The 57,671-nt window shown below is 45.2% G+C and carries 56 protein-coding genes (2 of these 56 cut by a window edge); 27 read left to right on the top strand and 29 right to left on the bottom strand.

The window, feature by feature from the left end:
- Positions 1-105, top strand: partial view of a DMT family transporter gene (locus tag VNE01S_RS04150; protein ID WP_053396107.1) — the end only. It extends 795 nt beyond the left edge of the window; only the last 105 of its 900 coding nucleotides appear in the window; its start codon lies beyond the left edge, outside the window; its stop codon occupies positions 103-105.
- A gap of 6 nt (positions 106-111) precedes the next feature.
- Here VNE01S_RS04150 and VNE01S_RS04145 read toward each other — a convergent pair whose 3' ends face one another.
- On the bottom strand, positions 112-1,029 hold the full coding sequence (locus tag VNE01S_RS04145) for a DMT family transporter (protein ID WP_053396106.1): 918 nt from the start codon (positions 1,027-1,029) through the stop codon (positions 112-114).
- A gap of 90 nt (positions 1,030-1,119) precedes the next feature.
- Between VNE01S_RS04145 and VNE01S_RS04140 the strand changes: the two genes are divergently transcribed.
- Positions 1,120-2,010: a LysR substrate-binding domain-containing protein gene (locus VNE01S_RS04140; protein ID WP_053396105.1), complete on the top strand. Its 891-nt coding sequence runs from the start codon at positions 1,120-1,122 to the stop codon at positions 2,008-2,010.
- 83 nt (positions 2,011-2,093) lie between these two features.
- Positions 2,094-2,573: an aminoacyl-tRNA deacylase gene (locus tag VNE01S_RS04135; protein WP_053396104.1), complete on the top strand. Its 480-nt coding sequence runs from the start codon at positions 2,094-2,096 to the stop codon at positions 2,571-2,573.
- Positions 2,574-2,610: 37 nt separating this feature from the next.
- Here the strand turns inward: VNE01S_RS04135 and VNE01S_RS04130 are convergent, their stop codons facing one another.
- Positions 2,611-3,570 (bottom strand): ribonuclease Z, encoded by a 960-nt coding sequence (locus VNE01S_RS04130; protein WP_053396103.1) that lies wholly within the window; start codon positions 3,568-3,570, stop codon positions 2,611-2,613.
- 103 nt (positions 3,571-3,673) lie between these two features.
- Complete coding sequence (locus tag VNE01S_RS04125; protein WP_053396102.1) at positions 3,674-4,885, bottom strand: MFS transporter; 1,212 nt, start codon at positions 4,883-4,885, stop codon at positions 3,674-3,676.
- A 90-nt stretch (positions 4,886-4,975) separates the two neighbouring features.
- Here VNE01S_RS04125 and VNE01S_RS04120 point away from each other — a divergent pair, with 90 nt between their 5' ends.
- Positions 4,976-6,673 carry an ABC transporter substrate-binding protein gene (locus tag VNE01S_RS04120; protein WP_053396101.1) on the top strand — a complete coding sequence of 566 codons (1,698 nt, stop codon included), beginning with the start codon at positions 4,976-4,978 and terminating at the stop codon, positions 6,671-6,673.
- A 5-nt stretch (positions 6,674-6,678) separates the two neighbouring features.
- Here the strand turns inward: VNE01S_RS04120 and VNE01S_RS04115 are convergent, their stop codons facing one another.
- From VNE01S_RS04115 to VNE01S_RS04105, 3 genes are all read right to left on the bottom strand, one after another.
- On the bottom strand, positions 6,679-7,452 hold the full coding sequence (locus VNE01S_RS04115) for a substrate-binding periplasmic protein (RefSeq protein WP_245649868.1): 774 nt from the start codon (positions 7,450-7,452) through the stop codon (positions 6,679-6,681).
- A gap of 210 nt (positions 7,453-7,662) precedes the next feature.
- Positions 7,663-8,148 (bottom strand): hypothetical protein, encoded by a 486-nt coding sequence (locus VNE01S_RS04110; RefSeq protein ID WP_053396099.1) that lies wholly within the window; start codon positions 8,146-8,148, stop codon positions 7,663-7,665.
- A 21-nt stretch (positions 8,149-8,169) separates the two neighbouring features.
- Positions 8,170-8,682 carry a nicotinate-nicotinamide nucleotide adenylyltransferase gene (locus VNE01S_RS04105; RefSeq protein ID WP_053396098.1) on the bottom strand — a complete coding sequence of 171 codons (513 nt, stop codon included), beginning with the start codon at positions 8,680-8,682 and terminating at the stop codon, positions 8,170-8,172.
- 167 nt (positions 8,683-8,849) lie between these two features.
- Between VNE01S_RS04105 and nadE the strand changes: the two genes are divergently transcribed.
- Positions 8,850-9,677 carry an NAD(+) synthase gene (nadE, locus tag VNE01S_RS04100; protein WP_053396097.1) on the top strand — a complete coding sequence of 276 codons (828 nt, stop codon included), beginning with the start codon at positions 8,850-8,852 and terminating at the stop codon, positions 9,675-9,677.
- A 286-nt stretch (positions 9,678-9,963) separates the two neighbouring features.
- Positions 9,964-10,512: an MSHA operon transcriptional regulator gene (locus VNE01S_RS04095; RefSeq protein ID WP_053396096.1), complete on the top strand. Its 549-nt coding sequence runs from the start codon at positions 9,964-9,966 to the stop codon at positions 10,510-10,512.
- Here VNE01S_RS04095 and VNE01S_RS04090 read toward each other — a convergent pair.
- A complete protein-coding gene (locus VNE01S_RS04090; RefSeq protein WP_053396095.1) occupies positions 10,509-10,790 on the bottom strand; it encodes a hypothetical protein in 282 nt (93 codons plus the stop codon). The two genes, VNE01S_RS04095 and VNE01S_RS04090, sit on opposite strands and share 4 nt — an antisense overlap.
- 116 nt (positions 10,791-10,906) lie before the next feature.
- Positions 10,907-11,836 carry a carbamate kinase gene (locus VNE01S_RS04085; RefSeq protein ID WP_053396094.1) on the bottom strand — a complete coding sequence of 310 codons (930 nt, stop codon included), beginning with the start codon at positions 11,834-11,836 and terminating at the stop codon, positions 10,907-10,909.
- A 355-nt stretch (positions 11,837-12,191) separates the two neighbouring features.
- On the opposite strand from VNE01S_RS04085, the gene VNE01S_RS04080 reads away from it, so the two are divergent.
- The 5 genes from VNE01S_RS04080 (at position 12,192) to VNE01S_RS04060 (ending at position 15,904) form a co-directional block, all read left to right on the top strand.
- Positions 12,192-12,743 carry a DUF924 family protein gene (locus tag VNE01S_RS04080; RefSeq protein ID WP_053396150.1) on the top strand — a complete coding sequence of 184 codons (552 nt, stop codon included), beginning with the start codon at positions 12,192-12,194 and terminating at the stop codon, positions 12,741-12,743.
- 25 nt (positions 12,744-12,768) lie between these two features.
- The gene (locus VNE01S_RS04075; RefSeq protein ID WP_053396093.1) at positions 12,769-13,764 is read left to right on the top strand and encodes a D-2-hydroxyacid dehydrogenase family protein; all 996 of its coding nucleotides are present in this window, start codon (positions 12,769-12,771) and stop codon (positions 13,762-13,764) included.
- 291 nt (positions 13,765-14,055) lie between these two features.
- Complete coding sequence (locus tag VNE01S_RS04070; protein WP_053396092.1) at positions 14,056-14,805, top strand: energy transducer TonB; 750 nt, start codon at positions 14,056-14,058, stop codon at positions 14,803-14,805.
- Positions 14,805-15,491: a MotA/TolQ/ExbB proton channel family protein gene (locus VNE01S_RS04065; RefSeq protein WP_053396091.1), complete on the top strand. Its 687-nt coding sequence runs from the start codon at positions 14,805-14,807 to the stop codon at positions 15,489-15,491. The genes VNE01S_RS04070 and VNE01S_RS04065 overlap by 1 nt, the downstream gene beginning before the upstream one ends.
- Positions 15,488-15,904 (top strand): ExbD/TolR family protein, encoded by a 417-nt coding sequence (locus tag VNE01S_RS04060; protein WP_053396090.1) that lies wholly within the window; start codon positions 15,488-15,490, stop codon positions 15,902-15,904. Before VNE01S_RS04065 ends, VNE01S_RS04060 begins: the two co-directional genes overlap by 4 nt.
- A gap of 71 nt (positions 15,905-15,975) precedes the next feature.
- Here VNE01S_RS04060 and ppsR read toward each other — a convergent pair whose 3' ends face one another.
- Positions 15,976-16,809 carry a posphoenolpyruvate synthetase regulatory kinase/phosphorylase PpsR gene (ppsR, locus tag VNE01S_RS04055; RefSeq protein WP_053396089.1) on the bottom strand — a complete coding sequence of 278 codons (834 nt, stop codon included), beginning with the start codon at positions 16,807-16,809 and terminating at the stop codon, positions 15,976-15,978.
- 178 nt (positions 16,810-16,987) lie between these two features.
- On the opposite strand from ppsR, the gene ppsA reads away from it, so the two are divergent.
- Complete coding sequence (ppsA, locus tag VNE01S_RS04050) at positions 16,988-19,357, top strand: phosphoenolpyruvate synthase (RefSeq protein ID WP_053396088.1); 2,370 nt, start codon at positions 16,988-16,990, stop codon at positions 19,355-19,357.
- A gap of 93 nt (positions 19,358-19,450) precedes the next feature.
- Here ppsA and ompW read toward each other — a convergent pair whose 3' ends face one another.
- The 4 genes from ompW to VNE01S_RS04030 all read right to left on the bottom strand — a co-directional run bounded on the left by ompW (position 19,451) and on the right by VNE01S_RS04030 (position 22,785).
- Positions 19,451-20,095: an outer membrane protein OmpW gene (gene ompW, locus VNE01S_RS04045; RefSeq protein ID WP_053396087.1), complete on the bottom strand. Its 645-nt coding sequence runs from the start codon at positions 20,093-20,095 to the stop codon at positions 19,451-19,453.
- A gap of 251 nt (positions 20,096-20,346) precedes the next feature.
- Entirely contained in the window at positions 20,347-21,636 is a 1,290-nt protein-coding gene (shyA, locus tag VNE01S_RS04040) for a peptidoglycan DD-endopeptidase ShyA (RefSeq protein ID WP_053396149.1), read from the bottom strand.
- A 153-nt stretch (positions 21,637-21,789) separates the two neighbouring features.
- Complete coding sequence (locus VNE01S_RS04035) at positions 21,790-22,089, bottom strand: isoamylase early set domain-containing protein (RefSeq protein WP_053396086.1); 300 nt, start codon at positions 22,087-22,089, stop codon at positions 21,790-21,792.
- A gap of 78 nt (positions 22,090-22,167) precedes the next feature.
- Positions 22,168-22,785 carry a hypothetical protein gene (locus tag VNE01S_RS04030; RefSeq protein WP_053396085.1) on the bottom strand — a complete coding sequence of 206 codons (618 nt, stop codon included), beginning with the start codon at positions 22,783-22,785 and terminating at the stop codon, positions 22,168-22,170.
- Between the two features lie 148 nt (positions 22,786-22,933).
- On the opposite strand from VNE01S_RS04030, the gene VNE01S_RS18830 reads away from it, so the two are divergent.
- The 5 genes from VNE01S_RS18830 (at position 22,934) to VNE01S_RS04010 (ending at position 27,445) form a co-directional block, all read left to right on the top strand.
- Positions 22,934-23,329, top strand: coding sequence for a GFA family protein (locus VNE01S_RS18830; protein WP_169773949.1), 396 nt, complete (start codon positions 22,934-22,936; stop codon positions 23,327-23,329).
- Between the two features lie 90 nt (positions 23,330-23,419).
- Positions 23,420-24,103 carry a YoaK family protein gene (locus tag VNE01S_RS04025; protein ID WP_053396084.1) on the top strand — a complete coding sequence of 228 codons (684 nt, stop codon included), beginning with the start codon at positions 23,420-23,422 and terminating at the stop codon, positions 24,101-24,103.
- Between the two features lie 221 nt (positions 24,104-24,324).
- A complete protein-coding gene (locus tag VNE01S_RS04020; RefSeq protein WP_053396083.1) occupies positions 24,325-25,695 on the top strand; it encodes a YjiH family protein in 1,371 nt (456 codons plus the stop codon).
- Between the two features lie 192 nt (positions 25,696-25,887).
- Positions 25,888-26,370: a putative pterin-binding protein gene (locus VNE01S_RS04015; protein ID WP_174522326.1), complete on the top strand. Its 483-nt coding sequence runs from the start codon at positions 25,888-25,890 to the stop codon at positions 26,368-26,370.
- A 52-nt stretch (positions 26,371-26,422) separates the two neighbouring features.
- Positions 26,423-27,445, top strand: coding sequence for a GGDEF domain-containing protein (locus VNE01S_RS04010; RefSeq protein WP_245649867.1), 1,023 nt, complete (start codon positions 26,423-26,425; stop codon positions 27,443-27,445).
- 123 nt (positions 27,446-27,568) lie between these two features.
- Here the strand turns inward: VNE01S_RS04010 and pstB are convergent, their stop codons facing one another.
- The 4 genes from pstB to VNE01S_RS03990 all read right to left on the bottom strand — a co-directional run bounded on the left by pstB (position 27,569) and on the right by VNE01S_RS03990 (position 31,116).
- The gene (pstB, locus tag VNE01S_RS04005) at positions 27,569-28,318 is read right to left on the bottom strand and encodes a phosphate ABC transporter ATP-binding protein PstB (RefSeq protein WP_053396081.1); all 750 of its coding nucleotides are present in this window, start codon (positions 28,316-28,318) and stop codon (positions 27,569-27,571) included.
- 56 nt (positions 28,319-28,374) lie between these two features.
- Entirely contained in the window at positions 28,375-29,238 is an 864-nt protein-coding gene (gene pstA, locus VNE01S_RS04000) for a phosphate ABC transporter permease PstA (protein WP_053396080.1), read from the bottom strand.
- A 20-nt stretch (positions 29,239-29,258) separates the two neighbouring features.
- Positions 29,259-30,197 carry a phosphate ABC transporter permease subunit PstC gene (pstC, locus tag VNE01S_RS03995; RefSeq protein ID WP_053396079.1) on the bottom strand — a complete coding sequence of 313 codons (939 nt, stop codon included), beginning with the start codon at positions 30,195-30,197 and terminating at the stop codon, positions 29,259-29,261.
- Positions 30,198-30,294: 97 nt separating this feature from the next.
- On the bottom strand, positions 30,295-31,116 hold the full coding sequence (locus VNE01S_RS03990) for a phosphate ABC transporter substrate-binding protein (RefSeq protein WP_053396078.1): 822 nt from the start codon (positions 31,114-31,116) through the stop codon (positions 30,295-30,297).
- Positions 31,117-31,492: 376 nt separating this feature from the next.
- On the opposite strand from VNE01S_RS03990, the gene VNE01S_RS03985 reads away from it, so the two are divergent.
- Positions 31,493-33,136 carry a methyl-accepting chemotaxis protein gene (locus VNE01S_RS03985; RefSeq protein ID WP_053396077.1) on the top strand — a complete coding sequence of 548 codons (1,644 nt, stop codon included), beginning with the start codon at positions 31,493-31,495 and terminating at the stop codon, positions 33,134-33,136.
- 38 nt (positions 33,137-33,174) lie between these two features.
- On the opposite strand, the gene VNE01S_RS03980 is transcribed toward VNE01S_RS03985, so the two are convergent.
- A complete protein-coding gene (locus tag VNE01S_RS03980; protein ID WP_053396076.1) occupies positions 33,175-34,518 on the bottom strand; it encodes a DEAD/DEAH box helicase in 1,344 nt (447 codons plus the stop codon).
- A gap of 350 nt (positions 34,519-34,868) precedes the next feature.
- Between VNE01S_RS03980 and VNE01S_RS03975 the strand changes: the two genes are divergently transcribed.
- Positions 34,869-35,117 carry an Lpp/OprI family alanine-zipper lipoprotein gene (locus VNE01S_RS03975; RefSeq protein ID WP_053396075.1) on the top strand — a complete coding sequence of 83 codons (249 nt, stop codon included), beginning with the start codon at positions 34,869-34,871 and terminating at the stop codon, positions 35,115-35,117.
- Between the two features lie 71 nt (positions 35,118-35,188).
- On the opposite strand, the gene VNE01S_RS03970 is transcribed toward VNE01S_RS03975, so the two are convergent.
- The 4 genes from VNE01S_RS03970 to VNE01S_RS03955 are packed head-to-tail and all read right to left on the bottom strand — an operon-like array spanning position 35,189 to position 39,245.
- On the bottom strand, positions 35,189-36,088 hold the full coding sequence (locus tag VNE01S_RS03970) for a L,D-transpeptidase family protein (RefSeq protein WP_053396074.1): 900 nt from the start codon (positions 36,086-36,088) through the stop codon (positions 35,189-35,191).
- Positions 36,078-37,505, bottom strand: coding sequence for a deoxyribodipyrimidine photo-lyase (gene phrB, locus VNE01S_RS03965; RefSeq protein WP_053396073.1), 1,428 nt, complete (start codon positions 37,503-37,505; stop codon positions 36,078-36,080). The genes VNE01S_RS03970 and phrB overlap by 11 nt, the downstream gene beginning before the upstream one ends.
- Positions 37,506-37,507: 2 nt before the next feature.
- On the bottom strand, positions 37,508-38,305 hold the full coding sequence (locus VNE01S_RS03960) for a MerR family transcriptional regulator (RefSeq protein ID WP_053396072.1): 798 nt from the start codon (positions 38,303-38,305) through the stop codon (positions 37,508-37,510).
- The gene (locus VNE01S_RS03955; protein WP_053396071.1) at positions 38,295-39,245 is read right to left on the bottom strand and encodes a YbgA family protein; all 951 of its coding nucleotides are present in this window, start codon (positions 39,243-39,245) and stop codon (positions 38,295-38,297) included. The genes VNE01S_RS03960 and VNE01S_RS03955 overlap by 11 nt, the downstream gene beginning before the upstream one ends.
- Before the next feature lie 342 nt (positions 39,246-39,587).
- Here VNE01S_RS03955 and deoD point away from each other — a divergent pair, with 342 nt between their 5' ends.
- The 7 genes from deoD to VNE01S_RS03920 all read left to right on the top strand — a co-directional run bounded on the left by deoD (position 39,588) and on the right by VNE01S_RS03920 (position 48,477).
- A complete protein-coding gene (gene deoD / locus VNE01S_RS03950) occupies positions 39,588-40,298 on the top strand; it encodes a purine-nucleoside phosphorylase (RefSeq protein ID WP_053396070.1) in 711 nt (236 codons plus the stop codon).
- A 60-nt stretch (positions 40,299-40,358) separates the two neighbouring features.
- Positions 40,359-41,828 (top strand): lactate dehydrogenase, encoded by a 1,470-nt coding sequence (locus VNE01S_RS03945; RefSeq protein ID WP_053396069.1) that lies wholly within the window; start codon positions 40,359-40,361, stop codon positions 41,826-41,828.
- A 122-nt stretch (positions 41,829-41,950) separates the two neighbouring features.
- Positions 41,951-43,435 carry an ATP-binding protein gene (locus tag VNE01S_RS03940; RefSeq protein ID WP_053396068.1) on the top strand — a complete coding sequence of 495 codons (1,485 nt, stop codon included), beginning with the start codon at positions 41,951-41,953 and terminating at the stop codon, positions 43,433-43,435.
- Positions 43,416-44,996 carry a GGDEF domain-containing protein gene (locus VNE01S_RS03935; RefSeq protein WP_053396067.1) on the top strand — a complete coding sequence of 527 codons (1,581 nt, stop codon included), beginning with the start codon at positions 43,416-43,418 and terminating at the stop codon, positions 44,994-44,996. The genes VNE01S_RS03940 and VNE01S_RS03935 overlap by 20 nt, the downstream gene beginning before the upstream one ends.
- 164 nt (positions 44,997-45,160) lie before the next feature.
- Positions 45,161-45,547 carry a DUF3302 domain-containing protein gene (locus VNE01S_RS03930; protein ID WP_053396066.1) on the top strand — a complete coding sequence of 129 codons (387 nt, stop codon included), beginning with the start codon at positions 45,161-45,163 and terminating at the stop codon, positions 45,545-45,547.
- Positions 45,547-46,677, top strand: a complete 1,131-nt coding sequence (locus VNE01S_RS03925; RefSeq protein ID WP_053396065.1) for an HlyD family secretion protein — start codon at positions 45,547-45,549, stop codon at positions 46,675-46,677. The genes VNE01S_RS03930 and VNE01S_RS03925 overlap by 1 nt, the downstream gene beginning before the upstream one ends.
- Before the next feature lie 366 nt (positions 46,678-47,043).
- Positions 47,044-48,477, top strand: a complete 1,434-nt coding sequence (locus VNE01S_RS03920) for a methyl-accepting chemotaxis protein (protein WP_053396064.1) — start codon at positions 47,044-47,046, stop codon at positions 48,475-48,477.
- 27 nt (positions 48,478-48,504) lie between these two features.
- On the opposite strand, the gene VNE01S_RS03915 is transcribed toward VNE01S_RS03920, so the two are convergent.
- Positions 48,505-49,269 (bottom strand): ferredoxin--NADP reductase, encoded by a 765-nt coding sequence (locus VNE01S_RS03915; RefSeq protein WP_053396063.1) that lies wholly within the window; start codon positions 49,267-49,269, stop codon positions 48,505-48,507.
- A 194-nt stretch (positions 49,270-49,463) separates the two neighbouring features.
- Between VNE01S_RS03915 and VNE01S_RS03910 the strand changes: the two genes are divergently transcribed.
- Positions 49,464-50,168: a DUF445 domain-containing protein gene (locus tag VNE01S_RS03910; protein ID WP_053396062.1), complete on the top strand. Its 705-nt coding sequence runs from the start codon at positions 49,464-49,466 to the stop codon at positions 50,166-50,168.
- Between the two features lie 143 nt (positions 50,169-50,311).
- Here the strand turns inward: VNE01S_RS03910 and VNE01S_RS03905 are convergent, their stop codons facing one another.
- The 6 genes from VNE01S_RS03905 to VNE01S_RS03880 all read right to left on the bottom strand — a co-directional run.
- On the bottom strand, positions 50,312-50,779 hold the full coding sequence (locus tag VNE01S_RS03905; protein WP_053396061.1) for an Lrp/AsnC family transcriptional regulator: 468 nt from the start codon (positions 50,777-50,779) through the stop codon (positions 50,312-50,314).
- Between the two features lie 107 nt (positions 50,780-50,886).
- On the bottom strand, positions 50,887-51,117 hold the full coding sequence (locus VNE01S_RS19560) for a hypothetical protein (RefSeq protein WP_053396060.1): 231 nt from the start codon (positions 51,115-51,117) through the stop codon (positions 50,887-50,889).
- A gap of 179 nt (positions 51,118-51,296) precedes the next feature.
- Positions 51,297-52,784, bottom strand: coding sequence for a sodium/proline symporter PutP (putP, locus tag VNE01S_RS03895; protein WP_053396059.1), 1,488 nt, complete (start codon positions 52,782-52,784; stop codon positions 51,297-51,299).
- A gap of 104 nt (positions 52,785-52,888) precedes the next feature.
- Positions 52,889-53,587: a 1-pyrroline-5-carboxylate dehydrogenase gene (locus VNE01S_RS03890; protein WP_053396058.1), complete on the bottom strand. Its 699-nt coding sequence runs from the start codon at positions 53,585-53,587 to the stop codon at positions 52,889-52,891.
- A 22-nt stretch (positions 53,588-53,609) separates the two neighbouring features.
- Positions 53,610-56,729 carry a bifunctional proline dehydrogenase/L-glutamate gamma-semialdehyde dehydrogenase PutA gene (gene putA, locus VNE01S_RS03885; protein WP_053396057.1) on the bottom strand — a complete coding sequence of 1,040 codons (3,120 nt, stop codon included), beginning with the start codon at positions 56,727-56,729 and terminating at the stop codon, positions 53,610-53,612.
- Between the two features lie 190 nt (positions 56,730-56,919).
- Positions 56,920-57,671, bottom strand: partial view of an AraC family transcriptional regulator gene (locus VNE01S_RS03880; protein WP_053396056.1) — the 3' portion only. 64 nt of this gene lie beyond the right edge of the window; only the last 752 of its 816 coding nucleotides appear in the window; its start codon lies off the right edge, out of view — the gene reads right to left on this strand; the stop codon is at positions 56,920-56,922.

Genomic DNA, 57,671 nt, shown 5'->3' with positions numbered 1-57,671 from the left:
GAAATCCCATCCATCTGGACTTACATCGGTGGTTCATTGATTGTTACTGGCGCATTAATTAACGTATTCGGTAGACAAGTTTTCCAACGTGCTAAAGCCCACTAATGTGGGCTATGACCTTAGCAACTGCATTCGGCGGCTTTTACGCCATTTGGGGATAATGACACAACACACATTAGCACCGATAATCAAGGCCAAGCCAAGTATTTGAAACGAGTTGTAGCTTTCGTCAAAGAACATCAGTTGCCATATCGCAGTAAAGATTAAGTTGGTGAAAATGAGCGGCGCAAGCTGAGAGCCAGACTCCGCCAACCTGTATGCTTTAGAGCGAAACACTTGAGTGTTGATGATCAACAACGCCAATACCCCCATCGTCATTGCAAGTACCAACATGCTACTTTCAGACGTATCGTACAAGGTGATATTTTGCGTTACATTCACGCCTACAAAAGGCAGTATCACAACAACCGCAAATAAGAATGTCCAAAGGTTGATTTCAAAGGCATTGAGTCGACTCTGACTGATGCGATACAAGCTCAGTTGAGAACCCGCATTAAATAGCCCAGCCGCTAACCCCACCAACAACTCAGCTCTTATCTCTATACCAGATACATCCCCAGCCAAAAGGGTGACCCCGATAAAAGTGACGACTAACCCCACTAAATTCATACGGCTTAAGTTGACCGAAAACATTAGCTTTTCTAACAATGGAATAAACAAAGGTCCCGTACTGAACAGTACCACGCTCTCGACAAGGCTTAAGTGCATCAGCGCGTATATAAAACACACCTGACAAACTGCTATACATACTGCTCTAACCCAAAGCGCTAACATCTCTTTACGACTTGGGAGTATGATCTTATGGCGAAACAGGAAAATAAAAATGAACATTGCTGGAACGGCAAATCTCAGCAAGCTCAGGAACGTTGCATCTAAGTGCTGACTAAGATACTTGGAAAACAGCCCAGTGAGTGACAAACTGAACGTTGAAGACAACATAAATAAAATTGGGTACAACTGGTTTGGCATAACTCCTCCCTTGATACCGCTAAGTTTAGGAGCGCCACACACCAAATAAAAACGATTAATATTTACACATTAAGTTAGAAAAACTTACAGATGAAAAAACTCGCGCCTCTAAAATCTATTTACTCGTTTGTCGCTGTGGCAGAAACAGGCAGCATGACAGATGCCGCCCACCAACTTAACGTTAGTCATTCTGCGGTAAGTCAGGCGGTGAAATCTCTTGAGCACCAATTGGGTCAGCCGCTATTTCAAAGAGTTGGCCGCAATGTGGTACTTAACGCGGCAGGCCGAAAATACTACAAGCAGGTCGCGCCTGCACTGGAACAAATTGTAGAGGCCACGCAGCAACTGATCAGCGATCAACAGAGCCATCGGCTGACGCTTAATATGGTCAACTCGCTGGCCATGCATTGGTGGATCCCACGTGTTCATCGCTTTAATCAGTTCGCGCCACAATTGGATATTCGAATCTCTACCCTGACCGGAAGCTTTGTGATGGAAAACGAAGGGGTGGATGTGGCAATTATTCATGGAAAACCTGACGAATGGCAAGACTACTATTGTGAGCGTCTGGCAGAGGATGAACTCGTTATGGTCGCAAGCCCCGAGTTAGTCAATGACACCACCACGCCTGAGCAGTTACTCGCTCAATTCCCGGCTATTTTTGCCGCCAATGACCGACGCAGATATGACTGGCAGGTTTGGTGCGAAAGCCACGCCCTTTCTGTGCCAGACAGTGCCAATAATTTAAGCTTCTCGGCCTCGATTCAAGCCGTTCAAGCGACCATACAACGGTTAGGAGTCTTTGTGACGCATCGGCAATTTGTCAAAGATGACGTCAATCATGGGCTCTTGGTCGAAGTAGGTGAGCCAATCCCCAACCCTTACCAAGACTTTTACTTTGCCTGTCAAAGAGACAAGTTAAAGAATGAACACGTGCTGACTCTGCGCAGCTGGCTACGAAGTGAGTTTACAAACGCGTAGCGCAGAATTTATCCATTTCAATTGGTGAGCAAGAATCCCATTACCTATACTCAGATGTGGACCTCATACAGAAGGAGACTTGTATGACTATCTCTCACCGACTCGATCACTATATGAACGAGCATAATATTCCGTTTCAAATAGTGCATCACAGCCATAGCAACAGTTCTTTGCAAAGTGGCGTGTCTGCTGGCGTTCCATTGCTGAATTTGGCAAAAGGTGTTGTGCTTGAGGATCACGAAGGGCGACATATTATGGCGGTTCTGCCTGCCAATAATAAGATCAGCTTATCGCGACTGGATGATGAATTTAGCGCTTCTTACCATTTGGTTAAAGAGCGCCACATCTACCAAATGTTCACCGACTGTGACCGCGGCGCCGTCCCACCTGTGGGTAGCCCTTACCATATGGCAACGGTATGTGATGAAATGCTCACCCACCTTGACCATGTTTACCTCGAAGCGGGAGACCATGAAACCTTGATTAAGTTGGATCAAGATGCCTTTTTAGCGCTGATCAATCCAATTAGAATTTTGCGTTTCAGCAGCCAGATCTTTCATTAACAATAAAAGGCTTTTATCCATATGGTGGTAAAAGCCTTCATTCCTCAACACGCTTGAGCACCCCACTTTTATCAAGCCGATACCGAGCAAAATCCTCAGCTAAGAAAAGAGCCCCACTGTACACGCTCTGTGCTTCTTGTCTGATCTGCTCAATGGAGTTAATGGCCTGAGGGTGGGTCTGATATCTGGAGCTGAAATGGGTCAGAACCAGATTCGGAATGCCAACACCACTCGCAAACCTCGCTACCAGCTCACCATAGCTATGGCCATATTCCTTAGCCTTCGATGCCAATTCTTTGCTATAGGTCGACTCGTGAACAAGCACATGGCAGTGTTTGCTCAGGCTTTTTAATTTATCGGGCTCACTGTTGTCACCGGCAATGATCACTTTTCTTGGCTCGTGAGCTCTGTAAGTGAAGACTTCACTTTTTAGCACGTTATCGCCAAATGGCACCTCATCTTCCTTCACTAGCCTGCCCCAAATCGGCCCTCTCGGTATATTGTGTTCAGCCAGTTTGTCAAAATCGAGATAACGCTGGATCTGTGATTCTGTAAAGCGGTAAGCAAAAGAAGGAACTCGGTGGGTCAACGCCGTCACATCGATAGTGAATTGCCCTAGCGTGACTTCCTGCATGGTTTCTGTCGCTATAAACTCGACGGGGTATGGCAAATACAACCCCGTGAGTCTTTGCGTGGCTTCAAGCCACTCTTTTACGCCCTGAGGAGCAATGATGGTTAACGGCTCAGTCCGGTGATTCATTGCTGCACTGGCAAGTAACCCAGGTAAGCCGTAACAATGATCGCCATGGAGGTGAGTAATCAAAATCGCGCGTAGATTGTTCACCGTCAGCGACGTATGGAGCAGTTGGTGCTGAGTGGCCTCGCCACAGTCAACCAAAAACCAGCCCTTACCCTGGCTCTCTTGTAGCGCGACGGCCGAAACATTGCGAGTTTTGGTCGGTACACCTAAAGATGTCCCCAAAAAATAAAGCTCCATATTCTCCCTTACATCACACATCAATGCGGAGCGACTCGCCCCGCCGTTGTTTAAGCTATTTAAAGTTAAGCACAGCTTTCATCTGCACAAACTCACGGTTTGATTACTTAATCTTACGTACATTCGTCGCCGCTAGCCATAAAGCCGCTGCCAGCTGGAACACAAAACACAGTACAAATAGAGGCTCAACACCAAAAGCAGAGGTGATGTATCCAGAACCCGCCAACCCAAAAGGCATAAGCAGCTTAAACAAAGAACCGGTTATACCTGCTACGCGGCCTAAGTGCGCTTCACTAAACGCCTCTTGCCTGTAACTCCAGATACAAATACTGCTGTACAACCCAACGGCCGAAATCCACAAGAATGAGAAGATTAGGCTCAATGTTCCAGGGATAAGGACGGGAACGATAAACCCTAGAGCTTCCAACGTAATTGCAACAATTAATAAGCGCCCTAGCCCCATTTTACTTCGCACTTTGTCCGCACTAAATGAGCCCAATAAGCCACCAATTCCTGAAGCCGCGATCAGGTAGCTGACCTCCACTGCACTGAAATTCAGTTCCGCTTTAGCAAAATAAATCGCCTGAATCCAAAACACCGCGCCCGTAGTATTGATCACCATGACGGCCAGCGTGATCGTCCACATGTTTGATTCATCTCGGAGAATATTCCAGCCTTCTTTTAAGGCACGAAACACACTCTGCGGCTTACCAACCTGTGCAGGTTCAAACTCCAACCTTTCTAACTGCCAATAAGCGAGAAGTAATAGCCCCATAACAGCTAAGAACACATTGTGGATAGCAGAGAGCAACATTAGCGCGCCAGATAACACAGGCCCCACCGTTTCCATAAAACTGCTCAGTGCACTCATTCTCGCGACCGCTGTATTTTGCACTTCGTGTGGTAACACACTCTTCATCATCGACATTCGAGCATTGTGATAGCCGTAGTTAAACATCATCATCAAAAACGCGGCCGGAAACAGTACCCACAGTGGTTCATTGATGGTCTCTACGGCCAGATAAGACGCGGTGACCATAGCGACTTGGCCAAGCAGCATCCACTGCGACCAACGTTTCTTATTGACTCTATCAACCCATACGCCAATAAACATCGCGAGCAAGAGGTTGGGCAGAAACTCAACCGCGCGCATCCAGCCCATCACCTCTGAAGACTGAGTCAGTTCATACACCAATAAAGGTAAAGCGAGGTTGTATATTTGCGCACTAAACGCAACAAAGAAGGCGCTGGAAAACAAAATAACAAACGGCTTATTTCGCCATATCGAAGTTTGTGGCTGACTTAACGTATCCATGTTCTTTTCCTTTTCTAATGAACGTTTTTATCTATTATCGAGAACAAAAGATGAAGAAAAATAGAAAACAAGAAACGAGATTTCACCTTTATGCGATATTGGAAAGCACTGGCCTTTTGCCAACATAAGCTTTGTCTTCACCAATGGAGAAATGTTTCTCTGGATGAGTTCAGTTCAGCACTCGAGTGCACTCGAAGAAATACTCAATTAGTCATCAAGCGACTGGTAAAAGAAGAGGTTCTAGATTGGCGTTCTGGCGTAGGCCGAGGCAATCTGCCCAGTGCAAGGCTGTTAAAAAATGTGGCAGAAAGAGTCGAGCGACAAGCGAATAGACTTATAGAAAACGGCCAAATAGAACACGCTTTATCGTTGATAGGTGATGACGAGAAAGACCGCTTTCTTAGTGACTACCTGTCACAGTACCAATCCACACCACAGACAAAAGACGTACTAAAAATCCCTTTTTACCGCGCAACTCATGACCTAGATCCTATCGGGATAAACCGTCGAACAGAGCACCATATTGCCAACTACCTTTATTCAACATTACTCAAAGCCGATGACAGCTCTGCGGGTTTTAGCGGCGATCTGGCTCACGCTTGGCGTTTAGAAGAACATGCACTCTCAATTACTCTTCGCAAAGGGCTAAAATTTCACGACGGCACGCCACTTTATGCTCAAGACGTTCATAATCACTTCCAGCGCTTAATGGCCTCCCCCTATATTTCCAAAGCACTGTATCAATTTATCGACGAGATCGAGGTTGATGGGCTTTATAAAATAAAATTTGTGAGTCATTCGATGCCCATGTTACTGCCAAAACTACTCGCTCACGGCGCGATGGGGATCACCAAACAAGTTGGCGATACGATTTTTGGCTGTGGCCCTTTTGTGCTCTCAGAACAAAATGAATGGCGCACGTTACTGACCGTAAATACCACCTACCACGGCCATCGTCCTTGGATAGACGGCATCGAAATTTGGAACATGGGTGATAAAGCAAAAGACTTCGAGTTAAACAGTCATGTGGTACACGGTAGCCATTTACGCCCTGCACAGAAAGCACAGTTCACATCATGCCAACAGTGGGAGCGAGGCTGTGTGCACGCCATGCTTAACCCGCTACGCCACCCATGGATGAAAGAATACACTCATAGGGCAGCACTCCAAGACTTGTTGCTGTCGATGGGAAAACCAACAGGTGACCAATGTGAAGAAGTGGCGCGCGCGACGGGAATGGTGTCTGAGCCAAACGCAATTCCCAAAGCGGACCTCTTTCATATTGCCAGCGCCTTAGAACGATTACCCAAGCCAACACCACGGTTAACCATCATGACTTATCAGTTGGGAACCCACATAGAAACCGCGAAGTTAGCAGTAACATCGCTCACCCAATTAGGCATTGACTGCATCCTAGAAGTGTTGGAATACCCGGAGTTTAACCACATCGATACCCTATCGCGGGCCGACATTATTATCACTGGTGAAGTCTTTTCTGAAGACACTGAAATGTCTTGGTTGGGTTGGCTTTTATGCACAAACTCTAACGAAGCGTGTTTAAGCCCAGAGAATAAAACTTGGCTGCTAACAGAAATTGTTAAGGTGATGCACAGAGCAGATAATAAACGGAGGCTAGATGAGTTTGATAAACTGGAAAAACAACTCATTGCGAAAGGCATTTATCAGCCGCTATTCCATGTAAAGCAAGATCTTAATATTTCTAACCATATTTCAGCCCCTGAATTGCTGGCGAATGGCTGGATAGACTTCAGTAATATCACGATGTAAATCGACTACACCATGTGCTTTCTATAAAGTCGCATCTCCTCGCTGCCGGGGTGATACTCTTCGATCAATTCTTCGAGAACGCCACGCGCTTTTAAACGCTGAAAACTTTCTTTGAGTGCTTTGATCACCTCGGGTGAGGTCTTTTTACCCGTTACAAGCCAGAGTTCTTTGGAAAGCTCCTCGACTTTCATGACTTCGACAAAATCACTCGGTGAAAAACCGTATTGTTCCAAACGATAGTGGTAACTAGCTTGGACAAGTGGCGCAAAATCGACGCGATTTGCATGCAGCAGTTTTATCGCCTGCCTCCCATAACTGACCGGAATAACATCAATTTTACCGTTGCGTTTCAGCAACCCATCAAAGGCACTCTCTGGCTGTGAAGCAACACAATACCCCTGTAAATCCGACAACCTGTTTAACGCGACATTAGGCCCCGATTTATGGCGATAAATGGCAATATCATAAGGAGAAACCTCACCTATCCAAGCATACTGGTTTTCACGCTGTTTGGTCCGCGAGACAGAAAAGAAAAGCACATTACTTTGACGCTGAGTGGTTCGAATGGCACGTTTCCAGGGCACGAAATGCACATCTTCTATTTCCATCGGAAGGGTTTTAGAAGCATCAGCAACAACGGCTTCAACAAATTTAACCACATAGCCTTCGGGCTTACCCTGAAGCTCGACTTGAAGAGGAGGGAAATCTTGGGTGTAAAGATCAAGTTTTATAGGAGCGGCAAAACACCCACTGATCGCGAATGTACCCCACAAACCCACTAGGATTCGTTTAAAACCACACTTAAAACTCTGCACATTAAAATTCTTAATAAAATAAGAGGATGATTAGAAATACTATTATCAGTAATTACAACTCGATACCAATGCTGCAAAAAATACGAATTTAAACTGGAACCCAGTTAAAATTTATCCGCCATTGTAATCAAGGAAAACTCAGTTGCATATTGCAATGATCACAATGTTAACAATTTATAATGGTAGCTCTATTAACATCATCCAGTCACCGTCAAAGGTTTCATGCCAACGATAGTCGAGCCTCATGCGAGGGTGCCCCGAATTTCGTTGACCGAACCCTAAGCTAAACTGCAAACCATGACTCAAGATCCAATCTTCTGTTTCCATGTAGTCCAATTGTTTCTCTAGCTCTTGTGGCACCCATATGCCGATACCAAGATAATTCGATGCTAAGGCTTGGGTGACGATTGGATTCGTTTCACTCTTGAGCACCCAGTCAGACCAGTAATCAGCATCATAATCTGACGTTTGAGGGGTAAAAGCGTATTCGGCATTGGATTTCTCAGCATCATATTCGATGCCGTCAACAAGAGAGAAGCAGACACTTTCAGGGGAATGAAACAAAATAGATTCGTTGGCTGAGTCTGGAGAATATAACTCACACGCGAATAAAAAAGTTGGAAACAGTGCCAGCAAGGGCGTCAATTTCTTACCAATCATTCCAACGAACCTCTATATCACCTAATAATATTCTTTGTCGGCTAAAAGTCGCCAAACTTTAGGTGTTGTTAAGTGGGAGACATCACATTTCGTCTGTAATGCATTCCTTACATCGGTACTGCGTACACAGACTTTTTCTGGGCATGCCATGACGGCCCAACGTTTGAGGATTTCCTCGGAACGATAAAACTTTGAAAAGTTGAGCAGGTTGTCTGGCCCCATAACAAACGTTAGCTCACTATTGATGAATTTTGCATCTAAAGCTTGTAAAACAGCAAAAGTTGTCACACTTTCTCCAGGGTTATACAGCTCTTCCTCGATGGTCGAACGCTCTACATTGCCTAAATCTAAATCTTCGATGAATGCATCCACCAGCTCACAACGTGTCTCGTAGTCGAGCATTTCCTTCCCCCACGCATGAGCAATGCTGGGCAGTAGCAGTACTTTATCGAAATGAGACAGTGAGTCGATCACGCTCTTATGGCCTAGTGTTGGCGGGTTAAACGCACTGCCAAAAACCGCAATTTTTTTCATTTTTTTCCTTATATTGGGTTGAAAACTGTGATCGCAGTTTTCTAATCGATTCATTTAGGTATCATGTGAAGCTGTCGCTTTACGATATTAGCCTTCACTTTATCAGAAAGGGAATATCTTAAGGCAACCTGAATTTTAAACTACATTGCTTGCAGGAAGGAAACATAATGGAACAGTTGATTCGCGACGAGATGCATGTTCTGCCATCTATTGACCCTCAATTTGAAATCACACGTCGTGTCGACTTCATCAAACGCAAACTTTTAGAGTCAGGCTGTAAAGCTCTGGTTCTAGGTATCAGTGGCGGTGTTGACTCAACCACGTGTGGTCGTCTTGCGCAGTTGGCTGTAGACCAACTTAATGAAGAGAACGATGGCGGGTACCAATTCATCGCTGTTCGCCTTCCTTACGGAGAGCAAAAAGATGAAGACGAAGCCCAGCTAGCGATTCGCTTTATCCAGCCAACGCACTCTGTTTCTGTAAACATCATGCAAGGTGTGGATGGTATTCACGCGGCAACCAATACTGCTTTAGAAGGCACAGGCCTGATCCCGCAAGATGCTGCAAAAGTGGATTTTGTAAAAGGGAACGTGAAAGCTCGTGCTCGTATGATGGCCCAATACGAAATCGCAGGCTACGTGGGTGGCTTAGTGATTGGTACCGACCACTCGGCAGAGAACATCACCGGCTTTTACACAAAATTTGGCGATGGAGCGTGTGACCTTGCACCTTTATTTGGTTTGAACAAACGTCAAGTTCGCCAGCTTGCCGAAACACTAGGCGCACCAGAACTACTGGTGAAGAAAGTTCCGACAGCCGATCTCGAAGAGTTGACGCCGCAAAAAGCCGATGAAGAAGCACTTAACCTGACTTATGACCAAATTGACGACTTCTTGGAAGGCAAACCTGTTGCACCAGAAGTCATCGAACGTTTGGTACGCATCTACACAATCACACAGCACAAACGTCAGCCAATCCCAACGATTTACGATTAATTTCTGAATCGTAAGGCTCGTGTGCTTTTCGCGCACGAGCCTTCAAATTAACACCGTCAAAAAAGCCCCAAAAAACCTTAGAAAGTAGCCAAACAAAACCTGTAACGTACTGCTAAGCTGCACAAAACTAACAATTTAGTTAGTAAATTCCCTAGCTAGTTCCACTGATTTTCACTAGAATACTCGATTAGGATCTAATTCCTCCTCCTATATTTTCGGTTCAGACCGCACTTATTGTGCCGTCCGAAGTTCTGGCGTTTTCGATAATTAATTAAGTGTTTTATATATGGATCAAGATAAGTTTACTAATATTTATCGTTTGCCGACGGCCATTCAAATTCGAATCGGCACATGGCAACAAACGTTTAATGGTACTTCTGATCTGGTGATGCATCAGGCAATAAATGTTCGCAACAAACAATATAAAAAACGAGATTATCTACCTACTGGCTGGTGTGTAAAACCATTCGATAAAGATGATGTGTCTATTACCCATCACGGTAAGTACATTCAAACGGCCATGCGCACGATGATAGACAGAAAAGTCTCATACAAGCGTATCTATTTGTCACGCCTGCCATTGGAACAAGCAGAGCCAGCTCTGATCGCCTTTAAAAAAGAGTGGATTTCAAAACATAACCACGTGGCACGCATCTACAACCAAATAAAGAAAAAGCAGTTTATGCGTTTAGCAATGGATGAATTAGATACGCTCTACCCCGCATTAGAAAAAGCCGAGTTTGACCGCACCTTATGGAATAAACTGGTGTATTCCGAATTGGGCAACCCAAAAAAATTCGACAACCCTTACTTTGTAAAAAAAGCCAAGGTTTAAAGGAGATTATTACGCTGTAATCCGCGCTTCACACTGGTACACATTTTACCAAAGCGTCTGATTTCATCGAATTGCGGCGTAATACCTCTGTCCATAGCGGATTCCCAATAACTCAGTTCATCGTCAACCATTTCGAGTAACTTCTTTGGGCATCCCGTACAATTGCCTTTAGTACCACAGATAAATGTTTCGGGTTCGTAGAGAGGGAGTGTGGACTTGACTTGTTCGATGATGGATCGCATTGCGGTTATACGATCAGGTTTAATTTGCGCGCTCATAAAACAACTTAATAGTAAGCAGCCAATAAAGAACGCCAAATTATAGGTATTGGCAGCTAAAAGCCAATACCTATATGGAGTAAAAAGTTGAGTTCAACGCTATGCGCTACAACCGATTAGTAGTACTCAATCCCTTCGCCTTGCTTAATCAATGTACCCGCTTCATTGCAGATCACTTTATCCAGCTCAAATAGGGAACCGATTGCAGCATCTCCTCGGCCTGACTCGACAAATTTGCACACTGCATCCACTTTTGGTCCCATAGAACCTGCAGGGAATGAGAACTCAGACAACCCTTTTGGTGTTGCGACTTTCATCTCTGCCTGATCCGCTTTTCCGTAGTTACGGTAAATTGAGCCATCCGTTAAAATCACAAATAAATCTGCATCAATCTTTTCTGCTAGCAATTCTGCCGTTAAGTCTTTATCGATCACACACTCAACGCCCACACTGCGCCCTTTTTCCATGCAAACTGGTACGCCACCACCACCGCACGCAATCACAACATTGCCCGCTTGAAGCAACGTTTCTACTTGAGGCACTTCGACGATGTCTTTAGGCATAGGTGAAGGAACAACACGGCGGTAGTATTCACCATCAGCTTTAAACACTTTGTCGCTGGCTGCCATTAACTCTTCCGCTTGTCCTTGCGTGTACACCGGGCCAACAAACTTAGTAGGATTAGCAAATGCTGGGTCCTCTTTGCTCACTTGAGTTTGGGTAACTAACGTCGCGATGTTTAAGCTTGATTCACAATTTTTCAGCTCTTGTTGCAACATGTAACCTACCATTCCACACGTTTCAGAGCCTAAGACATCCATAGGGTAAGGAGTCGTTTCCGGAGAATATTCCTGATAAGCCGCGTTTTGTTCCATTAGCAAGCCGACTTGAGGGCCGTTACCATGAACAATGACGACTTCATGATGCTTAGCAATAGCCGCAATACTTTCTGCTGCTTTTTGAATGTTATCTCTTTGATTTTCTGCAGTTAAAGCCTGGCCACGAGCCAAAAGTGCATTACCACCTAATGCTAATACGATACGCATAAAACTATCCTCCAAAATATGGGATAAAAAATTAATCAAGTTATGATCTAGTATTTGTTGGCCTCAAGATTAAAGAATTACGGATATTAAAATCGTGATTCAAATCTCTTTAAATCACCATGAATAAACGGGGATAAATTTTCGCAACTTTTCGATACTGAATATTATTCCAATAACTCGTGATGGATTTATTCATATCATTATTAAATAACCGACTTCGATGAATAGTTAGTTTGTCGTATTTCACATCCTCAAATGAAAATTTGTTTATCTTCTTAAACTCCATCACAAAATATTTTGTTTTTAAATAAAATCAGCAATAATTATCCAGAAAGTATTCTGCATGGATGGCATCATGAATAACAACATAACCCCACAAGACGTATTGTCCTTTTGGTTTGAAGAGTTGGCCCCAAAAGATTGGTTTGAAGCGAATGACGCCCTGGATAAAACGATAACCGAACGTTTTGGTGAGCTACTGAAAAGCGCTGAAAAATCAGAACTTTTTACATGGAGAGCCACACCTCACGGGAGGCTGGCAGAGATCATCATTCTCGATCAGTTTTCTAGAAACGTTTACCGCAATACAGCAAAAGCGTACTCACAAGATCCACTCGCGTTAGCGCTTGCTCAAGAAACGATTCTGCTTGAAATGGATGAGCAGTTGACCAATGCAGAAAAAGGCTTTCTTTATATGCCTTTTATGCACAGCGAGTCGAATATTATTCATGAAAGAGCGGTTGAGCTTTTTAGTACTCCTGGTTTAGAGAATAATTATGACTTTGAAATAAAGCATAAGATAATTATTGAGCGTTTCGGTCGTTATCCTCATAGGAATGAAATATTAGGCAGGGAAAGTACTCCGGAAGAAGTAGAATTTCTCAAACAACCCGGCTCTAGCTTTTAAGCCCAATAAAAATAAAGGAGATATTTTGAAAATAGCTATTTTGGATGATTATCAGGACCAAGTTCGTACACTTTCCTGTTTTTCAATGCTCAACGGCCATGACATAACCGTCTTCAACGACACACTCAGTGACTTAGACGCTCTGGCTGAACGCCTTAAGCCCTTCGATATTCTCGTCCTTATCCGAGAAAGAAGCACGATAACAGAGCGGTTGCTAGCCAGATTACCGAACCTGAAGCTGATTAGCCAAACAGGGAAAATCAGCAATCACATTAATTTAGATGATTGCACGACACATAATGTTGCCGTCGCAGAAGGCGTCGGTTCGCCAGTCGCGCCTTCGGAACTCGCTTGGGCGCTTATCATGGCGTCTATGAGGCATATTCCCGCTTATATCGAGCAGTTCAAGCAAGGTCACTGGCAGCAATCAGGCCAGCTAGGGCTTGGGTCGACACTGAGTGGCCGCACTTTCGGAATTTGGGGATATGGAAAGATAGGCCAACAGCTCGCGCGATACGCTCAAGCCTTCAATATGAAGGTGCTAGTATGGGGAAGTGAACAATCGCGTGACAAAGCCATTCGCCACGGTTATCAAGCAGCAGAAAACAAGTCCGACTTTTTCAGTCAGTGTGACATTATCTCGCTTAACTTACGTTTAAACAGCGCAACGCGACATATTGTTACGAAGCAAGATTTAGACTTAATGAAGCCTGATTCACTCCTGGTCAATATCAGCCGCGCTGAACTCGTTGAGCCTGGCGCTTTGTACCAAACGCTCGTTGAGTCTCCGTCAAAAAGAGCCGCAGTCGATGTCTATGAGGAAGAGCCCACCAATGTAGACAACCAACCGCTTTTGACATTGCCGAATGTGGTGGCGACTCCGCACCTTGGCTATGTGGAACGCAATAGTTATGAGCTTTATTTCCAGTGGGCGTTAGAGAATGTACTCCACTACCTCAATGCTCAACCACACAACATTGCTAACCCACAAGTGCTCGAACAATCCACATTAGTATCATAACGCGACAAACGCTTCTTATACTTATCTTTGGGTATAGGAAGCCCTCTCCTTATCGAGCCAAAATGAGCCTAGCGAAGCCTAATTTGCTAGGTCATCCATTGATTTTGTAAAATCATTTCACACCAAACCATCAGCTTAAGTTATTAATAAATAGCACTTTAAAGCTCAGTAGCAACAAATTATAAACACACCGTTAAAAACAAACGATAATGCAATTGAGAATTGATATTATTTGTATTTTAAGCAATAATCCTAATCCAATTTTTACTAAGACTGAGTTGTGAGGACAGAGTGAATCTGAAGCGATATTGCGTAGCAGGCGGCGTATCTTTAGCGGTACATGCCGCATTCCTGTTTGTCGCACATGAGCCAAAAGTGTTTGCTATGCCCACGGGGAATCAATCTACTTCTGTTTCAATTAATTTTACTGCGCAGCCAACGCCTAAAGCCGTGGAAACACCTCCGGTTGAACAGCCTGTCGAAAAGCCTGTTGAGCCGCCGCCGGTAAAAAAAGAAGTCATCAAACAGGAAAAACCAGCGAAGCCAAAGCCGGTTAAAAAGAAACCGAAACCCGTTAAAAAGAAAAAGCCGGTGAAGAAGAAGGAGCAACCTAAAGTTACTCCTAAGAAAGTCGTCGAAAAGCCGAAACCAAAACCCACTCCTCAAGAGAAGCCGGCAGAAAAGAAACAGACTGAGCCAGAAAAACAGACCAAAGATCCTAAACCCGCGGCGTCTAGCCAGGGAGCGACTGCGCAGCCTGTCCTGGTGCAAAAGCCGTCATTCTTGACCAAGCCAACACCACCGACTTATCCGCGCTTAGCGAGGAAGCGAGGGCTTGAAGGCGTAGCCGTTTACGAAGTGTGGCTTGATAAGAACGGCAAACAGGTAAAGCAAGTTCTTAAGACCTCTTCCGGAACGAGAATTCTGGATAAAGCGGCACTAGATGCTATTAAAAAGTGGAAGTTTTCTCCACACATCGTTGGTGGGAAACGTACGGCCCACCGAGTTCAAATTCCTATACGTTTTAAGTTGGATAGATAATGGAACAATTACAGAACATTCAAGATAACCTTGGCTTAATGGCTTGGCCGTTAATTATTTGCTCGGCTTTAACCGTGATGATTGTCGCAGAGAGACTGTTTCAAGTTGTCATCAGTTTAGGGGTTGGTAAACGGGCGATCCGTGCAGAGCTGGATAATATCTCTCCAACGGATACAGCTGAAATAGAACGTCTTGCGGATAAACTGTCGCCTCGCCGCCCTCTTTTATACAAAGGTGTGGCGATGTTGCTGGCTCATCACTCGTTTTCTAAAACGCTAAGAGAAGATGCCGCTGGTATGTGGTTGCAGGAAAAACGCCACCAGCTTAACTCGGGACTAAGACTGCTGACCCTGATTGGTGTATTAAGTCCTTTGATCGGACTTTTAGGTACCGTACTGGGTTTGATCGAGATGTTTAAAGGGGTAGCGGCTTCTACTGGTAACATCACACCTAACGATCTCGCAGATGGCCTTGGCCTAGCGATGCGCACTACCGCAGCTGGCCTACTGATCGCTCTACCCGCGATTGCTGGCGCACAACTGCTTGGCCTTTGGGCAGACAAGGTAATGGCTAAATTAGAACACACGCTTAACTACGTAAACCTGTGGTTAGAAGGCATTAGCGTTCAACACGTAGCCTTAAATGGTAAAAAGAAAGTAGAAACCCCAGTTGAGGCCGCAGCATGATCAGGGCAAAAGAGCCAGACAACCGCTTTGGGTTAACCCCCGATTTAACGCCATTGCTCGACATCATCTTCATCGTGATGGTGTTTCTCATGCTGACTGCGGCGGTTAAATTGGAGTCGTTAGAAGTTGACTTACCCACCACAGACTCTCAAGCCGTTTCGGACGTGGATACTAAGTCGATCACGGTCAACATTCTTGCTTCAGAGCCTCATTGGGCTATCGATAGCAAAGAATACATTGACTGGGAAAACTTCACACTTGCCTTACTTGAGCAGCACAAGTCGGATGCGAAACCAATTGTGATTGGGGCAGACAAAACCGCCGATGTGCAGCATCTGGTTAAGTTGCTCGCTTTTCTGCAAGAGAATGGCATTCAAGCGACTCAGCTACTCACGGAAGAGTCTTCCGAGTAACCAGTTAGGTAACATAGTAAATCACGTTAATAGGGGGCCGAATCAGCCCCCTATTTGTTTTTTGAAACGCATTACAGCAGACGACGTCTTAATCCTGCCTTTTCTAATATGCGTGCTGAGATTTCTTCAACAGAAAGGGAAGAGGTATTGATATACGGAATCGCCTCTCGTCTGAATAACGCTTCGACACTCGCCAGCTCCGTCAAGCACTGCTCTGTACTGGCATAATCGCTGCCAGCCAAACGGTTTTCTCGAATTTCGGTCAAACGCTCCGGATTAATCGTCAAACCGAACAGCTTGTGTCGATGTATTTCAAACTCAGGAAGTAAGCGTAAACGCTTAATGTCTTCTTCGATAAATGGATAGTTCACCACGCGCAGACCAAACTGCATCGCCATATAGAGACTGGTTGGGGTTTTACCGCTACGAGAGACGCCAAGTAGTATGATGTCGGCCTGCTCAAGCCCTTTCAGGGTGATGCCGTCGTCGTGCGCAAGGGTGTATTCAATCGCGGCAATACGGTCAAAATAGGTATCAGAGTCTTTGCCTACACTGCGCGAACGCTGCAATTTTGGAGTTGGGTCCATCTTAGTATCGTCTTGTACTTTCTGTACGATACTTTCCAGCACATCATAACAATGAGCTGGTGCATCAAGGAGCATATTCTTAAGTTCTGGAATAACTATAGAGAAAAAAACCAAAGGCTTGACACCGTTCACACGATTCGACGCTTCAATTTGTTTTAATAGCTCCTCAAGTTTGTCCTCGCTTTCCACAAAAGGGAAAGTCTTTTCATTAGCTTTGAACGAAAATTGACCTAGAACAACATGTCCTAAAGTCTCACATGTTATGGCCGTTCCGTCAGAAACATAGAATACATCACGACTTTGACTATCAATTTGCATATTTTATTTAAACTTTCAAATTCTTTTGAGTAGGATAAACACCATAATATCGATAACGAACATAGGCTGACAGTTACGTCCCCCACAGCTTTTAAAATTTTTAACAATTTTTTTGAGCTTTAGCGTAATCGTTTGCCTTTTAGAATCCCTACAAAGCTGCAATGTTTCGGAGATAGACATGCAAAACAATACCCTCTGGTTCAATGGCCTATCCATGGAAGATGTCGACAAAGTCGGCGGTAAAAACGCTTCACTTGGTGAAATGGTGTCTAACCTTTCAAACGCTGGTGTTTCAGTGCCAAATGGCTTTGCGACAACCTCTTATGCTTTTAATCAATTCTTGGATTACGAAGGCTTAGATGATCGCATTCACCAACTGCTTGATGAACTAGATGTTGAAGACGTAGATGCACTGCGTAAGACAGGTGCCACTATCCGTCAATGGGTTTTAGAAGCGCCTTTCCCTGCTGATCTAGAGCAAGACATCCGTAACAACTACCATGAGCTTATTGAAGGTAACACTGAGCTTTCTGTTGCGGTTCGTTCTTCTGCAACGGCTGAAGACTTGCCAGACGCATCATTTGCGGGCCAGCAAGAAACTTTCCTAAATGTGAAAGGTATCGACGCTGTTCTTGAAGCAACTAAGCATGTGTATGCTTCTCTGTTTAACGATCGCGCTATCTCTTACCGTGTGCACCAGGGTTTCGACCACCGAGGCATTTCTCTGTCTGCTGGTATTCAGCGCATGGTTCGCTCAGACAAAGCATCATCAGGTGTTATGTTCACTCTGGATACAGAGTCAGGCTTCGACCAAGTTGTGTTCATCACATCTGCTTGGGGTCTAGGTGAAATGGTTGTGCAAGGTGCAGTGAACCCAGACGAGTTCTACGTACACAAACCGCTACTTGAAGCAGGCCAAAACGCTATCGTTAAGAAAACGTTTGGTTCTAAGCTAACTAAGATGATCTACTCAACCAACCAAGAGATTGGTAAGCAAGTGGATATCGTTGATACTTCAGATGCAGAGCGCAACGAGTTCTCTCTAAATGATGAAGAGATCAAAGAGCTAGCAAAACAAGCGATGATCATCGAGAAGCACTACCAACGTCCAATGGATATTGAGTGGGCAAAAGACGGTATCGACGGCAAGCTGTACATCGTACAGGCTCGTCCTGAAACGGTTTGTTCTCAAAACGATCAAAACGTTATCGAACGCTACGAACTGAACAACAAAGCAGACGTTCTAGTTGAAGGCCGTGCTATCGGTCAGCGTATCGGCAGCGGTAAAGTACGCCTAGTGGATTCTCTGGACCAAATGTCTCTGGTTCAAGAGGGTGATGTACTGGTAACAGACATGACAGACCCAGATTGGGAACCTGTAATGAAGAAAGCATCCGCTATCGTTACTAACCGTGGTGGTCGTACTTGTCACGCAGCAATCATTGCTCGTGAACTTGGTATCCCAGCTATCGTTGGTTGTGGTAATGCAACAGCCAGCCTTACAGACGGTACTACGGTCACTGTCTCTTGTGCGGAAGGTGAAACAGGCTACGTTTACCAAGGTGAGTTAGATTTTGAAGTGAAGCGTTCATCGGTTGATGAATTGCCACTACTATCAACCAAAGTAATGATGAACGTGGGCAACCCAGACCGCGCGTTTGATTTCGCTCAGATTCCAAATGAAGGTGTTGGCCTTGCTCGACTAGAATTCATCATCAACAAGATGATTGGTATTCACCCGAAAGCACTGCTTAACTTTGATGCTCAAAGTGAAGAACTTAAAGCAGAAATCACGCAGCGTATCCGTGGTTACAAAGATCCAGTTGATTTCTACGTAAGCAAGCTGACTGAAGGTGTTGCAACTATCGCAGCAGCATTCTGGCCGAAACGCGTTATCGTTCGTTTGTCTGACTTCAAATCAAACGAATACAGCAACCTAGTGGGTGGCCAAGGCTATGAACCGCACGAAGAAAACCCAATGCTAGGTTTCCGTGGTGCTTCACGTTACATCTCTCCTGTGTTTGAAGACTGTTTTGAACTAGAGACTCGCGCAATCAAACGCGTACGTAACGAAATGGGTCTGAAGAACGTAGAAATCATGATCCCATTTGTTCGCACACCAAGCGAAGCAGCATCCGTTATTGATTTGCTTGCTAAGTTTGACCTGCGCCGTGGTGATGAAGGTCTGAAAGTCATCATGATGTGCGAACTGCCTTCAAACGCAGTACTGGCTGACGAGTTCTTGAAGTACTTCGACGGCTTCTCTATCGGCTCGAACGATATGACTCAGCTAACACTTGGTTTGGACCGTGATTCTGGTGACGTTGCTCACCTATTCGATGAGCGTAACCCAGCAGTGAAAGTGATGCTGAAAATGGCGATTGATGCCGCGACTAAAGCTGGCAAATACGTAGGTATTTGTGGCCAAGGCCCATCAGACCACGACGACTTAGCGGAATGGTTAATGGAGCAAGGTATTAGCTCTGTTTCTCTGAACCCAGATACAGTGATTGATACGTGGCTAAAACTTGGTCAAGTAGAGAAGTAATTACCAGTAAAAGTAATTAATTATTGTCTCGTCCTAAAATAATAAAGGCGGCTCAATGAGCCGCCTTTTTGTGTCCGTTGTATTATGCCAACGTTAGAACTTGTAACCGCCACCGATCATAAAGACCCAAGGGTCGATTTCGACGTCTGTTTTAACCTCAGTAACTCCGACTTTGTAGGTTGCTTCTGTATCGATATCGGCATACCAAACTGACGCATTCACAAACCAGTCATCATTGAGCATGTAGTCTACGCCCGCATTCGCTGCTAAACCCCAAGAATCATCGAGTTTCAGGTCACTCAGACCATTGGCTTTAGCATGACTGTTAAAGCCTTCATCAAAGAACATTGTGTAGTTGATACCCGCACCAACATATGGACGCAGCTTGCTTTCTGCCTGACCAAAGTAGTATTGAACCATAAAGGTTGGTGGTAGATGTTTGGTATCTGCGATATCACCCAGATTGCCAAGTTCAGTAGAAATATTATGCGAGAATGGTGTTGCTGCTAACACTTCAAAGCTGATGTTGTCAGTGAACATGTAACCCACTGTCAAACCTAGCTGAGTATCTGAATCCACTTCCAGCTCTTTGTCTGTACCTGGGATCTTATCGCTGCTGTCATTTGGCACTACAGACGCTAATCCTGCGCGTACAATAAAATCACCTTCTTTGTGAGCAAAGGCATTACCTGAAGCCAGAAGAGCTAGAACCGCAACACTGCATAATGTTTTTTTCATTGTAATTTCCTTACGTAGGGCTTTGTAATTAATGAACTATCAAGTCATTTTTATTTTGCGAGCAAGGTAGCACACAATAACCCCACACTTTTGATGGAAATCAATTTATGCAATTTAGTCATTATTCAATTACATTTACATCGACTTGATCACTATCTTGTGAAACTTTAATGACATTTATGTAATGCAACTTTTGCGTACATCACGTACAAAAAAAGCTCCCGCAGGAGCTTTAATATTCAAACTTAGTTTTAGCCAGCCGTTGTCTCGTTGCTTTGGCGTGCGAGCAAGGCTTCCTGTTGCTTAATCATTCGATCAAGCTCATCTCTACGCGCCTTAAATGCCGCCATTTGATCCTTAGGTACTGAGTTTGCCATCGGGATATTGGCTCGCATAGCATTCACTGGTCGGCCACGGTCGATGAGTTCGTAGTGAATATGAGGACCTGTCACTCGCCCTGTTGACCCTGACAGACCCACACGCTGACCACGTGACACTTTCTGACCTTTACGGACAAGAATCTTACTTAGGTGCAAATAACGCGTTTTATAGCGGTTACCGTGCTCAACAACCACATACTTACCCGCATAAGGGTGGTTACGAGTGAGTATCACGACACCATCACCAGTCGATACGATTGGCGTTCCGGTCGGCGTCGCCCAATCCGTTCCGTTATGAGGCGCAACACGGCCAGTCACTGGGTGTTTACGCGTCGGGTTAAAGTTGGAGCTCAAGCGATAATTACCCAAAATAGGTTTACGTTGGAACGCGCGTTCCAGGCTTTCGCCACTGTAATCGTAGTATTGACCGTCGGTATGAAGGTAGGCGGTTAACTCTCTGCCTCGGTTCACAATTCGAATCGCTTGCAGTTCTTCATTCCCGGTGAATACACCATTGACCGTCTGGCGTGATTGAACCACTTCAAATTTGTCACCCGCTCTTAAATCCCGAGAGAAATTAACTTTCTCTTTGAGCAGAGTAACTATCTGACTCACCTGCTTGGCCCCTAGCCCGAGTGAGTATGCAGACTGAGAGAAGCTGCCTTGAATCGAGCCAACTAAGGCGCGAGATCCCCACTCACCTGGAATTTTGATGTCTTCAAACGCGAAAGCACCATCGTCTAAACGGGTATACACCGCACTCTCAACCAAACTAAACACAAGCTCCATTTTTTGTAGCTTGCCTTGTTGCTCCGCTTTCCAAAAGCGTAACTTGTTTCCTGGCTTTAGTGTGTCTAACGCCAGGTAGTTGAGATCCGTTGCCATCACACTCATTAATTCGCTATAGCCAAATCCCAGCTGATCAAAGATAGAACTTAGATTATCTCCTGACTGAATGGTGTATTCGTAGTCAGGCACATCTACATGCGATAGTTCGGTTTGCATAATATCGGAGACAATCTCCGATTCAGGAATAGACAAGTCGATAGTACGAGTGAGAGGGCGGTTATTATTGACTGATGAAAGTGCCACTGCAGCCAATACAGGCAGGCTTATCAGCGACCACTTTTTGAAACTTGAAAGCTCATTTAGGCGACTCATTACTGTTGTTTTAGCGCGCACAGCTTTACCCTTTGTACTAAAAGAAAGCGCTAAGAGTACGAATTTCTGGAAGATTTGTCACCTTTCTAATGTAAAAGTTAGATCAACAAGAGGTGCGAATTCGCACCTCTTTTAGACAAAAAAATAACCGAATTATTGATAAGTGCTGACTAAGCCATTGTCTTCACCAAACACATTAGGCTTGAAGGTATCGGCTTGAGGATCGTTCACCCACTTTTTGTCATCAACCAAGTAACGGAACTCAAACTGGCCATCTTTTGGTAAGCGTGTTTTAAATCGGTAAGATTTTGTCCTGGCAACTTTCTTCATCTCTGTTGGCTGCCAATCTAGAAAGTCAGCAACAATAGCAACGGATTTCTCCGCTTCGGAAGCCGGTAGTTCAAACGTCACCTCCACTTCATCTTTTGTTTTAAAGTATCGTTTATTAATCATGGTCTCTTCCCTAAACAGCAATTAACTTTCGAACAGTTCAAACAATAAGCAAGGTTTGGTGCTTTTACAACCGTATTTTTATTCAATCAAACTCACAACTCCTGAGCTCGACAGCTTAAATTCTTGCGTCTTTCTCAAATTTGGCTCTTGGGCCATCGCTTGGTTATCGCCATGAACAAAAAAGTCGACATAAAGGTGCTCACCACTTTGCGAAAGTGACTCCAACTGAATACGATCACCAAGTAAATGGCTTTCTTTCCTCACCATACGTTTTAATCTTGTATCGTAATGAAAACGAGACAGGTAGTAGAACACGCCACTCCCTTGATTAGAGACACTCATGACCGACACATAATCCGTATCGCTAAGTGTCAGCATCCACTTGGTAAAGATGGTGATAGTGCCTCGCTCCACCCCATCATCGTATTTTCCTGTGACCTGTTCAGCTTGTTCATTGTACGTATCAATAAAACTGAAGGCATGGCTATCGGGCACTTCTATCGTCCAAGGGTTTGGCGTCGAGATAGAAAACACCGCTTTTAGGATCTCATCTTGTTTCTGCTGGGTGCTGGGAAATTTTGCTAATATTTCTTCATCACTCATACTAAAGCGATACAAACCGGCAGCAACGACGACAATAAGAAGCAAAATAGGGATGAGCAGTATCAAAGGTACTGGCAGTAAACGTTTTTTCATTTTATCTCTCAACAACGATATAAGTGAGTAATGTTACATTACTCATCACTAACATTTGACCAATTCAGCTCTGCTGTCCTAAAAATAGTGACATAGGCTCTATATCTTCTCTCTTCTTGTTCGATTAGGAGTTCAGGTGAAGTCAAAAATGAAAGTAAGAACAGCGGAATGTAGTTGTGGTCAAGTGAAGTTGATATGCCGTGGCGACCCTGAACGCACAGCGATATGCCATTGCTTTGAGTGCCAGAAACGAACTGGGAGTGTTTTTGGAGTGCAAGCAAGGTTCGATCAAAGCCAAATCTCCTATAGTGGTGATATGAATGAATATTCCCGTATTACGGAGTCAGGCAATGAGGTAACTTACTTTTTTTGTCCATGCTGCAGCACCACCATGTTAATGCGCCTTAGCGCACTGCCTAATACTCTTGTTGTTCCTGTGGGTGTGTTCAACCAACAAGACCTGCCAATACCTAGCTTCTCGGTATACGAAGAAAGGATGCACACTTGGGTGAAATTTGACTGCCAAGTGGAACGTAATCCTTAATTGCGTAAGATCAATTTGTTTCATAGATTTGACGTGTCTAGTTACAGGCTCTAGCGGTATAATCCCTCTCTTCATACTGAGGAGCTAATTTTGATTTCTAAATTACCAAAGTGGGTAGAGTACGGAGCTTTTCTACTCGCATTACTTGCCGGCGTCGTGAACGCCATTGGTTTACTTGGCTTCCAGCACCAAGCTGTCTCTCACGTATCCGGCACTTTCACCTTACTAGGAACACAAATAGAAGCATTGGACCAACAGGCCATTCACCTGTTTATGGTAGTTCTCAGCTTTATGCTGGGGGCCGTATTAAGTGGTACGTTTATAGAAGGCACGGCATTAAAACTCGGCAGACGCTACGGTGTTGCACTCTGCATGGAAAGCGGCCTGCTGTACATTGCTTATTTATTGCTTTTAGACGGTGAGCTGTCCGGTCAATACTTCGCTTCCGCCGCTTGCGGTTTGCAAAACGCAATGATCACCACCTTCAGCGGCGCAGTTGTCAGGACCACACACATGACGGGCATCATAACCGACTTTGGCATTATGATCGGCGCTCGACTACGCGGCAAAGATTTCGATTTCCGCAAAGCAAAGCTCTTTCTCTTTATCCTTTGTGGTTTTCTCTCTGGTGGGATCATTGGCGGTAAACTCTTTGCGCTGCATGGGCTGTCAGCTCTTTTAATGCCTATATTCTTCGCGTTAACGATGGCATTTTCATACTGGTTTTACTTATATGTGTCTAGTGACAGACGTATCAACCAAGATCACAAATAAAACAAAAAACCAAATTAATTAACAAAATTACTACAAACATCTAGTAGAATCTCTTTGTATCGAACTAATCGTTGAATATTTAGCGATGTTTAATGAATAGTATTGCAAAGGAATTCAAAAGGCATTACTCTCCATCTATATGACGAAATATGGATGTTTAGTGAATATATATGCCACCTTGGATCGGCATACTATTGACTAGTAGTAACATGAGAAATCTAATGTCAAATAATACGCAAACACTCACACAGCCAAAAGCTAAGGGCAACTTTTGGATGTTCTTAATCCCATCATTAGTGGGACTGTTCCTATTCATGGCTCCGATCAGCTACCAGGGTGATATCACGATTCCTGTTGCGGTCTTAGCTAAATCTGTTCAATCTACATTTGGCGATTACTTAGTCGGTGTAGTCTCTGCGATCATCGCGTTCATGGCAGCCGCTTCTGTGCTGTTCCGTTTTGCTAAACCTGCATTTATTGCTAACAACTCATTTTTAAATGGCTTATTCAGTCCATCCCCTATTTGGTTAGCCGTGCGAGTCATCGGCGGCATTGCCGTTGTTATGACCTACTTCCAGGTTGGTCCGCAGCAGGTATGGGAAGAGAACACGGGTGGCTTGGTGCTAGAAGGCTTACTGCCTACACTGTTTTCTGTTTTCATTTTTGCAGGTCTACTGCTTCCACTGCTAATGAACTTTGGCTTGCTTGAACTGGTTGGTACGCTACTGTGTAAAGTGATGCGCCCTGTGTTTAACTTGCCAGGACGTAGTGCGATTGACTGTATTGCTTCATGGCTAGGTGACGGCTCGGTAGGTATTCTTTTAACCAGCAAACAGTATGAAGAGAAGTTTTACACGCAACGTGAAGCGGCTGTAGTTGGTACAACATTCTCGGCTGTATCTATCACATTTAGTTTAGTGGTTATCGCTCAAGTCGAGCTAGAACACCTATTCCTTCCGTTCTACGGCGCGGTTTGTCTTGCGGGTATCGTGGCAGCAATCATTATTCCTCGCTTACCACCACTGAGCACAAAGAAAAATACATTTATTGATGGCACTAAACCAAGTGAAGACGCAGATGCGGTTCCTGAAGGTCACACAAGCCTGTCTTGGGGCATGGAGCTAGCACTTGAGAAAGCCAGCAAAGTGAAGTCTTTAAAAGATGTATTTAGCGAAGGTGTTCAAAACGCTATCGACATGGTGTTTGGTGTGCTACCAGTGGTAATGGGTTTAGGTACACTTGCTCTAATCGTGGCTGAGTACACGCCCGTATTTAGCATCTTAGGCCAACCATTTATCCCATTCCTAGAGCTACTACAAATTCCAGAAGCGGCAGCAGCATCAGAAACAATTGTGGTTGGCTTTGCGGATATGTTTATTCCAGCGATTCTGGCAGCGTCAATCGACAGTGAAATGACACGCTTTGTTATCGCTGCAATGTCTGTCACTCAGCTGATCTACATGTCAGAAGTTGGTGCTTTACTATTAGGTAGCCGCATTCCAGTCAACATTTTTGAATTGTTCGTGATTTTCATTCTAAGAACACTAATCACACTGCCAGTGATTGCAGGTGTTGCTCACCTAATCTTCTGATTGAGCACTTAAGTCCTTAATAAAGCCCCTTAATTGGGGCTTTATTTTTATCACAAGAACACCCCTTCCCCCAAAAGGTCAGGCCTTAGGCTGTATTCGGACCAGACAAAAAACATCTCACCACAAAAACATTGCGTGTATACTTATCAATATAATTATAAATAACTGCACAGCAATTCATCCGGAGGGACTATGGTGAAGCGACTTAGTGCACTTTTGCTAATGGTGAGCTTTCAAGCTGTTAGTTCTCAGCTCATTATTCGGATGGAAGATCAAAGCGCCGTAGTTCTGACTGATCACGAGATTAGCACTCAATTCGAATCAACCACATTTGAAACACAACTTCCTTGGTTTGAAAACAGAAAATCATTCACTGGTATAAAAGTGACTGACTTAGTTGAGTTTTACCAACTTACCGATGTGGGTTCAATTTCGTTTCTAGGCCTTAACGATTACATGTCGACATCTCAAATCAACGATATTAGACGCTATCAACCCATCATTGCTTACGAAATAGAACACGAAAAAATTAAAGTAAGAAATAAGGGGCCCTACTGGCTCATCTTTGATCTCGAAAAGTACCCAGAGATTGACGATATTTCTTTCCATTCACAAATGGTCTGGCAGATCAAAGAGATAACTTTCCATAAAGCCGATGATGCAACTCAGCCATAAACGCGCAAAACTATCGCCTATGCTATGCAGAGCAAAAGTTCTGCTCTTGGTGATGTCTGCGATTTTAATTTTCGCCAACCTATTTCTACTCTCGTCGACAAGAGATCTAACTCGTTCATATTCTGAGCAAAAAAGCCAAGGTACTTGGTTTCTTTTTCAACTCACGAAAGAGTTCTCAGAGCTCACGGCCATCTCACAATACTCGAGAGAAAACCCAGATTATACTGAGCAAGTCAAACTGAAATATGAGCTGACGTGGAGCCGATTTGATTTGCTGCTCAACAATCGAGAAGCGGATACCTTTGCCTCTTTACCCGGTACGCGACCTTTTTTTCAGTCCATGTTCAATGACTTTAAAATGGTCGAACCGCGCCTAGACCTTATCGACAACGAGTTCTACGCTAGAGAGGTATCCAATAAGCTGTCTAAAATCTATTGGTCGATGATTCAGTATGTGAACACTAACTTTAGAGTGAACAGTCCCTTGTTCCAAGAACAGCTAGATACGGCAAAACTGCTCAATAAGATACAATTTACCTTGCTTTTATTGCTCTGCTTTTGCGCGGGTCTGGCAGGATTTATTATTCATCAAGAAGCGAAATACCACCGCCAGCTTTCCTTAACCGACACTCTAACGAAAGTGAAAAGTCGACTGGCTATGTTTAATGAGCTAAACAAGCAGATCGAAGAACAGAACGAGTTCTACTTGTTCTTGCTGGACTTAAATGGCTTTAAACGGATTAATGATGAATATGGCCACCAAGCGGGCGACAAAGCACTGACGCAAGTCGCTACTCGTTTATCCAAGCTGGGAATGCCTTGCTATCGAATTGGCGGAGATGAGTTCGCACTCATGGCTCACAACCGCGATCTGGATGCGTCTTGGCAACAAATCGAAGCGTGTTTTAAGTCAGAGGTAAATGTTGGTCATCAAAAAACAGCAAAGCTCTCGACGAGTATCGGTGTAGCGCGTTTTCCCACCGATGCAGACCAACTGACACAGTTAATTTCTATCGCAGACGCAAATATGTATAAGATGAAATTTGCCAATCAGAACAAAAGTCTCGTCGTATAACGGCTCATGGCGTCCTGCAACCTCATCTGTCGCGAATAAAAAAAGCCCCTCATAGAGAGGGGCAAAAATACCATCGCTTATTGTTATAGTGATAATACCAGTAAAAATTGTTGTCGGTTTGGTTTAACCAAAGTCACCGTTAACATAACCTTTAGTACGGTCATCTTGTGGTGCGCTGAAAATCGCCTGAGTTTCATCGTGCTCAACCAGTTCACCCATCAAGAAAAACGCGGTGCGGTCAGAGATACGACGAGCCTGCTGCATAGAGTGCGTCACAATCACGATGGTGTAGTCTTTCTTCAACTCTTCCATCAACTCTTCGATTTTGTGCGTCGCAATTGGGTCTAGTGCTGAAGTCGGTTCATCCATCAGGATCACATCTGGCTCCATCGCAATCGTACGTGCGATACACAAACGTTGCTGTTGACCACCAGACAAACCAAACGCGTGTGACTTAAGGCGATCTTTTACTTCATCCCAAAGTGCCGCACCACGCAGTGAACGTTCAACCACTTCATCAATATGCTTTTTGTCTTTAATACCCTGAGCACGTAGGCCATATGCCACGTTTTCATAGATGCTCATTGGGAACGGGTTTGGCTTTTGGAATACCATACCTACTTTAATTCTTAGATCCGCCACATCGATGTTGCCGTAGATGTTTTCACCATCCATGTTCAATTGACCTGTGATCTTCACACCTTCGATAAGGTCATTCATGCGGTTCAGGCAACGAAGAAGGGTCGACTTACCACAACCTGACGGGCCAATCAGAGCAGTCACTTGGCGAGTTGGAATCGGCAAGTTAATTGATTTCAGTGCTTGGTTTTCACCGTAAAACAGATCTAGGTTTTCAATATCAAATTTGTTCATGTTCTTAATCTCTATAATCTTAAATTCAAGTAATTCTGTTTTAGCTATTAGTACGTCTAGTACGTCGCGGTATTAAAGCGGCTGGCAATCAGCTTGGTTACCATGTTGATCAGCAGTACAACGACGATCAGTACCGTTGCCGTACCGTAAGCCTGATTCCACTCTTCAACGGTGAATAGCTCGGTAGTTAGCTTGTACAAGTGAACCGTTAACGTACGACCAGAGTCCATTAAAGAGTCTGGAATACGCGCCACCATGCCTGCCGTCAGGAACACAGGAGCCGATTCACCAATCACACGACCAATACTAAGAATGACCGAAGTTAAGATACCTGGCATTGCACTTGGCAAGATTAAGCGCCAGATGGTATAGATTTTCGACGCGCCCAAACCGTAAGAACCTTCACGGTATGTTTGTGGCACCGCCATTAATGCTTCTTCTGTTGTACGGATGATAACAGGAAGAATCAGAATACTTAGAGTCAGTGCACCTGAAAGAATCGAGAAGCCCAATCCAAGTATTGCTACAAAGAAAGTCATACCGAATAGACCGAAGATGATCGACGGGATACCCGCCAAAGACTCAGTACAAAAACGAATAACTTTCACTAATCGGCTACCTACTTTCGCATATTCTGTCAGGTAGATAGCGGTCATAATGCCTAGTGGTGCCGCTACTGCAATAGAAGCAACCACCATATAAATAGTCGCGACAATCATTGGGAAGATACCGTGCTCTTCGCCTGTACGTGTGTAATTGTCGGTAATGAAGTTCCAATCAACGTGTTGCAAGCCGTTGGATAAGATGTACCAGATAATCCAGAACAAGAAGCCGACAGTTAAACCAGCGGCAGCCCAAATAAAGCCGTTTAGAATCTTATCTTTTAATTCACGAGATTGTTTTAGTTTTGCGCGATCCATATTCGTCACCTTTCCTTTACTTACTTCGCTTTTTCGCGATTAAGGTAAAGTAATGCCGCGTTCAGCATCATAATAAACACCAAGAGTACAACACCTGTTGCGTACAGCGCGTTTGCGTGTACACCACTCGCGTAGGACATCTCAATAGCGATGTTAGCCGTCAGCGTTCGTGCTGAGTCCAGAATACCTTGTGGCATTGCTGGTGCGTTACCCATCACCATGATGATCGCCATGGTTTCACCCAACGCTCGGCCAATACCTAAGATAACGCCCGTCATAATGCCTGAACGCGCCGCCGGTACGAGCAGCTTAAAGATGGTGTAGATTTTAGATGCACCTAGTGCCAAAGAACCTTCTTTGTAAGCACGAGGGACAGCACGGATAGAGGTCTCGGATACGGTAATTACCGTTGGTAGAATCATCACACCCAGAACAATAATCCCGGCCAAAATGGTGTTACCCGCAGGTACATCAAAAATGTTTTGGATGAGAGGAACGATGATAACAAGGCCAAAGAATCCGTACACCACCGATGGAATACCCGCCAGTAGTTCAACCGCTGGGCGAATCACATCCGCTACGCGTTTTGGGGCTATCTCAGCGATAAAAATCGCCGTCAGCACGCCCACAGGCACACCGACAATAACGGCACCAAATGTAGATACAATGGATGCAACTATCATGGTTGCGACACCATACAGTGCTGGTGGCAGCCAGTTTTGTCCTAAAACGATGCCGCTCACACCCACTTCTGCAAAAGCAGGGATAGATTCTCTGACAATGAAGTAAGCAATAATAGACAGAGAAACAATGCCGATTACTGCACTAGTAAGGAATAAGCCATGGAAGATGCGCTCTTTCCAATCCACTCGTTTTTTCGTACGCAAACGCGGCTTAGAAACTCGAGTTGCTTCAGCTTCACTATTCATAAGCTTTTCACTATTTGTTGCGATGGTCATAAGGCTCTTACCGATCTACCGAGTTCATCACTCGTTAGGAAGTTAAGAAAAGGCTCAGCCCAAAAGCAGGCTGAGCAAGTAAGGGATTTGAAATAAATTAGTTAACTGAGATGTAGCCTTTCTTATCAACGATAGCTTGCGCTTCGTCAGTTAGCATCCAGTCTAGGAATTTTTGAGTTTCAGCAGATGGTTGGCCTTTCTTGTAAAGTACTAGGAAAGGACGCGCTACTTTGTAAGAACCGTTTTTAACGTTGTCTACTTTTGCATCTACACCGTCAATCGCTAGCGCGTGAACTGTGTTATCAACCGTACCTAGTGAAATGTAGCCGATTGCGTATGGGTTTGAAGCCACCATCGTTTTCAGAGCGCCGTTACCGTTCGCAACTTGAGCACGTTGAGAGATAGCCGATACTTTCTTACCAGAGATTTTCATTTTTAGAGACATGATGTCTTCAAATGCGCCACGAGTACCAGAAGCGGTATCACGAGTAATCGCTACGATTGGCTTATCTGCACCACCAACGTCTTTCCAGTTTGTGATTTCGCCTTTGTAGATTGCAGACACTTGGTCAGCAGTCAGACCTTTTAGGTCGTTCTTAGGGTTAACAACAACAGCGATACCATCACGTGCTACTACTTCTTCGATAAGAGCTGGCTCTTTTTCAGACTCTTTTAGGTTACGAGAAGACATACCTAGATCTGCCGAACCGTTTTTAGCCGCTTTAACACCCGCTGAAGAACCTGGGCCTTGTACTTCGATAAATACGTCAGAATTCTTCTTCATGTATGTTTCAGAGAAAACTTCCATCAGTGGAGTTACGCTGCTAGAGCCCACTGCAGAGATAGTTTCTTTAGCAGAAACTGGAGTCACTGCCATTGCGCCTAGAAGTGCGATTGCACCGATAACTGTCTTTTTCATCACAATATCCTTAATTGGCTTTGTTGCCGTTGTGTTTCACTTGAACGGTGCTCACTTTAGGGGGCGAATATGACAGTTGTGTTTCACTTAGTTGAAGCCTGTATGACACATATCGTCACTTACTTTTTACGCAACTAGCCTCTTATTGGTTGACGCCTCGAACAATGGCACTTCAGTTCCCATCACTGACAAGCAGCGCAACAGGTAACATAAGGCAATGAAATATAAACATTTTTACAACTTAAAGAGTTTTAAGAATTGCGAGCCAGACCAAGTTTATCGACGTTGAATTATCCCGCTTAAAACTTAGAATCAACCACTCTATTGACAATAATAACAATTTTAATTTATTACTTTTTTATGAAGAGGAAACTCTATGCGCCAACTATTGAGTGGCTTATCGATTAAACTTCAGGTGGTTGTCCCTGTCGTATTTACATTACTCCTTTTAGTCGCAGGGATAAGCTACAGCACCACTACCCTGAAACATGTTTTCAATCAGGTCAGTCTCTCTACTGAAGGGGTGATCACTCACAAAGATGATCTCACCAAAATCATCGACAACACGTACGGGATGCGCATCAAAGCCATTTACAGCTTATTTCGTGCTGAAGACGTCAAGCAGCTTGCTGAGACACTTCAACAAAAGCAAGCCGTCAGCTTTAAGCTATTAGACTCCTTGGACACAGTTCCAGAGCTTAGCGCCGAAGTCGAAGCACTGCGAGTCGCGATGAACGACTACGTCAACTACTCTATTCACACCATGGCCCCGCTACTGACTCAAAAGCACTCAACTCACACACTCACCGCAGATTTCGACAACCAATATACCCAAGCTGCCTCACTGTATAGAGACAAAGGCGACACGATGACCAACGCCATCGACGAGTTGTCAGTCAAGCTCAATGAGCTGGCACTCATCGAAATAGACCAAAACCAGCAAAACCACTCGCAAGTGATGTTCAATACCATCTTAGGGCTGATAGTGGTTCTAGTTATGGCTGTCGCGATAAGCTGGGGACTGGCTGGCATCATCGTAAAACCGATCAAAGCCATGCAAAGCGCCATGAAAGAGCTCGCAGCGGGCAATCTGAAGGTTAAAGTAGCGGAAGAAGGTGACAACGAAATTACCGCCTTGGCCCGAGATTTCAACACCACTATCGATCAGTTACGTAAAACCGTCGACTCTCTGGTTCGTATCAGTGTTGACGTCGCGTCCGCTTCGACGGAACTTGCGGCTGTGATGACTCAGTCTAGCGCGAACTCTGATCAAGAAAGAAACGAAGTCGAGCAAGTCGCGTCCGCCATCAACCAAATGGAAAGCACCGCATCTGAGGTAACGCAAAACGCAAACCAAGCTGATTCGGCTTCAACTCAAGCCAATGAACTTGCCCGTGAAAGCTTAAGCATTTTTGAACAAAATACGCGTGCGAGTGAGCAGATGGCGCAGAAACTAACGGAGGCAGCTGGCGTTGTCACATTGCTTAAAGCGCAATCAGAGAAAATAGGCAACGTAATAGAAGTGATAGAAGGGATCTCCGAACAAACCAACCTTCTCGCGCTCAATGCAGCGATTGAAGCGGCTCGCGCTGGAGAAAGTGGTCGCGGTTTTGCTGTGGTTGCAGATGAAGTACGCATGCTAGCAGCACGCACCCAGCAGTCTACACAGGAAATCCAAGCCATTATTGAAGAACTACAGCAGCACTCTGGCAGTGCAAACGAAAGCATGAATGCGAGCTTAGACATGCTCGCCAAGAATCAAGAACAGGCGAATCGTGTCAGTGACGCATTAAACAACATTAGCGGTACCATCTCTGAACTTAACACCATTAATGCACAAGTGGCTGTTGCGTCGGAAGAGCAAGGACAAGTGACGACAGACGTAAATAGCAACCTCAGCAATATTTATGAACTGGTTAGCCAAAATGTCACGGGGATCACCCAGGCGGCAGCAGCCAGCCATGAACTGTCGAATTTGGCAGAGAACCAAAAACAGCAATTAGGATTTTTTAAAGTGTAAATGAACAAGGGGTTGCGCAATGCAACCCCTTAATGTTTCTACTCATCGTCAGCTTTCGGCGCGACTTTTTTCTTCGGAATAAAGACCGAGTCACCCACAGCCACATTCTGATAGAAGGCTTTATCGCGTTTGACTGGTTTCTTCGCCACTTTCTTCGCCTGTGGTTTAGCGGTTTTTGTTGTCTTAGACTTACCACGAAAATCAGGTTTACGTGGTTTCAAGCCTTTGAATTTGCCTTTCAAACCTTCAAGTTCAGAGAAAGCAAGATCTTGCTGCAAGTAGGCTTCGACACGTTTAAAACTATCCCAGTCTTTAGGACCAACCAGCGAAACCGCATCACCTTTATTACCAGCACGGCCCGTTCGACCAACACGGTGAACGTATTCTTCAGTATGTTTTGGCATATCGAAGTTGATAACATGAGTGACGTTGGCAATATCTAAACCGCGCGAAGCAACGTCTGTTGTCACGAGGATCTTAAATACCCCACGCTCAAACTGACTCATGATGGTGTTGCGCTGTGTCTGGTTGAGGTTGCCACTCAGTGCGATGGCTTTCAGTTTACGCTCGTTTAATTTTTCCGTTAAGCGATCGGTATCAGCACGAGTCGCCGTGAAAATGATCAGCTGCTTGTAATCGGCCTCATCTAACACACGGTCCAGAATCGCTTCTTTATGATCTAGGTGGTCACACAAGTAAAACTTCTGGGTAATGTCTTTGTGTTCTTCATTAGATACACCAACCGCAATACGCTTAGGCGCATCGAGCATTTCAAACGCAATGTCATTAACTTCTGCGTGATCCAGCGTTGCCGAGAACATCAGCGTTTGTCGACGACGGTGTTTTGCCGCTTTATGAATACGACGAAGTTCAGGCGCAAAACCCAGATCTAACATACGGTCTGCTTCGTCCAAAATCAGAGTTTCTAGACCATCGAGAAACATTGAGCGATGCTCCAAGTGATCCGCTAAACGGCCTGGAGTTGCCACAATAAATTTAGGGTAACGACGCAGAGCTTTAACCTGATCATTGAAGTTCTCACCACCGACGATCAAGGTTGCGTCGTATGATAAACCACCAAGCATCGTGCGAAGCTCACCATACACCTGTTTTGCAAGCTCGCGAGTTGGTGCAAGAATCAATGCTCGTGGATCTTTTGCAGAGAATGCCTTGTTCTTTAGCGACTTATGTAACATAGGTAGAACAAAAGCTAGCGTTTTACCAGAACCTGTCTTTGATGACGCCAACAGATCTTTACCAGCAATCACAACTGGGATTGCTTTTTGTTGGATCTCTGTCGCTTTTTTAAAGTCGAAGTGCTTTAGGTTCTTTAGTAAGCGATTGTCTAAGCCTAAATCTTTGAAGTGCAAGGTATTCTCCATCTTTATTACACCGTCCCCAAAAGGCCACTATTCGCCATTCAGGACATGAAAATTTAATTAACAGCGTATGATACCCATATTTGCCCAAAGTGGATAGTGATCACAGAAAATAATGCTTGTTCTCATTTTTAAGCCGAGTTTTTTCAGCACTGATGCTTGCAATTTAGATTCTCTCCTGTGAGACATTGCTCAATTAATTAGATAATTACCTAAATTCTTGGGTTTTTTTGACTTTGTTGACCTTTTGGTAAAGTAAATTAGCAACTACACTGAACGAGTTACTATACGATCATAATGTATAGAACCACGTTAAGCACAATTGATACTTACCCAAATCAAGGAGTTCGATTATGAACAAAATGTTGATCGCAGCTGCAACGTCATCTGTACTTCTACTAGCTGGTTGTGCATCTGGTCCAGACGAAGCAACAACAGCAAAAATGGACGAACTGAGCAACCAAGTTAGCCAGCTAAGCCAAGACGTGCAATCTCTACAATCTGACGTTCGTCGTTCTACAGACGCAGCGATGTCAGCTCAAGAAGAAGCAGCACGCGCAAACGAGCGCATCGACAACATTGCTCAGTCTTACACTAAGTAATTATGTCTTTCTAAAAGAAAGGGCCTGCAATTGCAGGCCCTTTCTTTTTATCGCTATTCTTATGAATCGTATCACCACTTGGGTCCGACGACTTCAACTGGCAAACCATTTTGCGCGGCTATCGCAGCCTTCACCTTAGAATCCGAATAACCAAATTCATCCAGCCACCAGCTCAACTCCAGCGGAACAGTCAGCTCTTTCTTGGTACCATCACTTCTTGTTAACGGCTCATGAGCTTCAATAAACACACTTCGATCCGGTTCAAGTGTCACTTTGATGGGTTCATCAATAACTTGAACTTTGTCACCGCGATTTACGTTGGGAAACAACCACTCAATGTCTTTCGGCTCCATGCGAATGCAGCCAGCGCTCACTCGCAAACCAATCCCGAAATCTTTGTTGGTACCATGGATAAGATACTCGCCATTACCGTAAGCCAAGCGAAGTGCAAATTCACCCAGCGGGTTATCTGGCCCGGCAGGAACCACGGCAGGTAACTCGATGCCTTTGGCTAAGTATTCCCTGCGTATTGATACAGGTGGTGTCCAGGTAGGGTTAGGTCGCTTTTGGCTGATGGAGGTTTCCATAATCGGCGTATCTCGACCGATACGGCCAATACCAACAGGGAATATATGAACTACATCGGCATCTTTCGGAAAGTAGTAGAGGCGTAACTCAGCGAGATTGATCACCACGCCTTCTCGCTCAACATTCGGCAAGATGATTTCTGTAGGAATGGTTAACATGTAATCCGCTTCAGGCAAAAACGGATCAACCCCTTTATTCGCGGCCATTAAAGCGAGAAAACCCACATCATACTGTTTGGCAATTTCTGCGATGGTCTCGCCCTGAACCACCTTATGGTACTGTATGCGCCCAACAATATTGCTGCCTTCCGGCGGTAGTTGGTAACTCGCAGCAAACACATTGCAAGTTACCAAGCAGCCGAGAGCAATGAGTTTACGAAGCATTCATAGCGTCCTTAGCATTTTTGTAATTTGCCAAGGTTATCTCTCTTTGCGCCTTATGATCAACAATTGGCGCTGAATATGACAACGCGTTGACATTACTATATTTCCAAGGCTGATGAATGTGCTTATCTGGAACCGAGGCTAGCTCTGGAATCCAATATCGAACAAAGTCCCCCTTAGGATCAAACCGCTCCCCTTGTGTCGTAGGATTGAAGATCCGAAAGTAAGGCTGACCATCGCAACCGGTTGATGCACACCACTGCCAGCCACCATTATTGGATGCGTAGTCTCCATCGATCAACTTACTCATAAAGTAGGCCTCACCAACCCGCCAATCGACTTGCAGATCTTTAATCAAGAAGCTGGCAACAATCATTCTCAAACGATTGTGCATCCAACCCGTTTGATTCAACTGCTTCATCGCGGCATCGACAATAGGGTAGCCTGTCTTCCCTTCTTTCCAAGCTTTGATTCGCTTCTCATCGCCTTGCCAAACCAGCGCCTGGCCCCAAGGCAGAAAGCTTTTCCCCATGCTCAACTTGGGTTCAAAGTAAGTGAGATGCTGATAAAACTCTCGCCAAATCAGTTCACTTTGCCAAGTTTCCCGACCTAAACTCAATGGTAATGACTGCTGATACAGAACTCTCGCCATGCACTGCCTTACCGATAGTGCACCGATCGTAAGATAAGGCGACAGACCACTTGTACCATCTACCGCAGGAAAGTCTCGTTCCTCTTTGTAGCGTTCAACCATTTCATCGTTAAACGCTCTGAGCCTATCGTAAATGGCTTTTGTTTCGACTGGATAACGTTCACTCGAAACACGCGGGTAACTGAACGGACTGTCGGCGGTAAGCACGTGGCCTTCATACTCGCCTAGATCCGCTTTACACGCTAGCTGGGCTGCTTTTTTTGGGTGAACAGGAAATTGCGACAACTTGCTGAGATACGCCTTTTTAAACGGCGTAAACACTTTGAAATACGCGCCTTGCTTATTGACCACGCTTCCTGGTGGGAAAATGCATTTGTCGTCAAATCGGTGCAGCGTTTTATCTAGCGAGTTTAAACGTCGATCCAAATAATCGTCGCGCCGGGTTTCATTCAGCTCGTACTCTTTGTTAATAAATACGCCTTCAGATTTAAGCGCTTGCGCCAATTCGACCACTTTATCGGCGCTCTCTGTAAACGTATCCACTTCGAAATAAAGCAGAGGAATATGTAAAGCCGCGAGATCTTTTTGCAGCTCAAACAAACGGCGGTAAATGAAATCGGCCTGAATCGGCGCCAGATCATGTTCTTGCCAAGTTAGAGGAGTGGCAATATACACAGCCACCACTGGATTATTGCCTTTGGCAGCTTCAAGTAACGCGCTGTTATCATCGACGCGTAAGTCACGTCGCAGCCATACAATATTCATTATTAGCTCCTCGTAAGCTCAAGCACCTCAGAAAGGGTGACCTGACCTGAATAGGATTCAGTCAATTGCTCAATGGCCAATTTCTGAGCTTCAGTGACCGGTTTAGGGCTGTAGAAGGCAACCGAGTTATAAATGGCTGACAAGTCCAAATCGTTCAAACCAGAGACATCTTCGACATCGTCCATTAGCGTGATATGCCACCCATTTTGGGAAAGCTGAGCAGCCCAAAGACGACTGGCAACATCGCGATTATGGGTATAGCTGACTAGTAAGCACTTACCTGCTCTGGCGGCTTTGTTTTCTGACTCAATGATCGATTCTAAACGCGCAATCAATAAGCTTTTAAACAAGCTGTCTTGCAAAATTCGCTGGTTTCTTTTCACCAATGAAATCGCCTTAAACACAGGTTGAATAAACTGTTGTTCAACCACATCAAGCGGGTACTCTTTTAGTACTGTATTGATGATTGACTCGACTTTGGATCGGCGAAGCGAAGATAACGCCTCCAAAATCACGTCCACATCCTCAAGCTGCTCAGATTGGGTAACCTGCGTGTCATCCAACGTCGTTTCTGTTTCTAAAAGGCTTTTTACTTTACCGATAGATACGCCTTTGCTCAGCCAACTCTGAATCACCTTGATGCGTTCAATATCCTCTTCTCGATATAAACGGTGCCCCTTGTCCGTTCTCTGAGGCTGAATCAAGTTATAGCGTCGTTGCCACGCCCTTAAAGTAACGGGCTTTACACCCGTTATTTCCGAAACTTCTCTAATTGCGTACAGCTTCTTATCACAACCCATAACGTAAACGTAACTCCTGTGGATGAGGTTCTAAAAATTTTTGTTGCTCGAGATATTCGTCAGGGTGCGTCGCTAAATAGTGCTTAATCAGCGTTAACGGCGCGAGTAAAGGAAGCACACCGACACGATAGTCATCGATGACATTTCTCAACTCGGCTTTCTCTTTTTTATCTAAATAGCGCTTAAAGTACCCTTGAATATGCATCAGAACATTGGTGTTATTTTTGCGGCTCGCTCTGTGCGACATGGCTTGCATCAGCCCTTTACGATACAAGTCATAGAAATGTTCAATCTCGTAATCTTTGATATTCGCAACAAGTCTGCCTAGCTCTCTGTACGAACTAGGGTGATGCGCCATCAGCGTCAACTTATAACGCGAGTGGAAAGCGACAATATTACCCCGGGTAATGTCATTGCCCACATTTTGGTAAAAATCATGCAGGGTAAAGACTCGGGTGATAAAGTTCTCTTTCAACACTGGGTCGTTTAACCTGCCGTCTTCTTCAACTGGCAACCATGGCATTTGCTGCATCAACTCATTGGTGTATAGGCCCACTCCGGTATTATCTGACCCATTTTTCTTGTACACCTTTACGCGTTCCATGCCACACGTTGGAGATTTAGCGCACACAATGTAACCACACAATTGGGCGTCGGAGAGTTCCGCGACTTTGTCTTTTGAGTAATCCAACATGGCGCTGGTGTGATCTTTGGTCGGATCCTTGGTTTCCACCAGCGCAATCCGTTCTTCATTCGACATTAAGCGTATCGTTGGCCTTGGAACTGGCATCCCCATACCGACCTCTGGACAGACAGAGACGAAATCGAAGTACGGCGACAGCTCTTTGGTTACAAATTTGCTGATTTTATGCCCTGAATCAAAGCGTACGTTTTCTCCCAATACACAGGAGCTAATGCCAATTTTAATCTCAGTGTTCATATTAAACTCCGTTTCGTCCAGCCGGTTATACAAAAATAATCCATGTATAAGTTTTAGCACATAGGCAGGTTATACAAAAGTATTTTTTGTACAAATAAAGGTGAGCACACAAATAATGTAAACCATAACCACAGGCAATCGATTGTCCGAATCGATTGCCTTACAAGTTTCAACAAAAAACGTTATCAACGATCAATTTAGCCGTGCAATGGCGTAGTTTTGTGACATACTTCTCATGGAGGAGTCGCTTTGCTAGCTAGTATTGCCTCAACAGATTTATGAGAATCAACAAAATTAGTAATCAGCCCCCACTGATCCGCTAGTAAACTTGGAGTAACAACTATGGCAACCCCACATATTAACGCTCAACCGGGTGATTTCGCAGAAACTGTACTAATGCCAGGCGACCCGCTACGCGCTAAGTTCATTGCAGAAACATACCTAGAAGATGTAAAACAAGTTTGTGATGTACGTAACATGTTTGGCTTCACTGGCACTTACAAAGGCCAACGCATTTCTGTAATGGGCCACGGTATGGGTATCCCATCAGCTTGTATCTACGTTCACGAGCTAATCGCGGAATACGGCGTGAAAAACGTGATTCGTATCGGTAGCTGTGGTGCAGTACGTGACGACGTAAACCTGATGGACGTTGTGATCGGTATGGGCGCATCAACAGACTCTAAAGTAAACCGTATTCGCTTTAGCAACCACGATTTCGCAGCAATCGCAGACTACGGTCTACTAGAAACGGCTGTAAACCAAGCGCGCGCTCAAGAAGTTCCTGTAAAAGTAGGTAACGTATTCTCTGCAGACCTATTCTACACGCCAGAAGCTGACATCTTCGAGAAGATGGAAAAACTAGGCATCTTAGGTGTAGACATGGAAGCGGCTGGTATCTACGGCGTTGCTGCTGACCTAGGTGCAAAAGCACTGACAATCCTAACGGTTTCTGACCACATCATCCGTGGCGAGAAACTAAGCTCTGAAGATCGTCAAAAATCATTCAACGACATGATGAACGTTGCACTTGAAACAGCAATCAACATCTAATTTCGTCATATCCTGCTGCCAGGCATCCCTGGCAGCCCTAATACCCCGAGGGGGAGAATCGTGACATCTGGCGAATTGCCAAGGGAAGCTGACGGGTTACAGCTCAACTTTTGTAAAACATTGGCGTGTGACAACTTTGGATTGAGTGATGCACATCGTTACGTTGTGCAGCATGCTAACCCCAAGCGACCTGCGATGGTTTGTCGGGAATGTGGTGCTTTCCCCCCCTTACTTAACAATCGGGAAGTTCTCAATGAGCTTCACCGCTTAAGGCATCTCCACAGTGATGGGCTGCCTGCATGTCGCAATAGCGACTGTGCCAACTTTGGCTTGTCCGTACACACTCACAAACATCTTTACCATGCATTTGGCTTTAGCGGCGATCGCCAACGCTATCGTTGTAAAAACTGCCACTCCACGTTTGTGGATAAATGGTCCGGTGCCAATAAAAAACTGCACTTTCAAGAAAACCTGCTTGGCTTGCTCTTTATGGGCTACTCGGTTCGGGAAATCTGCCGCAAGCTAGAGATCAACCCAAAGACGTTTTACGATCATCTTGATCACATCGCCAGTCGATGCCGGCGCAAACTTTCCACCTTCGATGCCCGCTGGGTCAACCACGCTAACCACTATGAACTGGCTTCACACTTCGCGCCGCTACAACCTAAAAGTAATAATGGCGTACTGTGGATAGCGACCGGAGAAGCACAAAGCGGATACATTCTTTGCCAACACGTCAATTATTCTGCTCACGAAGAACCAGTTGGTCATGTCGATCATGACCCGTACCAGTTCCCAGCGCGATTTGTGTCGCGTGAACATTCATCTGAGGCAAACATGCCGGTGCCAGAACCATCACCGGACTTAAAAACGCGCATCGACCAAAAGTATCAAACGATTCTGGCAAGAGGAAACGTTGAAGATCCAATGGGCAACCTTTCCGTCTTTAACTATCCATCCAAAGGTGCTTTGATTCGTCCTCCCTACACGTCTTACGCGCATTTCATGCATGTTCTCGACATGTGTCAGGAGCAGGCGCAAGTCTCTATCTACTTACCGCAAGATCCTGTTTTGCGCTCTGCGGCATTGAGTGTTTGTCTGCCACGTATCAAGGCGAAAACCGTAGATTTGATGTATGTAGAAGAAGATAACGACTGGGCGCTGTCCAAAGACATCGACAAAATTGATATCGTTCATATGGGTTGGTGGCGTGATAGATGGGCCATCGCGTCAATTAATGGCCACGCTAAAGGCATCTGCTACTTAGCAGGCGAACACAATCAGCCCGAGTATTGGCTCAATCAGGCTTCTATTCAAAAATCCGCTTTCTATCAGCAGAGGTTCCAAAACCTGTTTGAAAGCTTTATTAACGAACCTCGGCGTAAGCTTCGTCCCGGTGGCCTGCTGCCACTACTTGATATTTTCCGCGCATGGCATAACTTATGTTATCAAGACAAGGATGGGCAAACAGCCGCGCAGCGCTTGGGGCTCACTCAGTCGCCACTGACACTACGAGATATCCTTTCATAGACAAGTATGTGACGAAAGCCCGTAAATGGCTGGTGTTTTCATGCTTTTTGTAGTGTTCGGCGCATTGCTATTCTTATAATGCGCGCTCACCAAAAGCATTATCGCGGTAAGGGGTTGATTCATTGGATAAAAGCCAACAGCTATTAGAATTAGAGATAGAGCAACTCAAATCTCGTGCAGATTCAGAGCCAAATAGCGTTTTCGTGGCAGCCGAGCAGTGTGCTACTCGCTCAGCACAAATCCACTATCCCGAAGGTGAAATCCATAGTTTGGTCATCATGTCCCAGTGTTTGTGGAACAACATGGATTACCGCAAAGGCCTGAAGCTCGTTAAAGAGGCTTACACTAAGCTCAATACGCTGGATACCGATGACTTTTTACCTGAAATCCTTCACCTACACGCCCAGCATTATTGGGGGCAAGCGAAGTATTATTCCGCGCAACAATTTTGGATTAACGCCCTAGAGCAATCTGCCCTTGTGGGCGAAACGAAAATTCAAATAGAAGCATTAATCGGCCTTGGGAATATTTGGCGAATTACCCACGATTATGAACTGGCCAAAAGCACCCACGAACTCGCGGCGATTGTCGCCAACCATAATCGAATTAATGGATTAGAAGGGAAAGCGCGCATTCTACTGGCGTGGGATCACTATTTGCTTGGCAATTTTGTCGACATGCTTTCTATTCTCGATGGCGCAGCCGAAGTACTCAAAGATCATCACGATTCTACCTGGCAAGCCGAAATATGGGACTTCCGCGGCCTAGCCTTACTCGGGTTAGAAAGAATTGAAGATGCTGACGAAGCAACCCGAAAAGCCCACTCTATTGCGGTCAAACATGATTTAGTGTGGATGAAAGCCCACTCTTATATCAGCCGAGCGCGCTTAGAGCGACTAAGAAAAAATCCTCAAAAAGCCACCGAGCTGTTAAAAAATGCAGAGCAGTCTGCGCTCGCTTTCGACAATGGCGAACTCCTTTCACAAATTTGTTATCAGCAGTCTCTGGTTGCTGAAGAGTGCAACGACAGCCACGCTGCACTACTCGCGTTTAAAAAGTACCGTCAGCATTCCACAAACATGCTGCGCGACCAAACCACAAAAGTGAGCAGTGACAAAGCGCGAACCTCGAAACGCCAGATGGAGCAACGAGCGCGGAAATTGATCAACCGTATCCGTGCCCAGCATGAGTTTGATTCAGATAAACAACTTTCTAAGCTGGTGTCTGAGATCTACTGGTGGGAGCAACTGATCCTGTTTAAAACCGAACTTAAAGATTCCAATCATTCGGTGATTGTCATCCAACACCCAGATCCTGCCTACCTGGATGTGTGTGTTGAACTGACTCATGCGCTTTGCAACCAAAGCGACATACTCACACGATTAAGCAAAGATCGGTTAGGTCTGCTTCTGGCCGATAAAGGCGAAGCGGCTAAAAATGTCTACCATGTGTTATCCGGTATGATTGACAGTTACCCGTGGCAACGTAGAGGATTACAACAATCTCTGCCGAAAGTGAGTTTTCAAGATATTCTCTCTTTCCCATTTACCCTAGAACAACTTGAAGAAGCACAGCAGGACGAAAATAATGGAAGCGCTACTCAATAAAATTTCCGACTCAGGATTAGATGCTTCCGCTGTTTCAGGCCAGGAGGCATTATCGTTCTGGGATTATGTTCGTCACAACATTGCAGCGTCCCCACAAGAAGAAGCGCAATGCTTAATCATCAGCGCAAAATACCACTGCGAACTAAAACAATCTCAAGCCAGTATTGACGAGCTTAGACAAGCGCTGAACCTGCTCTCTTTGCCCGATGATGCCAAATTGATCCTGGAAATCAAAAACAGTATGGCTGAAAAGCTGGTTGAAAGCGGTGACTTCAGCCACGCATTAAGCGAGTTCATCAACTCATGCAACATCTCGGTTGAGCACAGTTTTATCGATGAGTATGCTTTTTCGGTTCTTGGTATGGGGAACTTATGTGATACCTATGGTGATCATAGCCGCGCGCTGCGGTACTACCAAAAGCTAGACAGTATTGACCATGCCATTACGAGCCGCTCCTTAAGGTTGCGTTACAAACTTAATAAACTCGCCTGTTATATTGATTTAAAGCGCCTAACAGCGGCGAAAAGCCTGATCAGCGAATGCGAAGAACTCAGTATTCTTGTTAGCGATAAAACTCTGGCCGCTCAAATCTCGCTATATCGCGCAAAAATACATCGCCTTGAAAGAAACCTAGACTTAGCGATGCGCTCGCTTAGTAGCATTCAATACACCTCAGGCAATATACACTCTCTTTGGCTATCCAATATGATCCGAATGGAGCTGGCTTGCTGCTTAAATGAGTTAAGTAAACCTCATTGGGCAAAATGGTTGCTTGAGGCAGCAGATAAAAAAATTCAGAAGTACGGCTCACCCACCTTAAAACTGAAGGTCTGCGATACGCTCGCCACCATGTGTGAGCAGCAGTCGTCTTATCAAGAAGCATTGACGTATCAGAAAAGGGCGTATGAGCTAGAACAGCGTTTAATCAAGCAAATCCCGATTGGCGAGTTGGGTGCCAATCAATTAAGGCGCTTATCCCGCTTTGAACCTCAGCTGAAACTCATTCTGTCAGAGATCGAAAACAAAGAGCTGAAAGAAACAACCGAAAGTCAAAAGCACGCGGTAGCGAAACTGCAACAAGACGTATTCACCGATCCGCTAACCAAGCTTCATAACCGTCGCTGGTTAGATGCCAAATTAAAAGATCTGCTGCTGCACGAAACCCCTTTCTCGCTCATGGTGATTGATATTGACCATTTCAAATCAATCAACGACGAATTAAGCCACTTGGTTGGTGATAAAGCTATTGTAAATGTGTCTGCTGAACTCGCGTCTTACTTCAACTTTCACGGTGCTTCCTGTGTGCGATTTGGTGGAGAGGAGTTCCTCGTCATCCTTGAGGATACTGAGTTAGACCAAACTGAACAACATGCGGAAACATTCAGAGAACGGATCTACCAGTTCAATTGGCAAGAGATCCTTGGCGAGCGAGGATTAACAATCAGCATCGGTATCACACTGCATCGCGATGGTGAAAATACGCAACGTACTTTTTATCGAGCAGATAAAGCGTTGTACCGCGCCAAAGCCAACGGCCGCAATCAGGTGTGCTCGGAATAACTCTCCAATATTGGCGAGATCTAGGCATCACTTTCACATCAAATTCATCATTGATATATAAGAATTACGTATAGATAGGCATCTAATCTATTGTTTTCTATCTATACTTTATATCTTGGTTTCATCAAGTCACTCCGCTCACTTTCGAAACACAGGATATAAGTATGTTTCTAGATTACTTCGCTCTGGGTCTGCTGGTTTTTGTCACGTTGGTTATCTTCTACGGTATCATTGCTATCCACGATATCCCCTATGAAATCGCTAAAAGCCGCGAACACCCTCATCAAGATGCTATCCACTATGCTGGCTGGGTAAGCCTATTTACTTTTCACGCCTTATGGCCATTTCTTTGGATATGGGCCACGTTGTGGCGAAAGGAACGGGGTTGGGGCTTCCAAAAACTGCAAGCGGAACAACATGATATCCACCACCGTGTCGATGCACTGATCGATCAAGTGACACAGCTTCAAGAGGAAGTGAAAACATTAAAACAACAAAAATCGCCTAAGCCTCAAGCGAATGACACAGCTCACAACGGGGAGGATAACTGATGGATCTACTGTTAATCATGACGTATACGGCCATCTGTATCGCCATTTTCAAGATTTTTAAAATTCCTCTCAACAAATGGACGGTTCCGACCGCCGTGCTAGGTGGCATTGTTCTTATTGGTACATTGATTCTGTTGATGAACTACAACCACCCTTTCACCCAACTGGGTAACCAAGTGTTCTCTTCTACCCCCATCGTATCTGGCGTACGAGGACGAGTAATTGAGGTGCCAGTTAAACCCAACCAACCACTCAAGAAAGACGATGTTTTATTTAGAATAGACCCTATTCCTTACGAAGCCGAAGTTGCAAAAATTAAAGCGCAAATTAAGGAAGCGAGCCAAGGTGCGTTGGGGTTAGAGTCAGAGTTACAGGCTGCCAGCGCGCAGGAGTCGCAAGCCACTGCGGAACGAGACAAAGCGAAGCGAGAGTTCGACCGCTATCAACGGGGCTACAACAAAGGCGCGTTTACCGAGCAACAACTCGACACCAGAAGACAAGCTTACAAAGCATCGCAAGCCGCGTTGGAGGCAGCAAAAGCGCGTGTCGAACTGGCACAGTTGGCATTGAATTCAGAAATAGGCGGTGAGAATACGGCCGTCGCCCGCTTATTAGCAGAGTTACGCCAAGCGGAATTCAATCTGGAGCAGACCGTGGTGCGTGCGCCAACTGAAGGCTTCGCGACTCAGTTGGCACTAAGGCCTGGTGTCATGGCAGTCCCACTCCCCCTCGCTCCAGTGATGACCTTTGTTCATACTGAAGAGATCCTTTACACCGCTGCTTTTAGGCAGAACTCACTGCAACGCCTAAAGCCGGGCTTTGAAGCCGAATTTCTGTTCCGAGCCATCCCTGGTAAAGTCTTTAAAGGTGAAGTGGTTGAAGTGCTTCCAGCCATTGGCGAAAGCCAGTTTCAGGCAAGAGGCGCTCTGGTAGGCACAGAGGCGCTCAGGACAAGTGGTCGCGTGTTTGTCACATTAAAAATTACTGACGATATATCAGAGTACCGTTTGCCGCTGGGGACCGCGGTTGAAGTGGCGGTTTATTCAGATAAGTTCAGCCACGTGTCGATTATGCGCAAGGTACTCATTCGGATGAAGAGCTGGCAAAACTACCTTTACCTCGATCACTAGAAGCTTAGCCATTAGAAGACTGACAGTGCCCTCCCACATGGAGGGCATTTTTAATCCCACCCGCGTCGCTTCCATGAGCATAGCGAGGCTCACTTAGGGTCATCGGTTAACCCCATCGTAACAAGTCACCTAAGCAAGGCAAATCGCGTTTGAATGGACAATATCACGGACCAATCCGCCCAGTTTCTCACTTCATTTGGCTAACAATATAGATCAACGTCCCATTATTGAAATTTACAATACTGACCATTACATATTTATTTGAATTCAATCTCATAAAATCACAGGATTTGTCGATAGCTTTAGGCAGTCATAAACGCCTTATAGGACTCAATTGCGAGCAAGACGCGCACATAGGATGTAGATATGAAAGAAGTTGATTTTCGAACGATCGACAAATTGTTTATTAAAATGTCGATCAACGATAAATTTTGGGTCATTTTAACTCTGTTTTTGGTCACCATTACGTTTCTAGCTGGAGGGCGCTATACCTCTACCATGGATAACGCTCACCTTGCTGCCATTCATGCAGCAGAGTCCAGACTAGAGGGCATGCTGATAACTGGAGACAGAGCAAGCCTTGAATCACTGCGTGACATTTCAGTGGTGGCAGGCGAGCAGGAATCACGTATCGAAAATGGGATAGTGACCGTATTCCAAAGATCGTCCGATGGCACTGCTTATCAACTGTCGCACAATGCCCAAACAAAGCTGGACACCATTCAGACTCAAGCTCGAACTACCTTTTTACTCAGTTATCTTTGGGCATTACCCTTTGCACTATTCTGTTACTGGGTGGCGACTTTTATTGGCGGCGCTTTGTGGGTGTTGTACACAACGACACTGCGTATTGGAGAGGGCGATTTAACCTCCCGCTTAGGCTTTCACCCTGGTCGTGATGAATTTGGCACCATCGGCTGCGCGCTAGACAAAGCAATGGATACACTGAGTGAACTGGTCATTAACGTTAAGCAAAATACGCAAACCTTAACCGAGACGTCAGCCTCTTTTGAAGCCGAGATGAAACAGAGTGAATCACAAGTGCGTAATCAGTACGCTTCATTGGACTCTGTCGCAACAGCCATGGAAGAAATGACCGCGTCTGCGAAAGAAGTGTCTGGCATTTCTCAGCAGGCAACCCAGCAGACTGAGAACGACTCTCTTCATATTGAAGGCAGCCACAAGCATGTTCAGTCCGCGATTAAAGAGATCGACACCCTGTCGCAATATATCGCGCAAACCTCAAGCTCAGTCACTAGTTTGAATGAAAACACCACGCAAATTAATGAAGTGATCACCACCATCAATGCCATCTCAGAGCAAACCAACCTTCTGGCACTGAATGCGGCCATCGAAGCCGCGCGTGCTGGCGAACAAGGTCGGGGCTTTGCGGTAGTGGCGGATGAAGTTCGAACGCTGGCAAGCCGCACTCAATCGGCGACCGTAGAAATTCAAGCTATGATAGAGAAGTTGCAAACCGAGAGCCAAAACATTGCCTCTATCACTTCCAAAACGGTCTCTCAAGCACAAACAAGCAGTGATTTGGTGGCAGATATTGGACAGGATATTCAGTCTATTGCCGATTCCGCCCGAGCGCTCACCGACATGAGTATTCAGATATCGACATCAGCGGAGGAACAGAGCGCTGTGGCGAACGACATCGCCACCGAACTGACCGATATTCGTAGCCAGTCTAATGCACTGAAAGCGGTAACGGAGCAATCTTCTTCCGGGATTGCAGAATTAACCCTAGCGGCAAAATCGCTGTCTGAGTTACTTAAGCAGTACCGCACTCAATAGCCACCAGCCAACGTACGAACGTTATGATTACCAGTAACGTTCGTACAAAATATTGCCGCCTGTTGCGCGGCGATATTTTTCTAATCCCATCTCTGTCAGCATACGAATCGTTTCTTTAATCATATCCGGATTGCCACATAACATCGCAAAACTGTCATCGGCATTGAGCGCAACACCCGCGTGTTGCTGAAGGCTTTCCTGCTGCAGAAGCTGAGGTATCCGACCGCGCAATGCGCCATCCACTGGTTCTCGAGACACAATCGGAACGTACTTCAACCTACCATCGTATTGCTGGATAAGGTGTTCAATAAGGTATTGGTAAACCAGTTCACGCTCATGTCGAACGGCATGCACCAACACGACGTGCTCGCTGCTCGGGCGAAAGTTAATGTCATCCAGCAATGATAAGAACGGCCCAACCCCTGTCCCTGTCGAGAGTAGCCACAGGCTTTTAGTCTCTTTAGGGATGCTTCGAAATACGAGATCACCATAGGCTTTCTCGCCAACATAGATTTCATCGCCTTCTTTGAGGCTTTGTAACCGAGGAGACAGTACGCCATCAGGGTGAGCAATAATGAGGAATTCCAGCATGTCTGTGCTGTTTAATGGGGCGTTAACAATAGAATAAGGACGGCTGACGAATTCGCCGTTTTCGTCCGAGAGCGCAAGCTTGATATACTGCCCGGCTTCAAAGTTTACAGCCGCGCCTGTCACTCTCAAGCTAAAGACATCTGAAGTCCAGTCAATACGACGGTCAACACTAGCAATAGTAAAGCCTTTAGGTACAGCCATCTCAGATCCTCCAACTTTTCATCAGTCTAAACGTTACGCTTACTGATTGATTATGTAAAATCCCTTATCAGCCAAACCAATGAGTATCACATTTTTTTAACATAATGGTACTTTTAAGTCGTTGAAACTGTTTTCTCTATTCAGTAATAATTGCGATATACTGCGCCCTTTCTACTTAACCTGACTTATTAGTAATGAATAAGAGCCTACTGACTAATATCATCGCCCTTGCCCTTTTGGCAGGAGGCTACCAAACAGACAATCAAATTGCTTTCTATGCTGGCCTGTTCGCGTTTTCTGGCGCGATTACCAACTGGTTGGCCATCCACATGTTGTTTGAAAAGGTTCCTGGTTTATATGGCTCAGGTGTTATTCCTGCACGTTTTGAAGAATTTAAACGAGCAATTAAAAACCTGATGATGGAGCAGTTCTTCACTCAGGAAAACATCGACCGATTCTTAAACCAAGAAATGTCGAGCGGCAAAACGTTAGAGTTAGGCCCAGTGATCGACAAAGTGGACTTCAACCCAACATTCGATTCATTAGTGGATGTTCTTGCTGCTTCCTCATTTGGCGGAATGCTGGAAATGTTTGGCGGTACTCAAGCCCTTCAGCCGTTAAAACAGCCCTTTGTTGAGAAAATGAAGGAGTCAATGGAGGAGATAAGCCAGAGTGACAACGTCAAACAAGCACTGAAAGAACAGCTAGAATCCCCTGCAATGATGAGCGAAATCGAGTCAAACATTGAAGCGATCATCGACCAGCGACTGAATGAACTGACCCCTCAGCTTGTAAAAGAAATGGTGCAAAAAATGATTAAACAGCACCTAGGCTGGCTAGTTGTATGGGGCGGTGTCTTTGGTGGTTTAATTGGCGTTGTATCATCATTCATCGCCTAATTCACAGCACTGTGTTGATCAAAAGGGAAGCTTCGGCTTCCCTTTTATATTGGAATTCAGAACGTTTTCAACTAAACATCCGCTCATTACCACATCAACTTCATGCATTAAATTGTCAAACATTGATCAGGAGAGCGAGACGATTAAATTAAATCGGCGTTTACGCCAAAGCTGGTTTTGTGCTCTTCAATCACGACTTCGCTGCGGGTTTGAATAACACCAGGCAGGGTTCCAAGTTTCGAAGACATAAAATTTTGGTAGGCTTTCATATCTTTAACGCGCACTTTGATCATGGTGTCGAAGTCACCAGATAAAGAATAGCACTCTTCAATTTCGGGCATGTCTTCAACAGCCTGAGCGAACTTCTCAAAGATAGAGAAACTGGTTTGGTCTAAACGAATATGAATAAAAACCTGAACATCTAAGCCCAGCTTTTCTGGATTAAGTTCAGCGTGATAGCCTTTGATGTAGCCTTCTTTCTCAAGGCGTTTCACTCTATCTGAGCACGGAGAGGTGGTTAAGTTAACCTGCTTGGCCAACTCAACAATAGGCAGCCGACCCTTAAGGTTTAGAGTTCTGAGAATTTCACGATCGATTCTGTCTAAATCCATTTAACGCTCTTACGATTAATATTCGGTTTTCCGCTAATCATAATCCAAAAGCCCTAGATACACCTAGTGCCAAAGCTAAGCAAATTTAGATTTTTATCGAAGTGTTATTAAGCAATTTCGGCATCAGAGAAAGAGTTTGTACTTACTAACTCTGACTGAGTATTGCAAACGCGACAAAAACACTGTTTTTCCATTTTCATGTAGTGCGCGCCTTGAAAGAGAGTTGAAAAGAAGCAGGCCATGCTTTTTACCATTGAATGATGTTCTTCTTCGCATCGCTTCATCACAACCTTGTGTGCAGTGATTTTATCGCAGCAATGGCAGTACACCTGTGGCATCTTATCTCTCCCTAAAATTGATGTGGTCTTTTTAATTGACACATTTGTAAGCGTTTGGTTCACAAGCCTCAAACTTTAGTTAAGTATTTGTGACATAGTTCCAAATTACAGAGCAGAAAAATAAAAAGCCCCCGGACCTTTCAGTCTCGGGGGCAAGTAACGTGTTTAATATAAAGCGTTTAGTCCAGTTCAGCTAAGTGCTTTTTGTAAGTCACATGTTGAGCTTTTACGCTTTCTTCCGGCTCGCCTGTCAGTAGGCTTACTGAAATGATAGCGATTGTTGAAAAGATGATTCCAGGTACGATTTCGTAAACATCGAACCAACCACCAGAAAGCTGTTTCCAAACCACGATAGTTACGCCACCAATAATGATACCTGCTAGCGCACCGTTACGGTTCATACGAGACCAGTACAAGCTAAGAATTAGAGCCGGGCCAAATGCCGCACCAAAACCAGCCCATGCGTAAGATACTAGACCTAGTACTGAGCTATCTGGCGTCATCGCTAGAATCAACGCAACAATAGAGATTGCAATTACTGCGATACGACCAACCATTACGATTTCTTCTGAGCTTGCGTCTTTCTTAAACACTTGCTTGTAGAAGTCTTCTGCTAGTGCCGAAGACGATACAAGTAGTTGTGAATCCGCTGTACTCATGATTGCAGCCAGAATCGCAGCAAGAAGAACACCAGCTACAACAGGGTGGAACATCGCGTTCACAAGTAGCATGAAGATCTTTTCGCCATCATCAACAGACACACCAGAGTTAGTCACGTAAATCAGACCAACCACACCCACAAGCAGAGCACCTGCCATAGAGAACGCAGTCCAAAGTACAGCGATATGACGTGCTGTTTTTAGGTCTTTATTTGAACGAGCCGCTTTAAAACGCGCAAGAATGTGTGGCTGACCGAAGTAACCTAGACCCCATGCAGCCAATGAAATGATGGCAATGGCAGATAACGGTTCACCTTTTGAATCATTCCAAAGTGTCAGCAGTTCTGGGTTGATGTTATGAAGTTGGTTAGACACATCGCTGAACCCACCTTCCATCGCAACAACAGGGACAATCATCAATGCTGCCGCCATTAGTAGGCCCTGAACCAAATCAGTCCACGATACCGCTAAGAAGCCACCAAATAGCGTGTAAGATACCACACACACCGTGCCGATAATTACCGCCGTTGTGTAGTCCAAGCCAAATACTGTTTCAAACAATTTACCGCCTGCTACCAAACCTGAGCTCGTGTAGAAAAGGAAAAATAGAAGAATGAAGAAAGCAGAAATTACCTGAATCAGTTTTGAGTTGTCGTTAAAACGACGAGATAGGTATTCTGGCAGTGTTAGCGAGTCTGTCGTAATACTGTATGTACGCAGACGTTTCGCGTTAATCAGCCAGTTCAGCCAAGTACCTACCAGTAGACCACCAGCTAGCCAAAATGCTTCAATACCTGCTGCGAATGCATAGCCCGGAAGACCAAGTAGCAGCCAGCCACTCATGTCTGATGCACCTGCTGATAGTGCTGCAGGCCAAGGGCCAAGCGAACGACCACCCAAGAAGTAATCTGATGAGTTTTTCGTTCGTTGATACGCAATAACGCCGATTGCAAGCATCATAATTAGATACGCAATAAACGTGGTAGTAATAGCAAAGCTATTTTCCATGTGTTATGTCCTCTTTTTTAAAATATACCTTCCCTCATGTCCTCACCTGTAATAAGACTAGTGTTGGTGAGGACACGTCCCAATTCAATTGGAAAAAGAGAGGGTTAGTGGGCTTCGCTTCCCAGTTCTAGCAAGGTCGCGTTACCACCCACTGCTGTGATATTTATTGTTCTTGTTCGCTCAGTGATAAAGCGAAGAGAAAGATGTGGATCATGCGCTACAGGGGTAGCAGCAAAATCCGTTTCCGAAACAAGGCTTACAATCGCACCTTCTCGTTTCGCTAACTGACGGTTGATGTTTCGCTCAACCTCAGTAGTCCCTACGTAACCTACGCTACGTACGTCTGACTCCAGCAATTGCTGATAAGCATCCAAAGGAGCAAACTGTAGCAAGTTCATAGGCAATGAAGACTGCATATAGGCAGTTTCTAGTTGGCGGCTGAAATCAGCGTCATCACTACAGAATACGACGCTGTTTCCAGCAATAAGAGCAGCGGTAACTTGTGCTAATGCTGCCTTTTGAGCCGGCTCTGACATATCACCTTGGATAATCAAAGCCACACCACGACCCGCGGTGTAAAGTTCATTCGTTTCCCCTGTCGGACCTACCAATTGGTGCGATTCAGCCAATAGTGCTGAAGCTCGCTCAAGATGGTAAGACACAACAGCGCCTAACGAAGGTTGTGCTTTTTGCAAAGCCTTTTTGAAAGCAACTAAGCACTCACTTTTTGCTTCAAAACTTGTCAAATTCCAGTTTTCCCATGCCGAAAATGCATCAGAAAAACGAGTTACTTGATGAACCATAATATTTCTCCTCGCCTACGGATTAAGAAAACTGAGTTTGAGTAAAGCGGAATAGGTAGTGTGGACCACCAGCCTTCGGACCCGTACCAGACAAGCCCTGACCACCAAACGGCTGAACACCTACTACCGCACCAACTTGGTCACGGTTGATGTAGCAGTTACCTACTCGCGCGTGTTTTTCAATCCAGCGATAAGTCGTTTCGTTACGGCTGTGAATACCCATAGTTAGACCAAAACCAGTGTTATTGATTTGATCAACAATCTGGTGCAACTCACTCGCTTTGAAGCGAACAATATGCAGGATAGGGCCAAACTGTTCTTCTTTCAGGCAAGAGATATCGCGAATTTCAAACGCGCTCGGCGCAACGAAATCACCATATTGATGCTCTTCACCAAGTTTAAGTTCTGCGACTTTTTTCTCTGTCGCTGTCATGTGCTCAATGTGCTTAACCAATTTCGCTTTGGCTGTGCCATCAATCACAGGACCAACATCCGTTGAGTGTAAGTAAGGCTTACCCACTTGCAGCTCTTCCATTGCACCTTGAATTAGAGCAATGATGCGATCTGCAACGTCTTCTTGAACGTACAGTACACGCAATGCACTACAACGCTGACCGGCAGAAGCAAAGGCTGAGCGGATAACGTCACGTACTACCTGTTCAGGAAGTGCCGTACTGTCCACAATCATCGCGTTTTGACCGCCAGTTTCCGCAATAAATGGAACAGGCGCAGCATCACGCGCTGCTAATGTTTGGTTAATACGTTGTGCCGTCGCTGTTGAGCCTGTAAACGCCACACCAGCAATTGCTGAGTGAGAGGTCAACGCTGAACCAATCTCTGCACCGCGGCCAGGTAGAAGTTGAATGGTGCCAGCAGGGAAGCCCGCTTCATTCATTAGCTCTACTGCACGTGCTGCGATTAGGCTGGTTTGTTCAGCTGGTTTAGCAACAACGGTGTTGCCCGCAACCAATGCTGCTGTTACTTGGCCAAGGAAGATAGCCAGAGGGAAGTTCCAAGGGCTGATACAAACGAACACACCACGACCTTTACGAGTCACAATGCGAGCTTTGCCATCAAAGCCGTTGACTGCCAACTCACCTAGCGCATCAACCTGTTTTGCGTAGTAACGACAGAAGTCGACAGCTTCACGAACTTCATCGATGCTGTCGTGAATTGTCTTACCCGCTTCTTGGTGACAAATCGCAACAAGCTCCGCTAGGTTTTCTTCTAGCAGGTCTGCCAATTTGTCTAGCTTCTCGCCGCGCTCTGCTGAGTCAGTCGCTTGCCAAGCAGCAAATGCGCTTTGCGCACCTTCGATAGCTTCGGAAACATGATCAAGAGTGGCAAACGCTACCTGACCAACTTGGATACGGCGGTCGTAAGGTGCTTTTACATCTTCTACATTGATGTTTTCCTTGATCATGCTTTCGGCATAAGATTTACCGTTGATAACAGGTGCAGCAACCCATTGTTTCTCCATGAAGCTTTCAACTTGCGCTTCAAATGGCTTCGCTTCGCTGTCAATATCTACGTTTACGCCAATCGCAGCTTTACGCTCTGGGAAAACAGCCGGAGGCAGAGGAATGCTGGTGTTGTTCAACGTATCGTAGGCATTCAACATATCTACTGGGTGTTGAGTCAATGAGTCAACCGGGCAACGGGCATCAACTAGACGGTGAACAAAAGAGCTGTTCGCGCCGTTTTCTAGCAGACGACGTACTAGGTATGGCAGCAAGTCTTTGTGGCTACCCACTGGCGCGTAGATACGTACCGATTGCTTATGAGTGTCCATCACATGGTTGTACAGCGAATCGCCCATACCATGTAAGCGTTGGAATTCGTAATCTTTGTGCTGTGCCATGACAGCGATAGACGTAACAGTTTGAGCGTTGTGGCTCGCAAACTGCGGGAAGATGTTACCACGCACGTTTTCACTCAGTAGGAAACGTGCACACGCTAGGTAAGCAACGTCTGTCGCTTCTTTACGCGTGTAAACTGGGTAGTTGTCGTAACCTGCTTGTTGTGACCATTTGATTTCGCTATCCCAGTAAGCGCCTTTCACTAGGCGAAGTGGGATTAGGTCACCTTGCTCTTTTGCCAGGCCATTTAGCCATACAAGAACTGGTAGTGCACGTTTAGAGTACGCCTGAACAACCAAGCCAAACTTACCCCAACCTTTTACTAGGTCGCTGCGGTATACCTTTTCAAACAGCTTCAGGGAAAGCTCTAGGCGATCGGCTTCTTCCGCATCAATAGTGATGGCAACATCCAGCTCAACGGCACGACGAAGAAGTTGTTGCAGAGTATCGTACAGCTCAGTTAGAACGCGCTCTTCGTTTGCTACTTCATAACGAGGGTGCAAAGCAGAAAGTTTGATAGAAACTGACGGCGCTGGGCTGGTGTCTTGACCAGAAGTGTCACGACCAACCGCTTCGATTGCCATCAAGTAATCTTTGAAGTACTTGTTCGCATCGGCGGTGGTTAGCGCCGCTTCGCCTAGCATGTCATAAGAGTAAGTGAACCCTTTGTCTCGCATTGTGCGGCCGTTTTTCTGCGCTTCAGCAATGCTGCGGCCCAGAACGAATTGGTGACCCATCACCTTCATTGCTTGGTGCATTGCCTGGCGGATAACTGGCTCAGACATTTTGTTAACTAAGCGGTTAACAGCACTAACAGGGCTTTGAGTCTCTGACTCTGATAGACCAACGACTTTACCAGTCAGCATTAGGCCCCATGTTGACGCGTTAACAAACACAGAATCTGAACTTTTCAGGTGAGATTTCCAGTCAGCTACGCTTAGCTTATCGCGGATAAGAGCATCTGCCGTTGCTGCATCTGGGATACGCATTAGCGCTTCAGCCAGACACATCAACAAAATACCTTCCTGAGTATCAAGACTGTATTCAAGCAATAAAGCATCGATCATCTGAATCGATTTTTTATCCGCTCGGATAGCTTTGATCAGTTCAGTGGTTTTGTCCGTAATTTGTGCCTTCTCAGCATCAGTCGGCGTCGCCAAAGGTAGTAATTGGTTCAGCCATTGTGATTCATCCACCATATAAAGTGGAGAGATCAGTGACCAAAGGTTATCAAGCGGCTGCTCAACAAACTCGGTTTTCAACACATCAGTTGCTGTAAACATGCGTTTTCCTCAATCTCATACCTGAAAGAAAAGTGATCAGGTTTTTTACAATGGCATGCAGTGTATTTTGAGCTTGAGTTGATTACTTGTCAAAAACTCCGAGCTTTTTGCCAAAAACTCCGATTATTAACAAAACAAACACAGAGTCACACGTAAAAAGGCAAAATATTGTATGGTTTTGTTTTCACATTTAACCAACTTGTTTCTTATACTGAGAAGGTGAAATACCTTGGAGACGAGAAAACGTGTGCGTAAAAATGCTCTGGCCAGAAAATCCGGTTAGCTCCGCCACCTGCCCCAAAGACAAATGACCTTGTGCAATAAGTTGTTTCGCCATATCGATACGTTTTCCGAGTACATATTGATGAGGCGTAATGCCCATTTGCTCTTTGAACAGATTGTGGAATTGACTTTCACCAAGGAAAACACTGCCCGCCAATTGGGCAACAGAGATCTTTTGGCTTAAGTGCTGTTCGATGTATCGGTCGATAGCTTCCAAATCAAATCGCGACTCTTTACGAAGCGTTGCGAACTCAGACATATGGCGTTGTAGCAACGCAATCACCGTGTCATTGCACGCTCGGCTGAGCAGTTGGTCTTCCGGGTTGGATTGCATCTCAGACACCAGCATACGAATCAGTTTTTGGATCTGTCCATCCAGCTGAAAGTACGTATCACGTTGGTTGATCTCATTGAGCTTTTGTAACATCAAAGGATCGTCGTCAGATGGCGCTGGGAGGTTTAACACCAGAATGTCCGACTGGCCAACCACACCACCAAAAGCATGGTCGGTTTTAGAAGTTACCACACACCCTTGACCTGGCCCGACTAAGTTTCCGTACCCACTGACTTCAAACTCTGCCTGACCTTTTAAGCCAATAACAATTTGCGTGTAGCTATGATCATGACAATCCATGTATGAGGGCAAAGTGATCAGCTCAG

The organism is Vibrio nereis NBRC 15637, assembly GCF_001591105.1.
Classification (GTDB): Bacteria; Pseudomonadota; Gammaproteobacteria; order Enterobacterales; family Vibrionaceae; genus Vibrio; species Vibrio nereis.
This window is presented reverse-complemented; position numbering and strand designations above follow the sequence as displayed.

Coding starts and splice junctions, on each gene's coding strand:
- VNE01S_RS04090 (WP_053396095.1), bottom strand. CDS start 10,790: ATGAGCGCGCAAATTAAACCTGATCGTATAACCGCAATGCGATCCATC.
- VNE01S_RS04085 (WP_053396094.1), bottom strand. CDS start 11,836: ATGCGTATCGTATTAGCATTAGGTGGTAATGCACTTTTGGCTCGTGGC.
- VNE01S_RS03935 (WP_053396067.1), top strand. CDS start 43,416: ATGGAAGCGCTACTCAATAAAATTTCCGACTCAGGATTAGATGCTTCC.
- VNE01S_RS04010 (WP_245649867.1), top strand. CDS start 26,423: ATGTCTGCGATTTTAATTTTCGCCAACCTATTTCTACTCTCGTCGACA.
- VNE01S_RS04120 (WP_053396101.1), top strand. CDS start 4,976: ATGCGATATTGGAAAGCACTGGCCTTTTGCCAACATAAGCTTTGTCTT.
- VNE01S_RS04110 (WP_053396099.1), bottom strand. CDS start 8,148: ATGATTGGTAAGAAATTGACGCCCTTGCTGGCACTGTTTCCAACTTTT.
- VNE01S_RS04105 (WP_053396098.1), bottom strand. CDS start 8,682: ATGAAAAAAATTGCGGTTTTTGGCAGTGCGTTTAACCCGCCAACACTA.
- pstB (WP_053396081.1), bottom strand. CDS start 28,318: ATGAACAAATTTGATATTGAAAACCTAGATCTGTTTTACGGTGAAAAC.
- VNE01S_RS04035 (WP_053396086.1), bottom strand. CDS start 22,089: ATGATTAATAAACGATACTTTAAAACAAAAGATGAAGTGGAGGTGACG.
- ppsR (WP_053396089.1), bottom strand. CDS start 16,809: ATGCAAATTGATAGTCAAAGTCGTGATGTATTCTATGTTTCTGACGGA.
- VNE01S_RS04080 (WP_053396150.1), top strand. CDS start 12,192: ATGAATAACAACATAACCCCACAAGACGTATTGTCCTTTTGGTTTGAA.
- VNE01S_RS04060 (WP_053396090.1), top strand. CDS start 15,488: ATGATCAGGGCAAAAGAGCCAGACAACCGCTTTGGGTTAACCCCCGAT.
- VNE01S_RS03960 (WP_053396072.1), bottom strand. CDS start 38,305: ATGGGTTGTGATAAGAAGCTGTACGCAATTAGAGAAGTTTCGGAAATA.
- VNE01S_RS04125 (WP_053396102.1), bottom strand. CDS start 4,885: ATGGATACGTTAAGTCAGCCACAAACTTCGATATGGCGAAATAAGCCG.
- VNE01S_RS03915 (WP_053396063.1), bottom strand. CDS start 49,269: ATGGCTGTACCTAAAGGCTTTACTATTGCTAGTGTTGACCGTCGTATT.
- VNE01S_RS03920 (WP_053396064.1), top strand. CDS start 47,044: ATGAAAGAAGTTGATTTTCGAACGATCGACAAATTGTTTATTAAAATG.
- VNE01S_RS04130 (WP_053396103.1), bottom strand. CDS start 3,570: ATGGAGCTTTATTTTTTGGGGACATCTTTAGGTGTACCGACCAAAACT.
- pstA (WP_053396080.1), bottom strand. CDS start 29,238: ATGGATCGCGCAAAACTAAAACAATCTCGTGAATTAAAAGATAAGATT.
- VNE01S_RS04140 (WP_053396105.1), top strand. CDS start 1,120: ATGAAAAAACTCGCGCCTCTAAAATCTATTTACTCGTTTGTCGCTGTG.
- VNE01S_RS03985 (WP_053396077.1), top strand. CDS start 31,493: ATGCGCCAACTATTGAGTGGCTTATCGATTAAACTTCAGGTGGTTGTC.
- VNE01S_RS04135 (WP_053396104.1), top strand. CDS start 2,094: ATGACTATCTCTCACCGACTCGATCACTATATGAACGAGCATAATATT.
- VNE01S_RS03910 (WP_053396062.1), top strand. CDS start 49,464: ATGAATAAGAGCCTACTGACTAATATCATCGCCCTTGCCCTTTTGGCA.
- VNE01S_RS03970 (WP_053396074.1), bottom strand. CDS start 36,088: ATGCTTCGTAAACTCATTGCTCTCGGCTGCTTGGTAACTTGCAATGTG.
- VNE01S_RS04095 (WP_053396096.1), top strand. CDS start 9,964: ATGGATCAAGATAAGTTTACTAATATTTATCGTTTGCCGACGGCCATT.
- nadE (WP_053396097.1), top strand. CDS start 8,850: ATGGAACAGTTGATTCGCGACGAGATGCATGTTCTGCCATCTATTGAC.
- VNE01S_RS03930 (WP_053396066.1), top strand. CDS start 45,161: ATGTTTCTAGATTACTTCGCTCTGGGTCTGCTGGTTTTTGTCACGTTG.
- shyA (WP_053396149.1), bottom strand. CDS start 21,636: ATGAGTCGCCTAAATGAGCTTTCAAGTTTCAAAAAGTGGTCGCTGATA.
- VNE01S_RS03905 (WP_053396061.1), bottom strand. CDS start 50,779: ATGGATTTAGACAGAATCGATCGTGAAATTCTCAGAACTCTAAACCTT.
- VNE01S_RS03980 (WP_053396076.1), bottom strand. CDS start 34,518: ATGGAGAATACCTTGCACTTCAAAGATTTAGGCTTAGACAATCGCTTA.
- putP (WP_053396059.1), bottom strand. CDS start 52,784: ATGGAAAATAGCTTTGCTATTACTACCACGTTTATTGCGTATCTAATT.
- VNE01S_RS03890 (WP_053396058.1), bottom strand. CDS start 53,587: ATGGTTCATCAAGTAACTCGTTTTTCTGATGCATTTTCGGCATGGGAA.
- deoD (WP_053396070.1), top strand. CDS start 39,588: ATGGCAACCCCACATATTAACGCTCAACCGGGTGATTTCGCAGAAACT.
- VNE01S_RS04030 (WP_053396085.1), bottom strand. CDS start 22,785: ATGAAAAAACGTTTACTGCCAGTACCTTTGATACTGCTCATCCCTATT.
- VNE01S_RS18830 (WP_169773949.1), top strand. CDS start 22,934: ATGAAAGTAAGAACAGCGGAATGTAGTTGTGGTCAAGTGAAGTTGATA.
- VNE01S_RS19560 (WP_053396060.1), bottom strand. CDS start 51,117: ATGCCACAGGTGTACTGCCATTGCTGCGATAAAATCACTGCACACAAG.
- VNE01S_RS04020 (WP_053396083.1), top strand. CDS start 24,325: ATGTCAAATAATACGCAAACACTCACACAGCCAAAAGCTAAGGGCAAC.
- ompW (WP_053396087.1), bottom strand. CDS start 20,095: ATGAAAAAAACATTATGCAGTGTTGCGGTTCTAGCTCTTCTGGCTTCA.
- VNE01S_RS03990 (WP_053396078.1), bottom strand. CDS start 31,116: ATGAAAAAGACAGTTATCGGTGCAATCGCACTTCTAGGCGCAATGGCA.
- ppsA (WP_053396088.1), top strand. CDS start 16,988: ATGCAAAACAATACCCTCTGGTTCAATGGCCTATCCATGGAAGATGTC.
- VNE01S_RS04065 (WP_053396091.1), top strand. CDS start 14,805: ATGGAACAATTACAGAACATTCAAGATAACCTTGGCTTAATGGCTTGG.
- pstC (WP_053396079.1), bottom strand. CDS start 30,197: ATGACCATCGCAACAAATAGTGAAAAGCTTATGAATAGTGAAGCTGAA.
- VNE01S_RS03925 (WP_053396065.1), top strand. CDS start 45,547: ATGGATCTACTGTTAATCATGACGTATACGGCCATCTGTATCGCCATT.
- VNE01S_RS03975 (WP_053396075.1), top strand. CDS start 34,869: ATGAACAAAATGTTGATCGCAGCTGCAACGTCATCTGTACTTCTACTA.
- VNE01S_RS04145 (WP_053396106.1), bottom strand. CDS start 1,029: ATGCCAAACCAGTTGTACCCAATTTTATTTATGTTGTCTTCAACGTTC.
- putA (WP_053396057.1), bottom strand. CDS start 56,729: ATGTTTACAGCAACTGATGTGTTGAAAACCGAGTTTGTTGAGCAGCCG.
- phrB (WP_053396073.1), bottom strand. CDS start 37,505: ATGAATATTGTATGGCTGCGACGTGACTTACGCGTCGATGATAACAGC.
- VNE01S_RS04015 (WP_174522326.1), top strand. CDS start 25,888: ATGGTGAAGCGACTTAGTGCACTTTTGCTAATGGTGAGCTTTCAAGCT.
- VNE01S_RS03955 (WP_053396071.1), bottom strand. CDS start 39,245: ATGAACACTGAGATTAAAATTGGCATTAGCTCCTGTGTATTGGGAGAA.